The following is a 41,500-nucleotide window of genomic DNA, read 5'->3' on the forward strand; positions in this document are numbered from 1 at the left end:
GGTGGCGGAGGTGCTTCCGGGACCTCGACCGTGGGCAGCGGCGGCGGTAACGGTGTTCTGAAGCCTTCATTTCTTGGTGTCTGGACGGGCCGGAATTCCTCACGGGGTGTCGTGTCAATCGGTGGCTCTTCTTCCCCGCCCACCAGAAGGAAATAGAGGACCACACCAAGGCCGGCAATACCGGCAACGACGGCAAACGGGCGCATGAGGCCTATGCCACCGCGCCTCACCTGTCCGCCAATGGACGTGTCGGTGTCGATGGATTGGTAATTGGGATCCGACATGGTGCCCCTCCTATCTTGATTGCGATTGCTGGCTGAATGTTCCGCTGCCAATTCGCTTCGGCGATACCGCGCCCTCGATCGGCGCAGGAATATCGGAAGGGGCAGTCCGGAGATTGAAGAGGCAGGTCTCGGCCTCAGTACCAAAGCGCAGTGTCCACTGCCGCGAGACCTTGTCGATGACGATGTAGTCGGCCTCGCGGCGGTAGTTCACGAGGCTTTCGCGCCGCTTGCCGTCAACGATGAAGATCGCCGGAACGTCGCCGGTGAATTTCATGAAGGTCTTCAATCCATCGTCAAAGACCCAGAGCGGCTTGGCTCCGTCGCTTCCCTTGAAGCCGTAGTCGTAATTGACCTTGTCGCGACGAATGTTCTTGATGTTGGGATTGCGCTGGGCTTCCTGTGCCTGCTTCCAGAGCTCCGCCGTTCCTTTCAGTCCGGCATCCTCAGGATAGGTGAACCGCAGTTTGAAGGTCTGGTTCTGCATCGCCTTGGTATCGTTGACACGCAGGTCGAAGGAATAGGTCCGCTTCGTCGTGACCACCGAAAGATTGGTGGCCGCATCCTTCTCCATCGGTTTCAGGGTCAGAGAACGCCGATCTGCGGAGGTCAAAATCTGCCAGGAGACGGTATCGCCGGCAACGACCTGTGTTATATCCTCGTCCGGACCGAAGAGGATCGTCGTCACCAGACCGTAGGTGCCCGTCACGAGGAAGACCTGCTCGGCCGAATAGGGAAGCGACCGGATTCTCGGATCAAGGCGACCCGGTCTGGCAACGAGCTCGGCATGCGCAACCAGCGGGCCCAGCAGCATGAACAGGGACATTGCAACGGTCCGCCTCATCATGGCGTGATCCCTGACGGCATGGTCTCGGGAACCCTTGCATATTCGGTCACGACAAAGCCGAGAGGATTGTAGAGACGGACCCGGTTGCTGGCGGGCAGGTTGATCTGCCGGTAGCGTATGGTCGCCGACCAGCGGGTGACGACATCGCCACCACGGCGACGTTCTCTTGTCTCGAAGCGAACAGCCATGGTCGAGGAATTGAGGGGATTGACCGAGAGGATTTCCGGGCGGATTTCGCCGGTTGCACCGAGCATCTTGACCGGCCCTTGCGGATTGGAGGGGTTCATCCAGGCCTCGTAGTCCTTGAAGGCTTGCGAGCCGGGTTCCGACCACAGCGCAATCATGTCGAAATTGTCGGACAGATAGCGGGGATCGTAAGTCTCGCGGCGGATCACATAGTTGCCCGCAAAGGCGGCTCGGACAGCCTGGTTTTCCGATACGCTCGAGCGATCCTTTTCGAGCGTGGTAACCGTCTCCATGTAGCCGGTGTTCTTGTCCACGATCAGCGGGACAACCTCGGTACGTACCAAGGGAAAGAGTTGAGCAACTGAAAATGAGAGTACAGCCGCGACGGCCCAGCCGGCTACCGCGAACACGAGCAGGATCAGACCGATCAGGGTGCGAAGGGAGCGATTCTTCTCACCCCAGGAAAGGTGTTGGTCGTAAATGTCCTGCGGACCGGCAACCTGGTCGGCCGGCGCGGATTGCAATTGCCTTCTGAACAATGCCAAGTTCTATTCCCAAAACATAATCGTCGTTAATCTCTTTAAGCCGCGTCATCGGCAGAAGCGGCTTGCGCATGGAAATTCTGAATTCGACCAGCGCATGTTTCGCCTCACTCGCCGCTGCGCCGACGCATGGTCAGCATCCGGCCGAGCGCGCCAGCGCCTGCAATCCCGCCGCGGCCGGCGAGCGCAGCCGCGGTGACCGCGCCTTTTGGCCCGGCAAGCATGCCAAGAGCCATCGCTGCCGCCTGTCCGCTTCTTGAACCGCTCGCGGAGAGGCCAGCGCGAGCCGCTCCATACGTCGTGTTGACACCACCGCCGTCCGGTACTGAAGGCGCGATGCCGTAGGCGAACGTCCTTGCAAAATCAGGAACCTGGAAAATGAAATAGGAGATCAGCGCCAGATAGAGCACCATGGCCAGCACGATCGCCAGCGCATTTTCCCTGGTCGCCATGTCGCCGTTGATCGTGTCCATCATCCCGATCAGAAACCCGAAAGACAGCCCGGCCATGACATAGGTGAAAAGCAGCATGAACATGCCATAGGCGATGCCCCTCACCCACGCATCGAAGACGAAACGCGTGATGCCGAAGAAATAGGAGAGAATGGCGATCGGACCGATCGCAAGCATGACGGCGGTGATCATTTTCGCGAACAGCGTCACTCCAGTCAGGATCAGCAGCATCGGCAGCAGGCCGAAGACCAGTACGATGAAGACCACCACCGCACCGGTGACGTTTGGCAGCCATCCGGATTCGTAGGAATTGAAGAGCTGCATGGCGAAGTCGTAGACTTTGCGCGACATGCTGGCGACTTGGTTGGCAAGATCGGAGCCAGCGGATTGCCCGCCCATGGCGGACGAAATGGCAGCACCCAGATCCTGAGGTGACGTCAAAATGAATTGACCGATGTTGTCGTAGAAGGTGGCCCAGGACATTACCAGCGCATAGGCAAGCGCGAGTTTCGAGGCCGTGATCGCCATGTCCTGCAAGGAGACGCTCGACAGACCGAGCGCACCCCAGAGGAAATAGAGGATAAGAAACAGCGCAAGGATGGATGACACCAGATCGCCATTCTCGGCGAACAGTCCCCATGCTTTCTCGAGGGACGCTTCGTTGATCCTGTCAAAGTATCCGAGTGCGTCGCCATAGAAATTAACTGCGTAGCTGACCGGATCCATTACTCCCCCTGGAAGAAATTGACGGGTCGCATCGGACCGCAATCGCTCCTGACGATATCCGCAAGGGCCTGTTGCGACGGCGCCGGTTGTTGCCCCGCCTCGTAGCCGAGCGCCGGGACGGGGTTCTCGTCAGCTGAGCATTTGGCCAACTGTTCGAACTTGCCCCCGCATCCGGACAAGGTGGCGACGGCCAGGATCAGCAACGGGTCCAACCTCAAGGGTTCTGCTCCTCGAATGCCTGCAGCTGATCGCGAACCGAAGCCCCGTCTGCGCCACCGCCGCCCGAGCGCATCACGCTGTCGGGAAGTGTTGCGAAGGTCTTGAGGTTCTGGGATGAGGTGGCGAGGGCCGCCTTATACTGCTGGTTCAGCAACATAACCTGATTGTTGAGTGAGCCGACGGCCTCATTGGCAGTCTGGTTGCCCTGGAGCACCATCTGCGTGTTCTGTTCGAGTGCGCCCTTCAGGTCCTGCGCCGTGCCGATCTGCTCTGTCGCCTGCATGAAGGCATTCTGCCGATCCTTGGTGGCCCTGTTCATTGCATCGGTGAGTGCCGTCAATGTCGTCAGCGCATTGATGCCCTGCGAATAGGCCTGGTTGGCGCCTGACAGCTCGCCTCCCTTGACGGTATCAACGACCATCTTCACCAGATTGAGTCCATTGATCAGCTTGGCGGCGGAGTTCTGGAATTCACCGCTGATACCGCCGAACAACGCTTCGTTTCCGGACAGGATGCTGTTGAAATCCGGCGCCTGGCCCATGCTGAAACCATTGCCGGTCGCAAGCTTGGCAAACTGGCTGGCGTCCTGCGACCGGTCGCCAGTAATCGCCTGAAGCGTCTTTATCGTGTTGTCCTTGACGATGGACGTGTCGCCCTGGATCTGCTTCGAAAGCTTTTCAATCTCCTCGCTTATCGCGATATTTTCCTTGTCCTTGACCGGCACCTGCGCAAAGGCGTGCGACACTGTGGTGATGCCGAGCGCCGCGGCCATAACGAATTTTCTCATCTGCCGGTCCTCTCTCTTCCTGTTCAGTTTGCGGTCGGTCTGGCGTCGACGACCGTCACCAGTCCGAGCGCCGGATCCTCCAGCACCGAGAAGGTCGCGACATCGCCACTGGCGCGTGCCTGCTCCTGTAGGTCCTCGAGCCAACGCTGAATCTGATCTGTGGTGGCGGTCGAGGGCACGGCAAAGCATCGAGTGCCGCCAGTGTCGATGATTGTCGAGGGGCACTGGACTTCAGCCATCGCGAGGGAACCGTCATGGTCCCTGGCGTTGCCGCCTCCTGAGCCGCGCAAGGCTGCCGAAGAAGACTGCAGCCCGGCTTGCAGACGCTGGAGATACTGCTGGTTTGCCGCCAGCGATTTTCCGAGCAGCCCGTTCCAGACTGAACCGCGTTCAACCTGCGCCTCGGTGTTACGGTCCACCGCCTTTTTCAGCTGCTCGCCGCATCCACTGATGTCACTGACGGTTTCCGTTTCGATGCCGTCGCCCGACGGGGTCCGGTCGCCGTTCTCGGCCTTGTTCCGGCTGTAATAGGCCGAGACCTTTTTGACGTAATCCTGGGTCTCGGGAATGTTGGGTATCCGACCGTTCTGCAACGATTGGCGATAAGGCCCGGCATTGTATCCTGCTGCGACCAGGTCATAGCGATTGCCGAACATTCCCTGCAGTTGCTTGATGTATTTGACACCGCCGCGGATGTTGTCGCGCAGGTCGTAAGGATTGACGCCAAGTCCCGCCGCGGTCCCCGGCATCAGTTGCATGACGCCGGTCGCGCCAACGGGCGAGCGCGCCGATTGGCGGAAGCGTGACTCCTGCTCGGCGATCGCCAGCGCAAAATTGGGATCGACTCCCTGGCGGATTGCTTCGTCCGCCACCATACGAGCGACTTCCTGCTGGCTATGCGTACGCTTCGACGGGCCGGCCGGCAAAGTGTCACCGGCCATGCCCTCGGCCGAGCAATCGGCCGGCGCGCCAGAGCCTTGTCCGGGCGCAACGCTGTCCGTCGTTCCGCCCGACGCACCTTTCAACGCCCGCGTATCCGCCTGATAGGTCTTGTACCAGTTCTCCGTCGCCTGCTGGATGTTGCGGCGGGCGTTGTCGATCACCGGCACCTGCGCAAAGCCTGGCGCCGGCGTGAACAGGGTGGACATGACGATGGCGCTGATGGTTGTCAGTTCAGGAAGTCTTGCGTTGGTCATCGGACGCATCCCCCTCCCAGTCGCAGAATTTCGACAGCCAGTTCTTTGGATCGTCGCCATATTCGTCGAGCAGCATCTCAACCTCTCGGACTGTCTCCTCACGACCCGACAGGACCTTGATGAACTCCGGCATGTGAGCCATGTCGACACGCGCGATCACACTGCTCTTCGCGCGCTTGATCAGCATGAAGCGCGAGGCCGGATCACCGTTTTTGACCCAGTCGAACTCGGCCCTGGAGAGACCGAAATGGGCCATGTAGGAATTCTCGTCAGCCTTCGGATTGGCGAAAAAGATGTTGGTCGACGTCTGCTCGATGATCGTCCGGCTGACACTGGATTGCACCACGTCGTCGGCTGACTGGGTTCCGAAGATGACGAGACCATTTCGCTTTCTGATGGTCTTGAAATAGTCCTTCATGGTGCGCTTGAACTCGTCGTCATCAAGCAGCTTCCAGGCTTCATCCATTAAATTGATAATCGGCGCCTTGCCGTCGTAAACCTCGTCCAGCCGGTGGAACATGTAGAGGAGTGCTGCTGTGCGCACGGGCGGATCGTCGAGGATCGACGTCATGTCGAACCCGATCATTGGCCGCGAGATGTCGAGATTGTCGTCGGCATTATCGAAGAGCCAGGCATAGGGTCCGTGATCAACCCACTTGTCGAGCCGTGCAATCAGGCTTCCCTCGGTCCGCTCGCTTCCGGCGAGCAGGGCGCGAAGTGACGACAGCCGGCGATAGGATCGGTCCTTCGTCTTGAGGACCGACTTGATCGCGGTGCGAATGATAGTCTCTTCCTGCGGCGCCAGGCTTTCGCCTTCCTTCGACGGCCTCAGCATGAAGCTTAAGAGCCGATAGAGGAAAACACGGTTCTCTTCGGTGTCGTCGAGGAGCAGGGGGTTCCAACCGGATGGCTCACCGGGTTCGAGCGTCATGTAGTTTCCGCCCGCCGCGCGAACCATGATGTCAAGACCGCGATCCTTGTCGAAGACGATGGTCTTCAGACGCGGACTGACGCGGTAAGCCTGCAGGATCAGGAATGCCATGATGACGGTTTTGCCGGAGCCGGTCGGTCCGAACACCGTCGTGTGCCCGACATCGCCCTGGTGGAAATTGAAGAAGAATGGCGTTCCCGACGTCGTCTCGAAAATGGTGATCGCCGGTCCCCAATGATTGCCGTCCGGCTTGCCATAGGGATAGGCGTGGAAGCTGCTCAGGCCCGCACAATTGAGAGTGGAGATCACGGCCCGACGGGCGATATAGGCCTGATTTCCAGGAAGCTGCGCCCAATAGGCCGGCTCCGCGTTCAGATCCTCGCGGACATAGGAAGCACCGAGCGCTCCAAGCTCGTTGCCGATCAGGGCAACCGCATCGTCCAGTTGGGCCGCCGTTTTTGCCACCGGCATGACGGTGAGATGATGCTCGGCGAAGGCAACGCGTTTCCTCGCCAGTTCATCACGCGCAATATCAAGACTGGCCTGAACGCTGGAACCGCCCTCGTCGGCCTTCGACAGTTGCCGGTCGAGCCGCTCGATGCGGCTTCTCGCGGCCATGTCGTCAATGAAGGACATGGACTGGGTGAGCACCATCTCAAAGGGGAGCTTGAGAATGTAGTCGAGCATGCCGGCGCCCGTCTCGGGCGGATATTCCTTCAAAGACACCATTGCGGCGTAGCGGTCATCGCCCTGCGTATCGCCCTGAAGATGGATCGTCCGGTTGCCGATTGATGTGCGACGTGCCGGCAGCATCGCATCGATTGGAAGGTTGCAGAGCCGGATTGGCCGGACACGACCGCCATTCAACAGCGTATAGAAGAATTCGCATTGTTCCGAGAACCAGGATCCCGCGGTACGCCCATCGACCTCCATGCTTTCGGAGAAGTCACGAAAGATTGCTTTGCCGTTGCCAAGGTCAACCTGGACACGCTGCACGTCACGCAGGACTTTGGGGCCGTAGGCGGCGAGCGACTTTTCAAGCGCTTTGGTCGCCTCGACCAGTTTGTCACGCATTGAGCGAAACTGTTCCTTGCGCACCACATCACCGCCGATGCCTATGAGACGGGAAAGCGCGGAGCCTTGTTTGAACAGCGGGCGCACGACGAGCGAGATGTAGGTGTCGTTGACGAACATCTCGTTCATTGAGATGCTTGCCTGATAGACATCATCCAGACGCCGGATGAAGGGGTCGGTGAAGGTTGCTGGCAAGGACGGCGCCACCTTTCGCCTGACAACATGGGTGTAGAGCGCAAAATTGCCGATCGAGGAAATGGCGCGAAAAGCCGAGCTGCGCTGCCGCTGCAGCATGTTGATCGTTTCGATGTCGGCCGTTTCGAACGAGAAGCCTGTGAGGCGCAGGGTCGATACCAGGCAATCGTTCTTCAGCCTGATGATCCCGTTTTCGATCGGAACATAGAATGGAACATGGGTCGAGATATTGCGATCGGCAAAGATCTCCCAACCCTTCGACAAGCTTCCCTTCAGCGATCTTGCCATCGTGCTCATCGGTCAAGCTCCGTAGGTCCGGATGCCCCCGCCCAGTCTGCGGCCGAGGGGATTGACGCCGCACATGCTGAGGCGGCCGAGGATGTCGAAGAACCAGAGGTCGAGTTTGACCGTCAGCACATAAAGAATGCCGTGCAGGACCACGAACGACACGGGGAACCACAGGATGGAGCCGAGCACCATGAACACCATGAGCGAGACGAAGCACTCCGCCAGGAAGTAGGTGTAAGGGATCCCCATCACCGTCGGCGGCCGCGTGAGCGCAAGGATGACGGGATAGGATTCGATATGGTCGTCCCCGCCTGAAGTCTTGTTGGCAGAGTTCGTCATGATCAAGATCCGGCGCCAGCTAGGAAGTCTACAAGCTCAGCGGCAGCAAACATGCCGGCGAGGCTCCCACCGACCCGCAGAAGCGCGCCCCAGGACCAGAAGCCGAAGGCCGCAGCGAGGAACATGCCAATGAAGGCAATCGCTCCAACCGAGCGACCAAAGGGGCCGGTAAAGAACTGTACCAGCCTGTCGGCAGCATTCTCCAGGGCATCTAGGCTTTGAGCGGCAGCTGGCTCGTATTGACTGACGAACAGCACCGAGGTGGCAAGTAACACCATCGCCGCATGGCCGGCCCACTTGCGCTTGACCAGGGAACGGCAGCTCACGCTGCCAACGAGAATTGCCATGACAATCATGTTCATTGAAGTACCTCATCCTTGACGATTTTGACCGGACCGCCGAGTTGCGCCGCGTCCAGCGGTTGTGGGAGGCGACTGTCCGACGCGAGCGGGCTTGCAGCTGAGAAGACAAGCATCGGGGACCTTGCCCGGTCGGTCGGGCCTGAGCGGCGGTGCTGATTGGATTGAAAGCCAGATGCTGGACCAGGCATCGGGGGCTGGGAGCTTGCCGGCTTGCCGGTGTAGTAGCCGACGACACGCGTCACATAGTCCGCGGTTTCGCGGATCAGTGGCAGGGATTGATGGGCATCGACGCGTGGTTCTCCGGCATTGTATGCGGAGGCGATCAGCACCGGGTTCCTGTACTTGTCGATGAGCAGACGCAGGAAACGCGTGCCCGCGCGAATATTCTGTTCGGGATCAGTAAGGTCGTTGGCGCCGAAAGCATCGCCGATCTTTGGCATCACCTGCATCAGGCCGACGGCACCAGCCGAACTAACGAGGCCAGGATTGAAACGCGCGTTTTCCGCGCGCATGATCGAAAGCACCCAATTTGGATCGACCTCTTCCTCAGCGGCGATTTCTACTGCAAGGGCTGCGTAGTCCTCAGGCACGCCGGAAAGCAGGTCGGGACGGGCTTGCGTCGCTGTCCGATCGGCAGGGGTGCCGGGTCCGAAGGCTGGATCCACAGTGCCCGCGTCAGACGAGAAGACACTGATGGGCGAGAACACGGCGCGGTCGCGCCGTGTTCTCATGTTGCCGGCCGCTTCTCCCGGAAGCTCTGGGTCACGGTCATCCGATTCGAACGCTGCTTCTGCGACGAAAGACAGATTTACGGGGACCGCGTTGGTATTGGCCTGTCCCCAAAACCGCTCATTGAAACTGGTGAGATCGATGCTTGGCGGTGGCTGTTGGTCGGCGTCCACGGCGGGTGTTGGCAGCGCGCTGAGATCACTTGAGGTTTTCCCCGCGAAACGGAAGGACCACTCGGTAGGTTCATGGTTCTCGCCGATCTCAAGAGGGGCGCTCTCGGCGGACGTTGCCGCAAAACATGTCGCCAGGAACACAGACGTCAGCGCAGGCCAGACGGCCCTTCGTAACACTCCGGGTCGCGGTCTGTTCACAGAAGAAAGCGGGCCGTCATCCATTCTGAATCAGTCCATAACTTGTACTTCAATACAAGTTATGGACTGCAATCCGCGTCAGAAATCAACCAAAAAATATAACTTGAGTACAAGTTTTATCCAAAAGGCCGATATCGCCCTTAAAATTATTTAACGAAATCAATCCAGTAGCCGCGACCACCGATCCGGTTTCCATTGATACTCGATCTGGTCTCGATCGCCCAGGATACGTGCCAAACGAACGGCGGTTCCCCCTTTTACCAGGACCGAACCGGCATCGGCGCCTGACTGCCCATGATAGATTCGGCATGTGAAATTTGGCAGTTCCCGCTGGATCCTGGAAACCGGCCAGCAAGAGGAAACCTGATAACGAGCGCCATCGACAGCCCTACCCAAATCGCGCGAAATCTGCTGTACCGGGCCGAGCCTATGCCGTCCGAACTCAGTTCCATAGTCGAGCTGGCACTCGACAATATTGGCTGGATAGTGTTTGCAGGCGGAAAGACCGAGATAGGCAAATGGTGCTGGCGGCAACGGACTGGACGACTGGGCGTGCTGCCCGCATCCGGCCAACGGAATTGTCAAGGCTAACTGCCAAAACAACGCTTTAATGATTCGCACGATTTACCTCCTAGATTTGCTGCTGATATCCGGCATGTTCGAGGGCTTCGAGAAAGAGGTCGCGGGCGATCCCGCAATAGGGCGACGACAGCCGCGCCAGATGCAGTTGGGTCAGGACCAGCCCGAGCGTTCCAATGGTCGTGGTTACCTCTTTGAGGTCATCATTAAGACCATCGCGACACATCTCGCGTCCATCATGGCTTTTGACGACGATCGCATAGTCGTTGCGCGCGATGCTATGCCACAATTCGACGGTACCGGTTTTGCCGTCATGGGTTTCTGTGTCGCAGATGAGCATCATCGCGTAGTCTGGAAGAGGAAGGTCGCATTCCTCGATCGAGGTTCCGCCATTAAACTCCGTGAGCGCCACCGCAGACGAGAACAGCAGCAATCGTTCGTTCACCAGCAGCCGCCGTTGTCCGAGGCGCACAAAGCCGTTCATGACGTCCGAACGAATAACTTTTGGCGCGAGACATTCCTCGCAGTGCTCGCAGACCTGCACCAACCGATCGTTCCTGAAGGAGAACGTGTTGTGGAAACGACCGAGGAGGAAGCGTTCGATATTTTCGGTGCGGCCGCCAAGCGACTCGACGAATGCGAACGCACCAAACCGCGTCCAGGCTTGATTGACATCACTCTCTGCCGATAACCCTGCGATACTCACCAGGCTGGATGGGCCGGCCACGATGCCTGCGGTCCGCGTCTCCGCACCGCAGTGCGGGCAATCAATGCTGACCGGCACCCGGTACCATTCCTTCGTCAGTAGAGATCGGTGGCTTGTCAGTGGGATACCCGCCTTGCTATTTTGTTGGAAGGACTCGCAGAGATCAGCGCAGAACCGACTCCCGGCGCCTCGCAACAAGGCAGAAATGTCATCGGCGACGCATAGAGTTCTGCGATAAAACTTGTACTTCAATACAATTTTGTAGCAGTCATGGGCGAAGCGCTCAAGATGGGGAAGTCGGGTTTGGTGCTAGCACCGGTTTGAAGCAATTTGCGTCACTACGTCCTGGAAGTGCCGCCGCATGTCGAATACGGGCTGACAGAGATCAGCCCCGGAGCTTTGCGCGGCGCTTAGGGATTTAGCTTCTGTGTCCACGACAATCCGGACACCGTCAGAGCGTGCCGTCGCGCTTACGACCGGGCGGAGTTATAAATCCTAGTGACCGAAATTGGCTGAGAAGCCCAGGTGTCTCTCTGGGATAGCAATGCTGGGCTAAGCCCACTTTGAATATCGTCAATCATTGGCCTGAAAGGCCGACCTGACGTCGCAAGCCGCATCTTGTGATGCTGGCGCCGTCTACTATTCCGACGGGGATGTAAAGGGTTGTTGTATCGAAACGACAGTTCACGCATGCACCGATTTGCCAATTGGCGCATCAGCCGATTTACACACGACAGAACAACCAGTTGGCGAAGGCACCTATTCAGCTAATCGGTGGCGCACTTTTTCACCGCGTTTCTTCTTTGCAGATCGACCGATTCACCCGTTGGCATAAGCACCGATTTACTCGTTCACCTATTCGTGCAGACGCGGATTTGCCTGTTTACGCAACCACTACTTCCCCGATTCACCTATTCGTCCAAGCGGTGTGCCGCCATTTCGCCGATGGGCGTCTTCGCTGGTCCGCTGATGCACCTATGGCCCGGACCCCCATTCGCCCACAAGCCGATTTCCCTGCTTGCCGATTCGAGGTTTCACCGAGTCACCGATTGACGGATTAACCGCTTCACCCAAAAACCTGGTCGTTCATTCACTGAGTAGCGCAATCGCCCGAACTGCGGCATAGAACCAGCCGGACACAAGCTCTGCTGGACCATCAAAACAGGCCCAATCGCCTTCCGTCTTCGGTCGCACACTGATCGTTTGCAGCCGTCATTCGTGTCCAGCTTGCCAGAAAAAATCGCAGATCATGGAACCGCTCGGTCGCCTTGGTGACGATCGCCCCTCGGGCGAAACGGCTATTGGTATACCAATAGCCTATCCTGCCATCTCTCACCACCATGTGCGACCCACGTGCCCGACCCGCCAATGCTGTTGCGAGTCGTCAGACGATGCCACAGCGATCACAGGTGTATGTACGCCTGTGATCCGCGGAGGAGGAATAGCGCGTGGGTCGCACATGGTGGTGAGAGATGCTGAAGCGAGCCGCCGTCGCGAGCAGTCGGGATGCCCGTGACCGCAGGGAGCGGACATCGATGACATGCGAACGACAGGGCGGTGAGCACAAGCAGGAGCGGATGATCGGCTGGAGCGGATGCCCGAAGCATGAGGGCGCAGCGCAGGACGATCATCCGCTCCGTATTGTTTGGGGAAGTCGCGGCAGCGTCCGTCTACCGGCCCGAGAGGCCGGGCGGGGCTTGCCCCGCACCACAGGGAGAGGGGTGCTTGAGGGGAGAGGCGGCAAGTCTCTCCCCTCAAGACCGCAGGCAGGCTCGATGCCGGCAAGCGGTCCGGACCATGCGGAAAAGACGAGAGGCGAGCAACGCCTCTCGTCTGAAATTCAGTCAGGCACCCAGTTCTCGGATCACGGCTGCGACAGGCCAGTCGCCGAAATGGGTCCGGCACTGGGCAACGAGAATGTCGACGGCCGTCTCATTGGCCTCAATGGCTCGGATCGCCTCATCCATGTCGTCGTAAGCGCCGAGATTTTCGACCGGCTCATAGGCCCCGCAGTCTTCGTCCCAGTTGCCGGCGATGTACTGCGGGGCGTTTTTGACACGGACCAGTGCTCGTTCTGCTTCGTGAATGAGACGGAACCCCTCGGTCCGCTGCCGCCAGTATTCCGGGCTTGCGTCGTCGATGTATTTAATCTTGCGCTGTGTCATAAGAAGTCTCCTTTCGTTTTCTGACGGAAGGAGGCCGCACGATAGCCGCGAGGGGTCAGGGATCGCGGCACGCGACCGCCAGGGGCGGCGAGCGGGGGAACCGTGCAGTCCTTGACGCCGGAGTGGCGGGTGCAAAATGGGAGGTCAGAGAGAGAAGATAGCCCGCGGCCACGATCAGGGGCCGTCCGTTTTCCGGCGACCAGCCGGCCCTTTCCTGTCCACCACCGCCGTGATTCCTGGGAACCGAGATCGGGCGGCATGGCGAGCTTTCATGAAAAAAGGGCTCCCGCCCGGTGAGAGCGGAAGCCCCTTGATGCGAGGTCAATAGCCCAAACTAGTGATGATCTCGTCAAGCTCCTCATCGAGGGTCAAGTCGAAATCGCAGTCGTCACCATAGTCGGGAAGATCACCCTCTTCGTGACCGCATTCGGTGCATCTGATCGTATGATACTGGTTTATCGAACCGGCTTCGCAGGCCTCCCAGTAGCGTTCGAATGCTTCACCACCGCATTCGGGGCATGCGACAATTTCGAGAGCGTCATCAAGGTCGAAACCACCCGGCTCCACGCAGCCGCCGTAAACTCTTGTCATGATCGTATCCTTTCGTGTCTATGACGAAAGAGAGCCACGGAGCGCCGCCGAGCGGGTCAAGGATCGCGGAACGCGACCGCCAGCGGCGGCGAGCGGGGGTGCCGATTTTGCCGGCGGGCGCGTCAGCGGCCGACGACAAAATTGGGGGAACCGCGATGTCCTTGAGGCGGGAGAAGGGGATCGTAGAATGGGGCGTCATAGAGATAGAGAGAACCACGCCCGCGACAGCGGGCGTGACCATTTCCGGCGGCCAGCTGGTCGTGCACCACCTCCGCGCCGCAACGGTCGCGATATCGCGCCGGCGGTGCAACACCGCGAGAGGATCGTCACGCGACAGCGCGGAGACCGCTTGCGGGCTCCGGGAGCGCTCCGGGGCGCGAGTAGAGCCGTCCGGCAAGGCCGGCTCGCCCGATCATCGCTTCGCGGATTGCCAACACATCACGCAAATGAATCGGTCGGGCAAGACCGATTCAAATCTCTCGTTGGACCTGCGCTCCGTGATCGACGATCCTCTCGGCATGATCACGCAGCCCTATCAGCTTTATATCGAACGCACGGACGCCTCGATGAACATGGCCCGTTACTATGCCATGGATATTTCGGAGACCTTGTTTGGAGAAACCCGGCTGACCCGCCGCTGGGGACGCATCGGTGCGCACGGCCAGTCGAAGGCGCATATCTTCCTGCGTGAAGAGGACGCCGTGCAGCTGTTTCTCGATCTCGTCCGCCAGAAGCGGACACGCGGCTACCGCCCGGCTGCGCGGCAGGCGGAACGAGACCCGCTCGCGCGGACCTCGACTGGCGTCTTATCGGCCCGAGCCCCAATCGGTCTCGAAGGCGATCTCGATCTCGACGAAAAACGGGATCTTGATCGAGAGCTTGAGGCCGAGCTTACCCTTGCGGAAGAGGTGGCCGGCGACTTTGCCGAGCGCGCGGAGCCGTCGCCCAGTGGATGTGAGGTATTGGGAGAGTTGGCGCATGATGTTTACTCCTTTCGATAGCGTGTCATTGCGGGGATAGGCCGCGGCCCGGAAAGGGGTGCTGCACCCGAAAGGGCGGTAGCGAATGCAATGGACCTGCCGGCGGCGGCAGGTTGTGGTACGACGACCGGGCTGCAACATCCCCGATGCCGATGACAGGGGATCGAAAGGAAGGACGCGGCAGCCTCCCGGATCTTTCCGGACGAGAGCAGGCTGCGACGTTCGATGTGCTCGCAGCCGAAGCGAAGCTTCGGGCCTTGGCCGCCGGTCGATCCGGCGGGCTGGGCCAGGAACAGCGGCAAAAGCCTCCGTCAGAACGGAGGCTCCGAGGAATGGCTGCCGTCCTGTTCGGCAAGCGCGGCGGCCAGTTCGGCCTGAGCGAGTTCGAGCTCGGCCTGGATCCGGCGGCGCTCGCTGTGGTCGACTGCGTTGGCAAGCTCCAAGCGCAGTTCGGCAACCTGGATTTCAAGGGCATAGGTCATCGTCGTCTCCTTGACGTTTGTGAAAGACGAGGACCAGCGGCGTGAGGAGATGGCGGGGTCAAGGATCGCGCAGCGACCGGCGGAGCCGGCGTATGGGGGAGCCGATTTTCTGACCCGACCCGGCGGGACGGGGCTGAAAATTGGGGGAACCATGCGTCCTTGAGGCCGTCATTTCCGAACGGCACAATGGGACGATCTGAGCAGACCCTTCACCTCTCCGTATAGCACCGGCAAGATGCAGGCGGGTTCGATGCCCGCTTGCATCTTCATCGTATTGGAGAGACCGGACGTGTTCGCCGGCATTGTGCCACCGGGCATGGCGGAATCGTGCGTTAGATGTCAGAAGCCCCGGGAGACCGCATATTTCCTGTGGTTTTTGCGTCTTTTCGGGCGGATGCGGAGATATCGCCCCTATCGTCGCCACATCTTCAACTTCATACCGGATGGTGTGAAACACGAGGAGCCGTTATATTATGACCACGACCATTGAAATTGCGGACAAGATCGCATCCGAACAGAACCTGAGCAAAACGCAGGCCAAGGCGATTGTGGAGAGCGTCTTCCGGCAGATCACCCAGGCGGCGCTGACCGGCGCAGAGACGTCCATTCCGAGCTTTGGCAAATTCAAGCTCAAGGAAACCCCGGAGCGCGAAGGCCGCAACCCGGCGACCGGCGCGACGATCAAGATCGCGGCTGCGAAGAAGCTGAGGTTTACGCCAGGCAAGGCCGTGAAGGACGCACTCAACGCCTGAGCTGTCCTTATGACAAAGGCAAAGCCGGATCCGTGCGCACTGCCCGGGGCCGGGTTTGTTGTTTTTGGGTGAACGGCCCCGCCCTGCGGCGGGGCCATTCGGGGGATCCGGTCATGCGGCCTCGCGGTTCGGGCGGGACCAGACGAGGACGTAGTCGCCTTCCTTTTCGGCCGGCCACAGAGCGGCGTTGATCGGGGCGTTGAAACTCGGATCGTCGAGCTTGAGGGAGATGTAGGGCTCGCCGTTGGCCGAGACCGAGTTCCAGCCAGCTCCCACTTCGGCAGCGCCGGAGGTGACGCGGAAGTCCGGGGCGTCGCGGGACACGCGCTCGATGGGATTGAGGCGTGCCTTCATTGCGACCGTAAGAGTGCGAACGTTGCCGACGATGGAGTTGCCGTTGGTGGAGAATTCGCCGATGACTGCCATGACTTGGTTCCTTTCGTGTGATCGGGCTGCGCCCATCGCTGCCTCGATGGCGGTGTAAGGACCGGGAGCGATCGGCACCGCACCCCTTCAGGGGCCGGAACGCAGTGGAGGGCGGCCGGACCGGGCTATTTTGCTTCGCGATGCAAAGCCCGGCCTGCCGGGCGGCGGAAAATAGTCAGGGCCGGCCGTTGCGGTCAGCCGGTCGAGCCGCAGGCGTCTTACGGTCACACCAGTCCCATCGAGGTCTGCGTGGGTGCAGCGGTGTCCAGGGCGGAGGAACCTGGCAGGGCGCTGGATCTTGGCGGTCCCCGCTTCGAACAGACGCTTTCGTTGGCACGGACTTTCGGGATCGGCCGCATGCTGGCGCTTCCGTCTGGTGACGCTTTTTACGGGGACGTCGGATTTCCCGCCTCCTCTCGCTCTGGCGTTTGACGCGACTGGACCGACGTCACCGACACACTGTCCGCTCTCCCCATTCGTGTCCCGTGCCAGCGCCTGCGCCGGATTTCTGCTGGCAGCAGCTCGCCAAAGGGGGACAAACTGCCTTGTCCGTTTCACCTCTGGTCAGAACACGGGGGTGTAATGTCCGGCGGCAGGATAGCCGACTTCCGCCACGGAACGGGACACGTCCGACCGCTCGCACCGGGCTCCTGTCAGACGCGCGATCCGATAGGGGTGCCCGGCATAGACGGCAACGGCTTTCCAGTAGACCGCCATTGGCGCCTTGTTCTGTCGCCAACTTCGTTTGGCCGCGCTCACGCGCAGCCCGCCTCCCCCTTCTGGCCGACAAGCCAGCAGCGCAGGTCGCGCCGCATGAAGCCGATGGATTCACTGATCTCCGTGATCCGAGCATCGCCGTCGACATAGCCCCTTTGCGAAACAGATCGACAAAGTGCCGCATGACGTCGAGATAGAGCTGCCCTTCGACGAGCGCGACATAGCAGAAAGCCGAATTTTCGAGGTTCGGTGAGCGATGCGATGTGCAGTCCGGGATGTTCGCCGAAGGGCATGACGCGGGCATGAGAGGTCGGTCGCGGCCAGCGTGTTCCGAGATCGCCGCGCTGCATTGCGGTTGCCACTGCTGCCGTCATACGGCATCTTACCGCTCGATCGTCATGTCTGCGGCCTGGAAACCGAGATGGGCGGAGAGAAAGGCAACATGCGCCTTCTCCCTTTGAGGATCGACTGCACGGAGGCTCCGCCATAGCGGGCCATCGTAACGCTGGGCATGTATGTCAGGCCCCAGCGTTTCGTGACCGAGCAGCCGAGGATCAGCAACCGGGAGGGAGAATTCGCGTCCACTAGGCTGCCTCCCTGTGTTCAGCTGCCACCGGCTGCAAGCTGTGCAGATAATTGACAGCACGCTGCGCATGCGCAGCTGCCTGGAAGATCGCCCGCTTGTCGTTGGCGAGTAGACCTAACCAGGATGCAAGGTAGCTTGCATGATCAGGACGTGGCTCAAGTTCGGGTACGATCCCGAGGTCGGCGCACAAGAAGCAACTGCCGAGCTCGGCGATGAGCTCCTCGCGCGCACGTTCCGTTTTGTCCTTGGCATATCGGCTGAGGTCGCGTCCGACACGGGCCGGATGCGCCGTCCAATGGCAGCTCTCGTGACTGAGGGTTCCGACGTATGCCGCAGGATCCCTGAAGCTCTCGAACGGCGGCATCTGGATGATATCGCTGCCCGGAGAATAGAAGGCCTGATTACCGCCATGCCGGATGACCGCGCCGGTGTTGCGGAAGAACGCGTCGGCATGGTCCATGCGTTCGATCGGGCTCAGGACCGGTTCGGGTGCGCCATGATAGTGGTCAGGCAGGCCGTCGATTTGCGCCACGTTGAACACCGTGTACGATTTCAGAAACGGAATATCGCGCTCCACCTCGCCGCCATTGCCATCGGATTCCGATTTGGTGAAGCGGCTTGCATAGATGACCGTCGTTCCGGTCTCGCCCTTGCGAACAGCGCCGCTCAATTGCAAGGCCTGCTTGAACGTCATCCATGTCGGCGAGGCATAACCTCGTGCCATGCTCTCGGACCACAAAAGCAGCACGTTGAGGCCACTATAGGGTTCGCCATTATGGCGCAGCGGCCGGCTGATCCGTCCCGCCGTGTTTGCGGCCGACCACGGCTTCATCCATGGACGCACGCCTTCTTCCAGTTCAGCGACAATTTTCTCCGTGATCCGCGCATAGAGATCGGCGCGCTCGCCCTGCTCTTTTCGTTTCATATCCTTCAACCTCCGTTTTCGGAGGTCGCGACCATCGCGACCCCGTCACGGCGGTCCAAAAGCCGGGGAGATCAGGGATGAGCGCACGCGGAACGCGCCGCAACGGCGTGAAGGAGGGCGCAAGCCCTTGCGCGAAACCCTCACCCCGGCAGGACCGGGGGCGGGACGGGTCGCGAAGAGATCGATTACTGCGCCTCTTCCTCAGCGCGGGCGACGGACTTCACCAGCAAGACAACTTTCTGCCGCACGGCAGCCGAAGGGATCTGCATGAAGGCACGGTTGAGATTGAAACCTTCCGTCGAAGACAGGAACAGCGCGACCTCAGCGGTCTCGCGTGTGATATGGGGATTATCGTCGTCTTGCCGCTCACCGTGGTTTCCGTCGAAGAAATAGGACATTGGAACATCCAGCGCTGTCGCGATCTGGCTGAGGCGGCTGGCGCCAACGCGATTGGGTACCCTTCTCGTATTTCTGGACCTGCTGGAACGTTACGGCAAGCTTGCCCGCCAATGACTGCTGGGACATGCCTATAAGCTTGCGCTTCAGCTTGATACGGGCACCGACTTCGACGTCGATCGCATTCGGGACTTTCTTCTCTTCAGTCAAATATTCCGCCTCCGTGCACCTGTGACGGTCGCAAAATGACGCCCCGGCTGCATCCGTTGCAAGTCCACATTCTCATATGCGCATGATCGAAGGGAATATTTCCCCGACTTAGAAACTACTTGTCCGGGCTTGGACCGGTTGCAATCTCTTCGGTCGGCGCAAGCTCTGCCGACGCCTGTCTCTCCCGGCGGATTTCCTCGACGCGCAACTGCGCCGACAGGCGATCTGCCTCCTCGATCGGAGCGACCGGTGTACCTGTTGCATCATGACGCATGGCGTCCGGCTGGGCGCTCGCGAGCAAATAGTTCTTCGAGCGCGCATAAGCGGCGATCGCCCGACGCAGGTGCACTGCCGGCACATCCGGTTGGAGGGAGGTGCGCAACGTTTCGAATATGCCGATCACGAACGGAAGGATGGGATCACCGTCTTTCACAGGAAGGACCGGCGCGGGCGCGGAAAGAAGTGCATTGATGGCGGCAGCCTTTCTCAGATCCGAGGCGTTGGCCGGCACGGGTCCCTGTGACTTCGACCAGGGTTTGGTTTTCGGGGCTGAGGTGTTCTCCATGGATGTCCTTTCGCAATCGATCGCCTGCATATAAGCATGCAGAGCCGACGAGAACAGGACACCCCGTCTACGTGAAGGTTTGGCGGGGCCGGAGCCCCGCCGTGATGGATGTTACTCGAAGGCCGACAACTGCGCTGCGGCCGCCTTGCGATCGAGCGTCTGGCCGGGATTCTCGACCGGCCGGTCGAAGGGCTTCCAGGTTTCGCCGACCACCTGCTCATAGGCTGCGACAGCGCCGACGGCCGCCATTCTGAGCGCATGTGCCTGGATACCCATGTCGGCTGCGAATTCGCGCTTGCGTTGGGCGGCGCTGTCGTAGCCGACCGGACCATCGAGATCCTCGTCGCGGGCATCCGCAGCGCTCTTGGCGGTGGCGTCACGCGCCTCGGTGACGGCTCGGCTGTAGAACTGGCCGGCGCCGTGCGCCGATCCGACATAGGCACCGACGATACGCTGCAGATGGATCTGCATTGCCCGCTCGCCAAGCCCCTCGGAAAGAGCGGTGGCGGTCTCGACGATCAGGCGCTCGTGCATGTCACGGATGCCGTCGCTGTCGAGAATGGCGGTCCCGAAGCTCTCGGCGATCCGGAGCGCCTGGGTTTCGTCGGGGCATGTGAGGTGGACCATTTCGAGGGTGGCGCCTTTGCGCAGGGGCACGACGCGGGCGGATGGGCGGGTTGATTGGCGGGACTGGGTTGCGGGCTTTGCCATGATTGGTTTCCTTTTTGCTTTGCCGAAGCGTCGGCCCCCTGGCCGTTCTGTCCTTCGGTGCGGTCGAAAGGAACCGGCGCAAACCGGGCGGTTCAGGGTCCGGGCAGGCCAGATCGAGCGAAGCAGGCATGCGGTCAAGCAGGGCTGCCCAAGCCCTTGCGAAGCCCGCGTGCCTGCTTTGTCGAGAGCGGCATGACCGGCCGCCCCGCGGCGCAACAGCGGCCTTGAACCGAACGGGCGCCGGTTCAGACCGCCACGAAACCGAAGGACGGAACGGCCAGGGGGGCAAACCACGGATGCCGAAGAGGAGAGGAAATCAGGCAATGCCTGCGCCAAGCCCAACCGACCCGCCCTCCCTTGCCGCGGCTTGCCCAGTCATCACAAGCGCCGGACATCACCGCTGGCTTGCCGCTCCGTCTGAGCAGAGGCGCCGTGCAGAGGTGCACGGGCACGCAATGATGCGATTGCTGCCTCCTGCCGCGCGAGCTTTCGCGAAAGCGCATCGATCTCCGGCTGGCACTCGGCAGCGATGGCGGCAAGACCGGTACGATAGCGATTGAGGAACGCGTGCCGCTCAGGCGGTCTGCCACGGCGATACCCGGGTCTGCGCGCCCCAAGCGACGGTATCAGCGCGGTCATCTTGCGGATGATCTGACGCTCGATCATATCGATCTGATGCCGCGTCTGCCGGCAGGCATCTTCCATGCGCCGCAGTTCCACATGATGGTCGATCGAGGAGATCATGCCACAGCCCTCCCGGTCCATGACGCGAAGCTCGATGGGCCTTCGTAAACCGCGTGCCGGGCCTCATCGATGACGAAGCCGAAGCAGTCCGCCTTATAGTCCGCCGACGGCACCAGAAAGCACCGCTCCTCGACGCCGTGATCGCGCCTGCCACCACGCGTGGCGATGACCTCCGTCATGCCGGGGTGATGGTCCGAGCGAAGCGCGGAGGTCACGATCCAGTCGTTGGCATGTTGCTCGAAGGCCCGGCGATCTTTTTCCTTGGATTCGCCGTGAACGAGAACCAAGCCGAAAATCGCCTCCCACGCGTCGGGCTCCCAATCCTTAAGCGTCCGTGCCGCGCAACGCCACTCAAACCCGGTGAACAGGTCCGGAAAGGCGACCGCGACCGCCGCCCAGGCGGAATCCTCCTCGTACCAACCGTCCTGCGACCGCAACATCGGATGGACTTGCGCATTTTGATTTCCGGAGAGCTTGAAGCCTCCATGTCCCGCCGTGGTGTGAGCAACCACACCTTCGGCATAGATGGTGGCGCGTTGCGAGGGACCCCAGGGAGTATTGCAGCGGATCCGCGCCGGTCTGCGTGCAAGGCGAGCCAGTTCGCGGCTATGCTCGACCTGTTCGAGCGTCCGTGCATGAAATGCCGACTCATTCTCGATCCTTCCGTGATGAGAATAGAAGTCCTCCCGTGTGAGATCGGCAAGTGGTCGCGTGACGCGCCAGGCGGAGGCCAGAAAATAATGACCGTCGCGCGCTGGCACCATGGCGAAGACAAGATCTCCGACGCGGGCAACCGGCATTCCGTCTGCACTTCTTCCAAATTCCACCCCTGAACTGTCAGGGATGGACGGATCGATCGCTTCAGGAGTGGGATCCTTCATGCTGCGGCCCTCCCTTCGACGACATCGGCGGCGATTTCGTCCGCTGTCACGTCCTCAAGAACAGCGGAGGGGTAACCGTGCCGCGACAGCCATTCCTCCGCGGCCTCGCGGTTCGCCGCCAGATGGACGAGTTCGGCATGATCGCCGGCTCGATCGAACACGCGGCAACTGCCTACGGCAGGACGTTCGACAAAGCTGAATGTCAGGCTGGTTTCCAGCGAGAAGGTTCGGTGGATGCGGATGGTGATGACACCGCCGCTGCCATAGTCGCCCTCATGCAACGTGAAGTTTGCCGGCAGGATTATGTTGTCGGCGGCGCGCTCGTCCTGTTTCCGGATCAGCCGGCCGAAGCTGTTGCTGGTCTTCCAGGCGGACAGCTTTTTGCGATGGCGTTCGGGTGGACGGGGCGCGCCGTCGGTCCATTTAAGGATGGAGCCGATCGGTGCCAGAAATGCGAGATGTGCAGTCATGCGAATTCTCCCTGAATGTTGAGGGGGTGTTGGAAACGAAACCGCCGCCGATGGTGACCATCGGCGGCGGGACTTCATTCGGAGAGAAAAAGGAAGCGGCTATTCCGCCGCGATCCCGTAGGCGTCGTGATCCTCGACCGGCTCGTCGGTCTCGGAACCATCCTCAAACGTACCGGGAAGATCGCCCTCACCCTCGGAGGGATCACCCTCTTCCTCGATGCGCTTTTCCTCGATATCCGCCGTCTCCGTTTCGGCCTCTTCCTCATCGTCCACAGCCTCGCCGTGTTTGATCAGATCGAGGACGTCCTGCCGGTCGGGAGCAAAGAGCGCGGAAGCGTGGATGAAGCGTTCCTGGCTGAAGTGATCGACCAGAGCCGCACGGGTCTCCCGAACTTTCTGGCGCGGAAGCACGTTCGCCTCCTTCGCAGCCGCCTCGAGCGCCTGCCGAGACAGGCACAACAGAAAATCTTCCGAGCCCATCTTTGGCAGGAAGCTGTCGGCTCCGATCGCGTCTCCGGCGATGCGCGACACCACACCACTGTTCGACATGCCGCGTCGGCATGACAGCACGTCGATCAGCATCGAGCGGGCCGCGACACGCACCGTCTCCATGTCAAAGGCGAGCTTGCCATCTTCGGAAAGCAGTTGGGCGGCATGACGCCGGAAGCGCTTCGGCCCGTACACGCTGTCGCTGGCGCCGGAATCGACGCAGACGTTCTGTCCTGCGAAGGCAAGGACGAGCAGCGCCATCAGCATGTCGTCCTCGATCGGCGCGCGGCCGAGCGCTTCGTGCAGGGCATCGGTGCGGAAGTCGCCGATCATGTCCTGGCCCTTCTGGGTGACGTCCGGGCGAGGCTTCGGTGCGTCGATGACCGGATCATCGACTGTTCCTGCCGCATCGTTACCGGCGGAAGCACCACCCTTTCCCTTCTTCTTGTCCTCGGGCATGCGGAAGGCAACCGATTGCACCTTACCGTCGCGGTCGAGATACATGGCGATATGGTCGGACTTCGACGGCTTGCCGTAAATGCGCTCGGCCTTTTTCGGGAGCTCGGGCTGACCCCAGTTGTTGACCTCGACGATGGCGCCCTTCTTCGGAAGGTTGTTCGTCATCCATTCCTGCTGGGCGCCGAGGAAGGCCTCGACATTGGTCGTGTAGCGGCTGTCCTGATCGGCCGGTGCGAACAGATCCTCGACCCATTCGATGCCGTAGGCCTGAGCCAGGTCATCGCCGAAGCTCGCATCCTTCGCGAACATCCGCGTCTTGGAAAGCGCGCGCGAGATGTTGTACCAGTCGGCGCGCTCAGCTTTTTTGGGCTTGTTGGCCTTCCAGACCTCCTTCTGTTCCTCGATCGATGCCGCGGCGATGGTGCGCAGCTGCTGCTCGTTCGGCATGTCACCGAGCGCCATGTGGTCGAGCATGGCCGGCAGAACGTTGGCCAAAAGCCTGAATTTGCGGATCTGGCGGACCGGCAGCGCGAGCGCCACGCCAATCGCTTCCTCGGTCCAGCCGAGGGCAACAAGCCGTTCTATGCCGCGCCACTGATCGATAGGATTGAGCGGTTCACGGGCGATGTTCTCGACCATGGAGCGCATGGCGCCGTTGTCGTTGGCCGCCTCTCGGACGATCACGTCAATTTCCTCAAGACCGGCGGCAATGGCTTGCGCGACACGCCGGTGACCCGCCTGAATGATATAGCCATTTCCGCCGTCGGTTTCAGGCGCGACGATCGGCGGCTGGATAATGCCAACGGCCTTGACCGTCGCTAGCAGCAGCGCATCGGCCTGCGGTGACGATTTCGAGCGGCGCGCGTCGTCGGGATTGTTCTTCAGCGCGCGTGGATCGAGTTTGAGGATCTGCATGGGATTTGCTCCTTCCGGGTTTCGGGGCAAGCGGATCGCCACCCCTTCCTGTCTTCAGTTCTTTCCGAAGACACTTCCCGGACCGCAGAGCGGACGGACCGGCGCAACTGCGCCCGAGCGGCCCTGCCCGTCAGGGCGAGCGGGGCGAAGCCTTGCGAGAACGACCGGCAGGGTTGAGGAGGGGGCGGTTGAGCGACAGCGGTGGCGGGACAGCCGGTCTGCGAGTAAGGTTTTCTATCCTTGCTTCTTCTTGTTCTTTCAGTTTGCTCCTGACGTTTGCGTTGAAACAGCCGCCATTGAATCATCAGGGGAATTTCGGCCCGCAGAACTCGGAGTTTCGCGACCGTATCCTGCAACAACCTACCGAAAGGGAGCGTATGCTCGAAATCCGCCCGGCAAAAACTATCGATCATGAGAGCATCGTCCAGCTCTGGCACCAGGGATGGCACGACGCACATGCCGACATCGTGCCTTCTGAGGTGTTGGCGTTTCGGACCAAAGACCATTTCAGTCTTTGGCTAAAGGAGGCTCAAGACGCGTTCTATGTCGCGACCGAAGACGATCGCGTGCTCGGGTTGTCGGTGAAGAGAGCTGAGGTCGTCAAGCTCTATGTCAGCACGCGCGCTCGCGGGACCGGTGTAGCCCATGCCTTGCTCTCACACGCGGAAAGACTTTTGCATGGCGCGGGGATAACGACGGCAGTGCTGTTCTGTACGGCGGGCGATGTCCGAGCTGAACGATTCTATCAACGGGAGGGACGGAGTCTCAAGCACTCTTTTGTAGATGTCCTTTGGACACCAAAAACCGTAGATATGAAGTTTATGGTGTCTACCCATCGCTATGAAAAGGACCTGGCACCAACCGCTTGAAGCACTTTCGTAAATGTCAGGATGTTCTCGCCGCTGTCGTTGTTCGCCGCTTGCTGAATACTGAAATGGCCAAACAAACACCGCCAAACTGCATAGACGCCCCGATTGCTTCGGCAGGGATTGGGAAACGGCCCTCAAACATGAAGCCGTAGGCGAGACCAAAGATCGTTTCAGCTACAATGAGCTGGGCCGCGAGCGCCAGCGGCAGACGACGGGAAGCGACCACCCAGCACCAGGTTGCAAACCATGAGCCAGCCAGCCCCATCACCAGCGCCCATACGATAAAGCGAGCGGTTTCCGAAGCGGATGCCGTGTCCGCGAGATCGAACGAAGCTTATGGTAACAGGAGTAGACTTCCGATCGCCGCACCGATTCCCTGTAACCCTGTCCATTGCAGTCCGTCCGGTGCGTCTGCCGATCGCATGACAGCCGCATTCGCCAGACCATAGGCGATCCAGATCGCCAACGCCGCCGAACTGGCGAGAACTCCGAGTAAGATCGATGACTTATCCCCAACGTCGGCCGTGCTGATCGTCGCAGCGTTCACAATCGCCACGCCGATTGCGATCAGTGCCAGGGGAAGCGCGAGCGCCTTCCATGGTGCGGACCGGTCTCGAGCATTGGCGATGACGGCCAGAAACACCGGCATGGTACCGATGATGACTGGCGGCACGGCTGCGCCGGCGAGTTGAACGGCAAAGGCCACACTGATGAAGTATCCGACATATCCAGCCCCACCGAGGAGCAAACCGATCAGGAGCCGTGAGCGAGCAATGCCGGCAGGGCGGAACCGTCGATCAGCCATCAGCAGCAGGCAGGCCAGGCCGAAGATGCCATAGCGGGCAATCGTCAAATCCCATGTCGTGAACGGAGCGACCGCGCGCGGCGCAACAAAGGTCAGCCCCCATAAGGCGCAAGTGGTGAGGCCGGCGATAATCCCAAGCAGCATGATTTTCTCCTGTTGAGTCATCATGCAATGCGGTCGGCCGGATTTATATGGAATGGCAAGGGGTATGCGGATAGATTGCCTATCATGTCGAAAGCAAAAGTGCCTCTCAACCTTCGAGGCGGAAAATCAACGCTGGATGCAACGGACGCAAAGATCCTGGTAGCGTTGGATTCGGATGCCCGTTTGTCGATGAGCGAACTTGCCCGCCTTGTCGGCATGTCCGCGCCGAGTGTATCGGAGCGGGTTCGCCGGCTGGAAGCAACAGGCGTCATCCGGGGCTTTACCGTAGATGTGGACACGCGCGCCATTGGTTATCAGATCAGGGCGATGGTGCGAATCCGGCCGCTGCCCGGCAAACTCCACCTCGTCGAACGGCTCATTCAAGAGCGCCCGGAATTTGTCGAATGCGACAAGATCACCGGAGACGATCCATTCCTTGCCCGCCTCGTGGTCCATACGATCGAGCAGATGGACGATGTTCTTGAAGCGCTCTCCGAGCACGCCGTCACCAGTACCGCCGTCATCAAGGGAACGTCTGTAAAACGACGTTTGCCGCCCCTGTAGCAAAAATCAGGTTCGCATATCCGCGGCGGCGAAACAACTCGGTCTTGGGCGCTCCACGGTTTATCGGGAAATGCGGCGTAGGGTATCAGGCGTCACCCGCTTAGTTGTCTGTCTTACTTGCGAAACGGCTGGTTCCGAGGCATTTCAGATATGCGACGAAGATTACCTAAAGACGCGGAAACTCTGCACACGACGACGCTATGAAAAACCTTGTTTAAAGCCACTCTAGCATTAAGCTACTGCTTCAGGGGCGCCGCTGACACACTGCTCCCACGACCACATCGGAAGGTGGCCTCGAACTAAAGTTGTAACTACTTTGAACTAACCGCGGCCTAGGTGAGCAAAATGTGAAAAAAAGGCAGATCCGAAGGCGGCAACAGCGAGAAACATACACAGGCTCGTTAAGGACGTGAATCCAGCCAAGCTCACTGCCGAATAGATGGTTCCAGCTGCTGCCAAGCCACCTATAAAATAAAGTAGAGATAAGGACTTAGCGGAATTTTCTCCACCGTGTCTTTCTAGGATTTTCGCGGTGAAAGGGGGTGAGTAAGCTCCTTTCGTAAGGCCGAGTAATGAGAAACCCAGTAAGACAATGCTGGTAGAGAGAGAGGTGCTAAGCCACAAGCCGAGTGAGACAAGAGCCATACCCGCCCCATTGATTAGGGTGAATATCTCGAAGGACCTGCTTAGCTCAAGTTTTCGCGTTGCCAATGACAGATAGTATCCCATCAGAGACGAGATCAATATCGCCGCAAACAATGCGCTAACGACACCGGGATTAACTCCCAAATGTATGAGAGTCATCTGAAATAATATTGGGAGAACGGCGTCAAAGGCATATACTAGGCAAAATCGTGACAATATGCTTCGGGGTACAAGTTGAAAATGTCTTAGGGAAATATTGTCAGATTTGACCTTCTTGTTTCGGCTCAGAGTGTCCCAGCCAAATCTCATTATTGCCAACGGCATCAGCGAGCCGAAAACCATGGCGCAAGCGCTCGCGATGAAAACTGCTCGAAAACCGAACACGGTCGAAATTGCTGCTCCTCCCAGTAAGCCCAGAAGCAGGCCCAGATGTCTGCCAGTCCAAGCCTTGGATTCGTATTCGCTGTACCGGCTTTCCATCCCCTCATGCTTCAGAACAGAGAAAATCATCGTTGAATCTGATCCGGCAATCACGCTTTGCCCCACTCCCTGCATTACGGCCGAAAGCATAAACCAAACGATATGCATGGAAGATGCCTCGATGAGGTAGGCTGTCGAAACAACCAATCCACCGGCAACCAACGATATTTTTGGACCGAAGTGATCCGCAAAACCGCCCGAAGGAAGCTGAAGAAGTGAAAAGGTCGTCCAGTATATCGAGCTCAGCAACGCGATTTCCTGCGGAGAGAAACCCAAGCTCTGATAATAGGCGACGGCGAGGGCTCCGTGAAACAGAGCGCTTCTCAGGCATTTATGGGCCGCGTAAAGGAGGGATGTCAATTTTTAAACGTCCCCACCACCTCAGCGTAGACGCCATTGGCGCCACCTGCGGCGTCTCTTATCAAAACTGTGATAAGATGCGAATGCTCACTTTGTTCTGGATATTTGATGTCTAGATCGACCTGCCAACGCTCGGCGACATCCGTTATTTGAATCGAACCTGAAAGATCGTAACTGTCGTTTCTGTTGCGTGATGTGGTGTGCCTAGGATCTATATAACTCCGGAAGTAGTTTTTATCGAAGTTTACCCATACATCCGGCTGAGCAATATGCTTCTTCTCGAAATGAAGAGTTATCTTCAAATTGTCAATATGGGCAAAACTAGACATCCGGACATGAAATTTTTTGCCTTTCCACCTTGTCTTAAATGATCGTTCGTTATCAGTGCCGAGCGCAAGGACTTGCGGAGTATTGAGGGAAATGGTGCGCAAACTGGAGCGATCTATGGCCTCTACCAACGAAAACGGCCTTGTTACTATATCGGCGGTCGCCACGGTAAGACGGCGCCTCAGACCCAGTGCAACGAAGAAATCTTCAGACCAGTCCCCGGCTTCCTCCAGAATGGGATCTTTTTCTGTTAGAAGTAAGGTATTGGTTCGGGCTGCGTCGGCAAACGTAGATCGGTGCAGGTTGATGATACGTGTATAGTAATCGAGGCAGTCGAATTGAACGAGCAGTTTTTGGAATTGCTGACGGTCAAAAGATGGGAGAGAAATCAGCCTTTCAAGCTCAATCAGCTCAAACGCTCTCACTCGGGGCCGGAACCGTAATATGGGCGGATAAAGCCGTATATAATCAATAAAGATGTGCTGGAGGGTGATGAAAGCGGCGTATGTGGCCGAAAGTTGCAGCGTAGACGTGGACGCGCTCGGTTTCCACGAAATAGTTTCCGCCGCAAGCAATTGGTATGGCAAAGCCTGCTCACCCACCTCGGACCAGACATCTTTTGTGCTACCACTGGACATATGGCGGGGACGTTCAGCACGGAAAATCGGGAAGTGTCGGTGGATGTCAATGTCTTGCCCGCGAAAGCGAATGTTTATCTCCTCGTGGGTGGCCGGAAGATAAGTCTCTTCGCTCCCGAACTTTATCAGTTCAGCCCCAGCGGTCGCCGGGACGTCTGCGATAAGATCAACGTCCCATGAAAAGCGTTCGAGATACTTGTCACCGCTGAGGCGCGAAACAGTGTTTCCTTTTAAAACGATAAAGCTTTGGCTGACCACATTCGACAACTCGGCCAGTAACTCGTTTCGGGAGCGGACCTGTACTTGGATCGCCCGGAACTCCTCACGCAATATGCTTTTCAAAAGCGAGGCATCGCGTCCGCTGGGGACCCGCTCGATTGCATGGAGCCCAAGCCCGGTGATACGATGTTGCCTGAGATATTCCGCAACAGCCGCAGGTGCGATCCCTGCAATAGCATCAAAAGTTAGGGTTCCACTCGCCCATCTGAGAATGTTGAGGAGCGGCTCAGACTCCAGATCTCCAAGGATGACATCTGTTTCCGACGTCCAATTTGTCACTGCTGGGCCTCCGATACACTGTCTGCGTCTCGCCCCTCATCAACTGGGAGAGGTTCCCCGTGTTTTTCGAAACCTTTGACGAAAGCGATCTCAACCAGACGAAGTGAGGCGGTTACTGACGGACGTCCCTGCCAGGGCAACGAAATGGCGAAAGCGGCTTCAAAATTTCGGGTAAGGTGACGACAGACGTTTGGCAACCGATCAAATAACATAGTCGGACCCATCTGTGATAGCGGAGATGGCGATACTTGGCTTTGACTTTCGACGCTGAGATATCCGCGCGGAGTAAAGATCTATCGTGGCAATTGGATCGAATTTACTCTTGAATTCGTCAAGAGACGGAAGTTCAGATCCTCCCATGTTCAGTGCTTCGATACCTTGCTCATGAAGCCTTTGGCATGTAGACACCAATTGGAAGTCGGACAGGCCCGTGATGGTCGTGTCGCAGAGGTTCACATACAGGTTTGCAACACCCGCCCCGATATTTTCCCATATTGTGAAGCCAACGGGTCGAGCACTTTTGAAGAAAACAAGCCCACCAACTTCTGGAATCGGGGTCGACAATATTCTAAACAGGTGCTCGTAGAATTGTGTCATCTCGGGCGTGTCCTTGCGATCAAGGATCATCGTGCCTTCCCAGAAGCGAAGCGTCGCTCGGAACGGTGCTAGATCGCTCATTTCATCGATGCTGGTCGCCTCGATATCCGTTCCAGCTCTACGGCATTTGTTTCTTATCTTGGCGAACTGCCGCCCGACCAACGCTGCGACTTTTTGGGTTCCGAGGACCCGAACAGGGTATTTCCAGTCGAGTTCTTCCTCGTTGATAATCGCAACGGATATATCACTTCCTGATGCGTCCAGTGTTTGTTCAAGCTTCTCCAAATCCGCCGCCGTATAGCGAGCAAGGCGAATCTCGTTCTGCTTCCCTACCAAATCGGGGAGAATACTTGCGGTAAGGGCATAGTCCGCATGCAGACCAATTTCCGGGAAAATCAGAATGCAGTCTTCGCTGTGGGGATGCTTGCTTTGCACGAAGCAACTTTTATCCGATGCATAAACAATGGCTCCTCTCCGTCCTGTAAGTTTATAATATAGCGGAGCAATTGAATATGAATCTTGATGGAAAGCGCCAATGCTGACGAAAAGTTTTCGTAAACTGGGATAGTCTAAAGGTCTACTAAGGCTGTCCATTCGCGTAATCCCATGAAATCTACAACGGTTTCCCGTACATTGTCAGCGGGAGGGCCCCGTCGTTGAATAGTTCGACGCAATGAAAGTGGTTGTCCTCATCGCGAAACATATGGAGCGATCCGACGCTACCAGAGAGCGTTGCATCTCCCTCACTGGCCAGTTGCACCAATCCGGTCAGGGGAAAATAGGGAGAGAGCTCTAGCGGGTTGGATTTCGAATGAGTGAACGCGTAGCGATTTCCATCCGGCAAATATACCAGCCACCATCGGTCGTTGGGCGGTGGGCTATTTGAGGTAAGCGTATAGCTCACCCACCTAAGCGAGTGTCCTAGAACGTTCTCTAGGCGATAACTATCTAGCCCCACGAAGACAGATCCTGGAGCAAACTCTGCTTCAAAGTGGTCTCCGACAAAATGCCGAGCGTTTGAAACATCCACCATTAAAATACGTCTCGGCTGAGAATCGCAAAGAGGGGTGTTGGAGACAGGGCTTTGCGACCATTTTTGGAGATCGTTTCAAAAAGGGTCGCGACTTCCACAACTGTCGCTCCTGCGTTTTTGAGAAGGCTCAGCGCACCCAGAGACGTACCGCCTGTTGCGACCGTGTCATCAATGAGAACAACCCTCGAGCCTCGCTCAACGACATCATTTGCCAATGTCAGCTTGCGCTCGGCGTAAACCATTCCGACGGAGGCCTCCGACGCATCGTAGACTGTGTCGCTGGCCTTGCGGATTGGATGAAACGGAACGTTCAATACGTAAGCAAGCGTTGCGCCAAGACCGAAACCACCGGCACCGATCCCTGCGACGGCATCGATCTTGCTTCCTTCATATCGTCCCTGAAGGCATTCGATCACCGCATTCCTTACGTTTGGATTTTTGTCAAAAGTACGATAAAAATCGAGGTATCTGATTCCTTTATGCGGGAAATCGTCGAATAGAATCTTGTGTTTATCGAGCAAAGCTGCGGCTATCTGCTTCTTTTCCTCAAGGCCCGCCTCAGTTTCTTCAGAAAAAATAGCTATTTTTTCAGGCATCTAAACCTCCTTTTCGATTAATATTTCGCGTTTGTATTGTGTTATCACAGCGTCGATCGCCGAGAATATTTGCGAATTTGCGGTGTCTTGCCCCAACGTCGAATCAATTGTTATGAAGTCGTTATCCACACTCGTTCTCGCAAACGATTGAATCGCGCGGCGATAGAAACGAGGATCAAGGATTTTTCCCTTGTCTTTTGGGCGAGCTCGTATCCTATCGAGAACGACATTCTCAGGCGCAGTGGTATGGAACCCGATAGCAGGTCTCGGTAAACGTGAGGCGACCTTGACCATTGTGGCCAAATCGTCAGCATTTGCGCCAAGTGCTGCGGCCTCGGCTATTGGCGTTATGGCGTAGCGGTCGCAGATCAACCAAACGCCGTCCCGAAGCAGTCGGAAGTAATGTGATCGGAATCTCTGTAGACGATCAGCAAGGCACACCAGTCCTAATGCAGGCTGATCGACGGTTCCATCAAAAGCGGCTGAGGTATCGTCCGCATATGACCTGAAATAAGGCAACTGCCGGCAAAATGGGGAAAGCAGGTCGAGCTTTTCGACCGCGATGCCACTGTTTTCGAGATAGTCGTGCGCAGACTGCAAGCTCGTCGACTTGCCACTACCATCAATCCCTTCAAAGACGATCAGCCGGCCGCGAAATTGCAATTCGCTGAATGGTATCTTGAGATTCCAGGCTGGCGCGTAGTCTTCTTCAAGGGTGCTGACAGAGAGTTGCCATGGATATCGCCGTTGTTGATCGTGCCGCTGCTTGAGAAGAAAACTATCGGAAGCCATGTGATCACCTATTGTCTATAAAAATAGTAGACTATCGCTATGCGTGAAAGTCAATGTGACAATTTTATGAAGCCAGCCGAAGATTATATTTTGTCAAAATCACATTCATATATCGAATTTTATTCTACAATTTTTATTTTCGTGATGTCCGAGCAGAAGGAGATATCTCGTATACTAACGAGACAATCTCGAAAAACTTTGCCTCTCGTTCACTACCTGAAGTAGCTACCCATATCTTGTGTCAAGATTTGATTTTTCTAAAACGATAAAAGGGCGGCCTGTGGTGGGCTTGATAGAGGGAAATCCAGCTCGTAGTGAAGGCAGATGGAATAGGAGACGATTTATATGACAGAAGTGCCTAAACCGATCGTATCCGTTATTATGGGCAGCCGCTCAGATTGGCCCACAATGAAACATGCTACGGACGTGCTTGACAGTTTCAGCATTCCCTATGAGACAAGAATTGTATCTGCCCATCGCACACCGCAGCGGCTGTTTTCATTTGCCGCTGATGCACAAGAACGAGGGATAAAAGTCATCATCGCGGGCACAGCCTATGCAGCGCATTTGCCCGGAATGACAGCTTCCCTAACCGATCTTCCTGTAATTGGGGTACCGATAGAATCCCGATCGCTGAAAGGGTTGGACTCATTGCTATCCATTGTTCAGATGCCCAAGGGAATACCGGTCGGGACTTGCGCTATTGGTGAAGCAGGAGCGACGAATGCCGGAATTTTCGCGGCCAAAATCTTGGCATTGGCGGATGTCGATCTGGCCCAGCGATTAAATTTGGCGCGTCTTGCTTTGGCAGAAGCTGTACCCGAGGCGGTCGAAGATGAGACAACCTAAAACATGCCAGATTGGAAGGCGTTGCTTATAGGGGAAAAGGCCGCCGAACCTTGATGCGCGCCCGCATTTACGTCTGATCGGCAAGAGGGTGGACGACGCGATGATGGAACATACCTCACCGGTCGAATGCAGAGCTAACCGTTGGTCAGCGGGAAATCAACGCGATGTCCTCTTTTATGCCAGTCACTCACGCATCGTTGCAAATCAGGACTTTTCTGAATAACCCGCGATTGGCTGGGTGCGTTCTGGACCCGTGTTATCGCCGCCGCAGGCCCCATTCCCGCTCAAACGCGTCGCTGAACTCCTCCTCGCCTTGAGGCGGTGTGACGGGTGCGTGATGCACCGCCTTTTCAACCGGCGCAGGGCGCACGTCTTTCGCCGTGACCTTGCCGCCCCTGTGCTCGACACCGTAGTGAAGCCGCAGACCGGGTTGAAGCGTGGGGCACGCCGGATCCACTATGTTACTCAGATGCAGGAAGACGTCCGGGCCTCCATCATCCGGCGCAATGAAGCCAAACCGTTTGGTGGCATTGAACCACTTGACCTTGCCTGTCGGCATACATTTCTCCGCTGCTAGTTGGGCTTTATCTGCGATTGTTTCGCGGCCCACATTTCATAATCGCGGAGCAGGTCTTCGGCGATCCACCATTGCGGATATTCACGCCGCAGGAATTCGTTCTGCCGCTCCACGTCCGGCGATTGTCGAATGGCGCTTTGCCGGAAACGGTCAAGCACACTGTGACGCATCAGGGCAAGGCACTCCGGCGAGGCCAGATCACGTGGCAGGTGTTCGAGCAGGCCGCTGACGATGGCCACCCAGTTGTTGACCACATAAGGCCGGTGAGCCTCTTCGACCTTGCCTGTCATGTCCTCCAGCATCGAGAGCAGCGCGACAAACCGGACGGGCCAGGTTTCCGGTAGAAATTCCTGCGCCATCATCTCGACCGTCTCACGAACATCTTGCGGAAGGGCATCGCAGAACACGTGTCTCGAATATTCGATCAACGATTACTCCTTGCCAAGCAGCTTTTCAGCCATATTCAGACGATCCCTGATCTCCTTGCCGGCACGAAAGAACGGCACCCATTTTTCCTCGACGAAAACCGCGTTGCCGTTGAGGGGATTGCGACCTGAGCGCGCCGGACGATGCCGCACGACAAAGGTGCCGAAACCCCGGATCTCAACGCGTTCTCCCCTTTCGAGAGCCCCGGTGATTTCATCGAGGACGGCGTCGACGGCATTCTCCGCATCGCGACGATGGAGGTATGGATTTCTCGCGGCAACAAAATCAACAAGCTCGGATTTAATCATGACACGCTTTTTAACGGAAACACGGCATTTGGGAAGCTTCGACAGCCGCCCCGACGACAAACCTTGTCGAAGTTCGGCTATGTCTCATTGCGGTTTGGCTCCCTGCGGCGGGCCTCCATTTTCTTCACGGAAGAAGGGCCGCTATGCGGCGAGTTCCTCCGCCTCAGTATCATCGCGGGCTGATTTTGCCAGTGCCTCCTCAACCTCTCGCAACGCCCGGCGCTTCTCCGCCAGCTCATCTGCGAATGCAAAGGAGCCGCCTTGCCGTGACTGGTAGGAGGCCAGCCTCCGGCGATACTCTTCCAGCCGCAGGCGGTAGCGCTCCCGCTCCTCTTCAAACCCGACCAGCGCGTGCTCGAGGCGGGATATTGCGCCAAGCGGCGTGACGGTGACCGGCAGTTCGATCTCGTAATCGGCACGGGTGCGCTGAAGCAGGGTCTGGTATCGGTAGTTGTCGCCGCGCCCGAACGACTCACCATCGTAGACGAGATCGAAGCCACCGATGGAAGCGATGTGAGCCTCCCCTTCGTGCCGGAACTGGACAAGGGCGAGGATTTCCTTCATCAGCGCCCTCCCCGCATCCTTGCGCTCCGCGAACGGCTTGCCTGCCACGGTGATGGTAAAGGCATCGCCTGAGGTCGGCACAAGCCGCTCGATATCCACCGCGATCTCGCCAAGGCGCCGTGTGACGGTTTCGATCTCGCGTTCGGCGTCGCGGATCTGCCGGCGCACAGCGAAGAGATCGTCGTCATGGGCGGCACGCAATCGTTCGAGCCGGGCGATGTCGGCCTCAAGCCCGGCTTTCTGCATCAGTCGCTGGTCACCCGAGGCGATTGCCTTTGCCATGGCGAACTGATTGGCCTGACCCTCGTTCAGGTCCTCCAGCCGACGGATCGACGTATCGCCGGAAAGTGCCGCGGCGATAAAGCGGGCCTTGCGTTCGTTCTGCTGCCACATGGTCGCGTCGAGCGACCCTTGCGTGGCATAGGCGTAGATCTCGACTTCTTCATGTTGATTGCCCTGACGGACGATCCGGCCCTCCCGCTGCTCGATCTGCGACGGCAACCACGGCACATCGAGATGATGAAGCGCTTTCAGGCGCGCTTGCGCATTGACGCCGGTGCCCATGGTCTCCGACGATCCGATCAGGAAGAGAACCTTTCCGGCGCGTACATCACCGAACAGCCGCTGCTTGGCCTCGGTTTTTTTGAAGTCCTGCATAAAGGCGATTTCCGAAGCCGGCACGCCCAAGCGGATCAGTTCGTCGCGGATCCATCTGTAGGCGGAGAACCCCCTGCTCTTCTCGACATTGATCGTACCCAGATCGGAGAAGATCATCTGTGCAGCGCCCGGCAGATCATAGGACTTGCCATCCGAACGAATATACTCGTTTTGCGACGTCTCTTGCCAGATCCGGTAGGCGTTGCGTACGAGGAGATTGAGCTTGTTGTCCGGCTCGTCGTCCATTGCCGGCATCACCAGCCGCAGGTCGATCGCTGCGTGACGACCGTCGGTGATGACCGACAGCAGAATATCGTCACCCGGTTCAGGTGGCCGGTCACGCTCCTCTATCGCCTTGATGCGGGTTTCGAGGATCCGCTGGTAGGTCCTGAACGCCGGCGTCGGCGCGGCGGTCACTATCTGCCGCTTGCCCGTGGCGATCTCTGGCACCCTAACGTATTGCCTCAAATCCTCCGGCATCACCACGTCGGCAAAGGCGCGGAACATGGCAATCAGTTCCGGCACGTTGACGAAGGACGAGAAGCGGCTGACCGGCTTGTATTTGCCCGACGGCTGAAGCTCGAGTTCCGTCTTCTCGTCACCGAAGTTCGAGGCCCAGGCATCGAACTCATGCAGCCCGCGCTCGCGCAGGGCCTCATGGCCGAGCAGCCGCTGGATCGAGAACATCTCGCCGAGCGTATTGGTGATCGGCGTGCCGGAGGCCAGAACCAGCGCGCGACCGGGATTCTTCGTCTCGATATAGCGGGACTTCACATAAAGGTCCCAGGCCTTCTGCGAACCGTTTGGATCGATGCCCTTCAAGGTGCTCATGTTGGTGGCGAAGGAGAGCTTGCGAAACTCCTGCGCCTCATCAACAACGATCTGGTCGATGCCGATTTCAGAGATGGTCAGAAGATCGTCCTTGCGCGTGGCAAGCGCCTCCAGCCGCTCCTGCAATCCCTCCTTCAGCCGCTCCAGCCGCTTGCGCGACACCCGGTCATCGCTTTCGATCTTGGTCAGCAGATCCTCATAGAGCTGCAACTCGTCATGGATCATCTGTTGTTCGAAGGCCGCGGGTACGCCGATGAACCTGAACGCCGCATGGGTGATGATGATCGCATCCCAGACCGCCGTCGCTGCTCGGCTGAGGAACCGGGCGCGCTTGTCCTTGGTAAAGTTGGTCTCGTCGGCAACGAGAATGTTGGCGGCAGGATAGAGGGCAAGAAATTCGCGTGCCGCCTGCGCCAGGCAATGGCCGGGAACGACAAGCATCGCCTTGGCGATCAGTCCAAGCCGCTTCTGCTCCATGATGGCCGCCGCCACGGTCATGGTCTTGCCGGCGCCGACCGCATGGGCAAGATAGGTCGAACCTGCCGAGATGATCCGCCAGATGCCGCGCTTCTGGTGGCCATACAAAGAAAAGGCGCCTGAGGCGCCGGGAAGCTGCAGATGGGAGCCGTCGAAGGCTCGTGGCGCGATGTTGTTGAAGCGATCGTTGTAATCACGCGCCAGCCGGTCGGCCCGGTCTGGGTCGGTCCAGACCCACTCCTGGAATGACCGCTTTATCTTCTGCAGTTTGTCGCGGGCAGCTTCGGTGTCAACGACATTCAGCACCCGGCGCTCGCCATCAGCATCCCTGATCGTGTCGAAAATCTGCGGCACGCGGCTGTTCAGGGCGTCGGAGAGCAGTTCGCCGGCATGACGGCGGCTGGTGCCCCATTCGGAAGTTCCCGCGCCGCTGTAGCGGAGTTGCCGTGCCTCGACCGTCCATGAGGCCAGTTCCGGCAGATGATGGATGCGGATCTCAGTTCCCATCATCTCGCGGACAAAGGCGACGACGTCAGAGGACGGGATCCATGGTGCACCAAGGCGTGCGGTGATATCCGAGGGGCGGAGATCGGCAGGCTGCACCTCCTGCAACGCGTGGACATTGCGCTGGAAGGCAGGGTCGAGTTCGGCCGCCGCTTCAGCCACAGCGAGCCTGGTGCGAACCGGGCCAGAGAGATAGGCATCCGATGTCTGCCAGGAGCCATCGGCCGGATCGCGAAAGATGGCATCGCCGAGCTCAGCAGTCACGGCCGCCGGGTCACGATGGAGAAGCTCGGCGATGTGATCGACATCGACGCGACCACGGTCGTTGAGCACGACCGCCAACGCATCCGGCGCACTGGTGATGACAGGTGCGGCTGGCGGCGAGATCACCCGCTCGGAAAAAATCGGACCGGGACGGGCCGTGTCGGTTTCGAGATCGTAGTCCTCGATCGAGGCGACCAGCCAGCAATCGGGGTCGTCCAGAAACGGTGCAAGGTTCGGGCGTCGATGCGTCTCCTTGACTTCACCGGTCTCGGTATCTTCCGAAATCGAAACCGTCGTGTGGTTGATCGGCCCGAAATCGCGCACGAAACTCGACCAGGCGATGCGCAAACGTACTTGGTTGTCGCGCCATGGCCGGTCCTGCTTCTGGGCCTTCAGCACCTCGCGCACCGCATCGCGGACCGGGATCAGTTTTTTGATGATCCGGACATGCTTTTCCGCCACGCCGTCGCCTGATCGCCCTTTTCGCTCGGTGACCGCGACAGGATTGCCGTCGATCATCTGCATCAGGCCGTGTCTGGTGTCGACAAAGAAGCTGCCCTCGCGGACCTTCGAACCTTTCGGGAGCAGATCGATGATCTCGCCGAGTTCGTCTTCCAGATCGATATCGATTGCCGTGGGCTCTCCGTCGTAAAGATCTTCCGGAAGAAGGGCGATGGCAGCGTTCAGCGCGGTTTCGAGATTGACGCCGGGATGCGCGCGGCAGGTATAGGTCTCGCCGAACGGGCCGGATGTAAGGGCATGGGTGCCGAGCACGAAGTCAGGGTGGTGGGCAAACCAGCGATTGACCCGGATCGCACCCTCTTCCTCGGTGGCCGGACGAACCTCATCGACATCGAGCCAGGTCTGGTCACCCTCCGGTTCACCTGCCTTGCGCTTGCGGAAGAACAGGAGATCGACCACGACGTCCGTGCCGGCGTCCCGGCGGAAGCTGCCTTCGGGAAGGCGGATGGCAGCAATGAGGTCGGCCGACTTTGCGATATGTTCGCGCGCCGACGTATCGGTCTTGTCCATCGTGCCGGAACTGGTGACGAAGGCGGCAAGGGCGCCGGGCTTCAGCAGATCGATCGAACGGGCGATAAAATAGTCGTGCAGGCGCAGCCCAAGCGAACGATAGTGCCGGTCCGAGCGCACGGTTCGGTCCGAGAAGGGCGGGTTACCGATGGCCAGATCGTAAATCGGCGGCAGGTCCGTGTGCGCAAAATCACCTGCGATGATCCGGGCCTTGGGCTGTAAGAGCTTGACGATGCGCGCGGTGACTGGATCGACTTCGATACCAGTCACGTATGAGATGTCTCGATACTGTTGCGGCATCAGCGCCGGAAACAGACCCGTACCGATCCCAGGTTCAAGCACACGTCCACCGCGCCAGCCCATGCGCTGCAAGCCCGACCAGATTGCCCGGATGATGAACTCGGGCGTGAAATGTGCATATTGGGTGCAACGCGCCAGCGAGGCATAATCGGCTTCGGATACAGCGCTTTCGAGCGACGAGCCGAGATCGTCCCAGCCCTCGCGATAATCCGCCTCGCCCGGGCGGCGGAACATGCCGTTGGCCAGCTCGGATGCCCCGAACCCGGTAAACCGGATCAGCCGTTGCTGGTGCTCGCGCGTGACGGAGACGTCGTTCCGCTCGATCTCGTTGGCGGTGAGGATGGCTGCGACATTCATCCGCGCGCGCTCTTTCCAGCTGGTGGCAAGGCCACGCTCTTCGCCATCGTCGAGATAGAAGTTCGTGCGGTCGCCCTGTTTGCGCGCAGCCGGCTTTCGGGAAACGGGGAGCGCCGGTGCTGGCGGGGTGGGATCGGGATCATCGTCGTTGGCAGGCTCCGGCGCGAAGCTGCCGAAGGTCGTAACACCGAGACCAAGTCCCGATGACAGCGCGCTGCTGCCGAACATGTCGAGGGTGAAGGGATCGTTGGACATGGATCGTTCTCCTGATAAGAAAGCGAGCGCCGTCGTCCCGCCGGAGAAATCGGCAAGCACGATGGTCGCAACATTGATGGACGTTTGGCCGTGGGGCCGGGGTCAGCGGCGGATCGGCGTGATGGACATGGACGTTTCGTCCATGGTGATCTGCAGATGGGTGCAGTCGGGACTTGCCGCGATGACCTTCACGAGCATGGCGCCCTCGAGAAACTCCACGCCGTCATCGCCCCCGAAATGCCGGCGCTTGTAGTTCCACCAGTCGGGGTTGGTCTTCGGATCGCACTCTTCGGCATAGACGACGCATGGACGCTGTCCCTCGGAAAGTTTTCCGTTGGAAACCAGGTAAACACCCTCGTCGCCAACCAGCCAGACACCCGGCTGTTCATCGTGGCCGGGATCAAGCCCATAGTGGGGATTACGAAAGCCGCCATTGCGGTAGGCGTCGATCCGTCCGCGCATCATGACGATGCGGACGTCCGGCACGGAAAAGGTGAACATCGCCCGCCTCCGTCACGCTGCGATCGTGTCGGGCAGATAGCGCAGATGCACAGGCAGTTTCGCGGAAATCTCGGCATCCGTGAGCTGATCGAGCCGCTTCAGGAACGTGCCTTCCTTGCCGCCATAGAGCAGCACCGTGCGCGTGCCGCGATCAGACAGCGGCCAACGTTCCCCGGCATAACCGCGATAGTCGTCCGCCGTACTGCTCCAGATGTGTTCAAGCCGCTCCTCGCGCGTCATCACTCGAACCGGTCGGGTTTCGCGATCGACGATGGCGTTGCGCATGCGCTCGGGTGATCCTTTGTCGGCCAGGTCGCAATAACCGTGGAAATGGCGGATGCGCCCGTTGATCGACAATGTGAAGAAGATGCTGGTAATCGATCCGGTCAGGAATTCGCGCATGGCGAACATGTCTCGGCGCATCCACAGCGGCGGCAGGATCTCGAACATGTAGTCGTGCTCGCGCTCGCCGAGCTCGAACCATTCGCCATTATAGAGTTTGCTGTCATCGCCCTGCCATCGGTTCGGGCGCTGCGCGTGGCGGTCGAACATACGGAACATCTGCCTGCGATCGGCGATCCCCTGATAAATTTTGCGGATGGGAGAGACGGTCATGATCGGGCTCCTTCAGCCTCGTCCAGGCCGGAGCGCGGCGGATCCTTATGGTCGCCATCTTCTCTTCAGCCCTTCCTGACCCCTCCCGTCAGGCCGCCTCTCCGTCCGGGCGGGTCAAGGGCCGGCACAGCCGGGCGAAGCTTCACCCTTGACGCAACCGGCGGGCATGCGGCAGGCTTCTTTCCCTTTCTTTTCTCTTTCCTTTCCCTGGATGAACCTTCAGGACCATCGTTCCAGTCATAGTTTTCTCCAATGAAAGAACTCAAAGGCAAAAACGCTTGTTCCGCGTGGCTTTTCCCTG

Annotated in this window: 41 protein-coding genes and 2 pseudogenes; 5 read left to right on the top strand and 38 right to left on the bottom strand. The window is 58.7% G+C overall.

From position 1 onward, the window contains the following. From RS75_RS21725 to RS75_RS21790, 15 genes and pseudogenes are all read right to left on the bottom strand, one after another. Nucleotides 1–284: pseudogene (locus RS75_RS21725) on the bottom strand (type IV secretion system protein VirB10); the annotation flags it as partial. Between the two features lie 10 nt (nt 285–294). Further along, nucleotides 295–1,128 (bottom strand): TrbG/VirB9 family P-type conjugative transfer protein, encoded by an 834-nt coding sequence (locus RS75_RS21730; protein WP_045024384.1) that lies wholly within the window; start codon nt 1,126–1,128, stop codon nt 295–297. Next, nucleotides 1,125–1,859: a virB8 family protein gene (locus RS75_RS21735; protein WP_045024391.1), complete on the bottom strand. Its 735-nt coding sequence runs from the start codon at nt 1,857–1,859 to the stop codon at nt 1,125–1,127. Before RS75_RS21735 ends, RS75_RS21730 begins: the two co-directional genes overlap by 4 nt. A 104-nt stretch (nt 1,860–1,963) precedes the next feature. Beyond that, nucleotides 1,964–3,034 (bottom strand): type IV secretion system protein, encoded by a 1,071-nt coding sequence (locus tag RS75_RS21740; RefSeq protein WP_045024393.1) that lies wholly within the window; start codon nt 3,032–3,034, stop codon nt 1,964–1,966. Continuing rightward, the gene (locus RS75_RS21745; protein ID WP_234704309.1) at nt 3,034–3,237 is read right to left on the bottom strand and encodes a hypothetical protein; all 204 of its coding nucleotides are present in this window, start codon (nt 3,235–3,237) and stop codon (nt 3,034–3,036) included. Before RS75_RS21745 ends, RS75_RS21740 begins: the two co-directional genes overlap by 1 nt. An 11-nt stretch (nt 3,238–3,248) precedes the next feature. After that, nucleotides 3,249–4,040 (bottom strand): hypothetical protein, encoded by a 792-nt coding sequence (locus RS75_RS21750; RefSeq protein ID WP_045024395.1) that lies wholly within the window; start codon nt 4,038–4,040, stop codon nt 3,249–3,251. Between the two features lie 23 nt (nt 4,041–4,063). Beyond that, a complete protein-coding gene (locus tag RS75_RS21755) occupies nt 4,064–5,236 on the bottom strand; it encodes a lytic transglycosylase domain-containing protein (protein ID WP_045024446.1) in 1,173 nt (390 codons plus the stop codon). After that, complete coding sequence (locus RS75_RS21760) at nt 5,214–7,733, bottom strand: VirB4 family type IV secretion/conjugal transfer ATPase (protein ID WP_045024396.1); 2,520 nt, start codon at nt 7,731–7,733, stop codon at nt 5,214–5,216. Before RS75_RS21760 ends, RS75_RS21755 begins: the two co-directional genes overlap by 23 nt. 3 nt (nt 7,734–7,736) lie before the next feature. Continuing rightward, nucleotides 7,737–8,063 carry a VirB3 family type IV secretion system protein gene (locus RS75_RS21765; RefSeq protein ID WP_045024398.1) on the bottom strand — a complete coding sequence of 109 codons (327 nt, stop codon included), beginning with the start codon at nt 8,061–8,063 and terminating at the stop codon, nt 7,737–7,739. Nucleotides 8,064–8,065: 2 nt separating this feature from the next. Continuing rightward, the gene (locus RS75_RS21770) at nt 8,066–8,425 is read right to left on the bottom strand and encodes a TrbC/VirB2 family protein (RefSeq protein ID WP_045024400.1); all 360 of its coding nucleotides are present in this window, start codon (nt 8,423–8,425) and stop codon (nt 8,066–8,068) included. Continuing rightward, on the bottom strand, nt 8,422–9,549 hold the full coding sequence (locus tag RS75_RS21775; RefSeq protein WP_045024402.1) for a lytic transglycosylase domain-containing protein: 1,128 nt from the start codon (nt 9,547–9,549) through the stop codon (nt 8,422–8,424). The genes RS75_RS21770 and RS75_RS21775 overlap by 4 nt, the downstream gene beginning before the upstream one ends. A gap of 135 nt (nt 9,550–9,684) precedes the next feature. Then, nucleotides 9,685–10,146: a hypothetical protein gene (locus tag RS75_RS26475; protein ID WP_152643176.1), complete on the bottom strand. Its 462-nt coding sequence runs from the start codon at nt 10,144–10,146 to the stop codon at nt 9,685–9,687. 10 nt (nt 10,147–10,156) lie between these two features. After that, nucleotides 10,157–10,888, bottom strand: coding sequence for a hypothetical protein (locus RS75_RS21780; protein WP_234704310.1), 732 nt, complete (start codon nt 10,886–10,888; stop codon nt 10,157–10,159). A 1,766-nt stretch (nt 10,889–12,654) separates the two neighbouring features. Then, nucleotides 12,655–12,975 (bottom strand): hypothetical protein, encoded by a 321-nt coding sequence (locus RS75_RS21785; protein ID WP_045024403.1) that lies wholly within the window; start codon nt 12,973–12,975, stop codon nt 12,655–12,657. 321 nt (nt 12,976–13,296) lie between these two features. Further along, nucleotides 13,297–13,566 (bottom strand): hypothetical protein, encoded by a 270-nt coding sequence (locus RS75_RS21790; RefSeq protein WP_045024405.1) that lies wholly within the window; start codon nt 13,564–13,566, stop codon nt 13,297–13,299. Nucleotides 13,567–13,721: 155 nt separating this feature from the next. Between RS75_RS21790 and RS75_RS27395 the strand changes: the two genes are divergently transcribed. Further along, nucleotides 13,722–14,567: a WGR domain-containing protein gene (locus RS75_RS27395; protein ID WP_324607190.1), complete on the top strand. Its 846-nt coding sequence runs from the start codon at nt 13,722–13,724 to the stop codon at nt 14,565–14,567. A 290-nt stretch (nt 14,568–14,857) separates the two neighbouring features. Here RS75_RS27395 and RS75_RS26920 read toward each other — a convergent pair whose 3' ends face one another. Then, a complete protein-coding gene (locus tag RS75_RS26920; RefSeq protein ID WP_167341586.1) occupies nt 14,858–15,028 on the bottom strand; it encodes a hypothetical protein in 171 nt (56 codons plus the stop codon). A gap of 473 nt (nt 15,029–15,501) precedes the next feature. Between RS75_RS26920 and RS75_RS21805 the strand changes: the two genes are divergently transcribed. Further along, nucleotides 15,502–15,780 carry an HU family DNA-binding protein gene (locus RS75_RS21805; RefSeq protein WP_045024411.1) on the top strand — a complete coding sequence of 93 codons (279 nt, stop codon included), beginning with the start codon at nt 15,502–15,504 and terminating at the stop codon, nt 15,778–15,780. 111 nt (nt 15,781–15,891) lie between these two features. Here the strand turns inward: RS75_RS21805 and RS75_RS21810 are convergent, their stop codons facing one another. From RS75_RS21810 to RS75_RS21850, 10 genes and pseudogenes are all read right to left on the bottom strand, one after another. Further along, a complete protein-coding gene (locus tag RS75_RS21810) occupies nt 15,892–16,206 on the bottom strand; it encodes a DUF736 domain-containing protein (RefSeq protein WP_045024413.1) in 315 nt (104 codons plus the stop codon). 755 nt (nt 16,207–16,961) lie between these two features. Continuing rightward, nucleotides 16,962–17,297, bottom strand: coding sequence for a hypothetical protein (locus RS75_RS27155; RefSeq protein WP_234704311.1), 336 nt, complete (start codon nt 17,295–17,297; stop codon nt 16,962–16,964). 210 nt (nt 17,298–17,507) lie between these two features. Then, nucleotides 17,508–18,434 (bottom strand): ArdC family protein, encoded by a 927-nt coding sequence (locus RS75_RS21815; protein ID WP_045024450.1) that lies wholly within the window; start codon nt 18,432–18,434, stop codon nt 17,508–17,510. A gap of 185 nt (nt 18,435–18,619) precedes the next feature. After that, nucleotides 18,620–19,040, bottom strand: a pseudogene (locus RS75_RS21820) (helix-turn-helix domain-containing protein). Nucleotides 19,041–19,155: 115 nt separating this feature from the next. Further along, nucleotides 19,156–19,635, bottom strand: a complete 480-nt coding sequence (locus RS75_RS21825) for a ProQ/FINO family protein (RefSeq protein ID WP_234704312.1) — start codon at nt 19,633–19,635, stop codon at nt 19,156–19,158. Nucleotides 19,636–19,716: 81 nt separating this feature from the next. Then, complete coding sequence (locus RS75_RS21830) at nt 19,717–20,316, bottom strand: hypothetical protein (protein WP_045024416.1); 600 nt, start codon at nt 20,314–20,316, stop codon at nt 19,717–19,719. 378 nt (nt 20,317–20,694) lie between these two features. Beyond that, nucleotides 20,695–21,060 (bottom strand): hypothetical protein, encoded by a 366-nt coding sequence (locus RS75_RS21835; RefSeq protein WP_045024418.1) that lies wholly within the window; start codon nt 21,058–21,060, stop codon nt 20,695–20,697. Then, nucleotides 21,057–21,941 carry a DUF7007 domain-containing protein gene (locus RS75_RS21840; protein ID WP_045024420.1) on the bottom strand — a complete coding sequence of 295 codons (885 nt, stop codon included), beginning with the start codon at nt 21,939–21,941 and terminating at the stop codon, nt 21,057–21,059. The genes RS75_RS21835 and RS75_RS21840 overlap by 4 nt, the downstream gene beginning before the upstream one ends. Continuing rightward, nucleotides 21,938–22,411: a hypothetical protein gene (locus RS75_RS21845; protein ID WP_045024422.1), complete on the bottom strand. Its 474-nt coding sequence runs from the start codon at nt 22,409–22,411 to the stop codon at nt 21,938–21,940. The genes RS75_RS21840 and RS75_RS21845 overlap by 4 nt, the downstream gene beginning before the upstream one ends. 99 nt (nt 22,412–22,510) lie before the next feature. Then, nucleotides 22,511–24,274: a ParB/RepB/Spo0J family partition protein gene (locus tag RS75_RS21850; RefSeq protein WP_045024424.1), complete on the bottom strand. Its 1,764-nt coding sequence runs from the start codon at nt 24,272–24,274 to the stop codon at nt 22,511–22,513. Nucleotides 24,275–24,462: 188 nt separating this feature from the next. On the opposite strand from RS75_RS21850, the gene RS75_RS21855 reads away from it, so the two are divergent. Further along, the gene (locus RS75_RS21855; protein WP_234704313.1) at nt 24,463–25,143 is read left to right on the top strand and encodes a GNAT family N-acetyltransferase; all 681 of its coding nucleotides are present in this window, start codon (nt 24,463–24,465) and stop codon (nt 25,141–25,143) included. A gap of 334 nt (nt 25,144–25,477) precedes the next feature. Here the strand turns inward: RS75_RS21855 and RS75_RS21860 are convergent, their stop codons facing one another. Then, on the bottom strand, nt 25,478–26,116 hold the full coding sequence (locus RS75_RS21860) for an EamA family transporter (protein WP_234704314.1): 639 nt from the start codon (nt 26,114–26,116) through the stop codon (nt 25,478–25,480). A 60-nt stretch (nt 26,117–26,176) separates the two neighbouring features. Between RS75_RS21860 and RS75_RS21865 the strand changes: the two genes are divergently transcribed. Further along, nucleotides 26,177–26,656 carry an Lrp/AsnC family transcriptional regulator gene (locus RS75_RS21865; protein ID WP_045024426.1) on the top strand — a complete coding sequence of 160 codons (480 nt, stop codon included), beginning with the start codon at nt 26,177–26,179 and terminating at the stop codon, nt 26,654–26,656. 321 nt (nt 26,657–26,977) lie between these two features. Here RS75_RS21865 and RS75_RS21870 read toward each other — a convergent pair whose 3' ends face one another. The 5 genes from RS75_RS21870 to RS75_RS21890 all read right to left on the bottom strand — a co-directional run bounded on the left by RS75_RS21870 (nt 26,978) and on the right by RS75_RS21890 (nt 32,682). Beyond that, complete coding sequence (locus tag RS75_RS21870) at nt 26,978–28,141, bottom strand: MFS transporter (protein WP_045024428.1); 1,164 nt, start codon at nt 28,139–28,141, stop codon at nt 26,978–26,980. After that, the gene (locus RS75_RS21875) at nt 28,138–29,664 is read right to left on the bottom strand and encodes a nucleotidyltransferase family protein (RefSeq protein ID WP_045024430.1); all 1,527 of its coding nucleotides are present in this window, start codon (nt 29,662–29,664) and stop codon (nt 28,138–28,140) included. Before RS75_RS21875 ends, RS75_RS21870 begins: the two co-directional genes overlap by 4 nt. A gap of 201 nt (nt 29,665–29,865) precedes the next feature. Further along, nucleotides 29,866–30,855, bottom strand: coding sequence for a DUF2156 domain-containing protein (locus RS75_RS21880; RefSeq protein WP_152643177.1), 990 nt, complete (start codon nt 30,853–30,855; stop codon nt 29,866–29,868). 438 nt (nt 30,856–31,293) lie between these two features. Next, nucleotides 31,294–31,890, bottom strand: a complete 597-nt coding sequence (locus RS75_RS21885) for a phosphoribosyltransferase family protein (protein WP_052679726.1) — start codon at nt 31,888–31,890, stop codon at nt 31,294–31,296. Continuing rightward, nucleotides 31,891–32,682 (bottom strand): nucleoside/nucleotide kinase family protein, encoded by a 792-nt coding sequence (locus tag RS75_RS21890; RefSeq protein ID WP_045024432.1) that lies wholly within the window; start codon nt 32,680–32,682, stop codon nt 31,891–31,893. It lies immediately after the preceding gene. Between the two features lie 345 nt (nt 32,683–33,027). Between RS75_RS21890 and purE the strand changes: the two genes are divergently transcribed. Continuing rightward, the gene (gene purE / locus RS75_RS21895; protein WP_084687153.1) at nt 33,028–33,531 is read left to right on the top strand and encodes a 5-(carboxyamino)imidazole ribonucleotide mutase; all 504 of its coding nucleotides are present in this window, start codon (nt 33,028–33,030) and stop codon (nt 33,529–33,531) included. Between the two features lie 256 nt (nt 33,532–33,787). On the opposite strand, the gene RS75_RS21900 is transcribed toward purE, so the two are convergent. The 6 genes from RS75_RS21900 to RS75_RS21925 form a co-directional block, all read right to left on the bottom strand. Beyond that, nucleotides 33,788–34,090, bottom strand: coding sequence for a cold-shock protein (locus tag RS75_RS21900; RefSeq protein WP_045024434.1), 303 nt, complete (start codon nt 34,088–34,090; stop codon nt 33,788–33,790). A 14-nt stretch (nt 34,091–34,104) separates the two neighbouring features. Further along, nucleotides 34,105–34,536 carry a hypothetical protein gene (locus tag RS75_RS21905; protein ID WP_045024436.1) on the bottom strand — a complete coding sequence of 144 codons (432 nt, stop codon included), beginning with the start codon at nt 34,534–34,536 and terminating at the stop codon, nt 34,105–34,107. A gap of 3 nt (nt 34,537–34,539) precedes the next feature. Then, complete coding sequence (locus tag RS75_RS21910; RefSeq protein WP_045024438.1) at nt 34,540–34,842, bottom strand: integration host factor subunit beta; 303 nt, start codon at nt 34,840–34,842, stop codon at nt 34,540–34,542. Nucleotides 34,843–34,983: 141 nt separating this feature from the next. Beyond that, the gene (locus tag RS75_RS21915; protein ID WP_045024440.1) at nt 34,984–40,083 is read right to left on the bottom strand and encodes a lactate dehydrogenase; all 5,100 of its coding nucleotides are present in this window, start codon (nt 40,081–40,083) and stop codon (nt 34,984–34,986) included. Between the two features lie 102 nt (nt 40,084–40,185). Further along, nucleotides 40,186–40,584 (bottom strand): DUF3085 domain-containing protein, encoded by a 399-nt coding sequence (locus RS75_RS21920; protein WP_045024442.1) that lies wholly within the window; start codon nt 40,582–40,584, stop codon nt 40,186–40,188. Nucleotides 40,585–40,596: 12 nt separating this feature from the next. Continuing rightward, a complete protein-coding gene (locus RS75_RS21925; RefSeq protein WP_045024444.1) occupies nt 40,597–41,199 on the bottom strand; it encodes a DUF1419 domain-containing protein in 603 nt (200 codons plus the stop codon). Between the last annotated feature and the right edge of the window lie 301 nt (nt 41,200–41,500).

The sequence above is a fragment of the Rhizobium nepotum 39/7 genome (assembly GCF_000949865.1).
Lineage (GTDB): Bacteria > Pseudomonadota > Alphaproteobacteria > Rhizobiales > Rhizobiaceae > Agrobacterium > Agrobacterium nepotum.

Coding starts and splice junctions, on each gene's coding strand:
- RS75_RS21865 (WP_045024426.1), top strand. CDS start 26,177: ATGTCGAAAGCAAAAGTGCCTCTCAACCTTCGAGGCGGAAAATCAACG.
- RS75_RS21790 (WP_045024405.1), bottom strand. CDS start 13,566: ATGACAAGAGTTTACGGCGGCTGCGTGGAGCCGGGTGGTTTCGACCTT.
- RS75_RS21885 (WP_052679726.1), bottom strand. CDS start 31,890: ATGCCTGAAAAAATAGCTATTTTTTCTGAAGAAACTGAGGCGGGCCTT.
- RS75_RS27395 (WP_324607190.1), top strand. CDS start 13,722: ATGTCCTTGAGGCGGGAGAAGGGGATCGTAGAATGGGGCGTCATAGAG.
- RS75_RS21825 (WP_234704312.1), bottom strand. CDS start 19,635: ATGCAGGCGATCGATTGCGAAAGGACATCCATGGAGAACACCTCAGCC.
- RS75_RS21775 (WP_045024402.1), bottom strand. CDS start 9,549: ATGGATGACGGCCCGCTTTCTTCTGTGAACAGACCGCGACCCGGAGTG.
- RS75_RS21850 (WP_045024424.1), bottom strand. CDS start 24,274: ATGCAGATCCTCAAACTCGATCCACGCGCGCTGAAGAACAATCCCGAC.
- RS75_RS21840 (WP_045024420.1), bottom strand. CDS start 21,941: ATGAAGGATCCCACTCCTGAAGCGATCGATCCGTCCATCCCTGACAGT.
- RS75_RS21770 (WP_045024400.1), bottom strand. CDS start 8,425: ATGAACATGATTGTCATGGCAATTCTCGTTGGCAGCGTGAGCTGCCGT.
- purE (WP_084687153.1), top strand. CDS start 33,028: ATGACAGAAGTGCCTAAACCGATCGTATCCGTTATTATGGGCAGCCGC.
- RS75_RS21900 (WP_045024434.1), bottom strand. CDS start 34,090: ATGCCGACAGGCAAGGTCAAGTGGTTCAATGCCACCAAACGGTTTGGC.
- RS75_RS21890 (WP_045024432.1), bottom strand. CDS start 32,682: ATGGCTTCCGATAGTTTTCTTCTCAAGCAGCGGCACGATCAACAACGG.
- RS75_RS21860 (WP_234704314.1), bottom strand. CDS start 26,116: ATGATGACTCAACAGGAGAAAATCATGCTGCTTGGGATTATCGCCGGC.
- RS75_RS21880 (WP_152643177.1), bottom strand. CDS start 30,855: ATGGACAGCCTTAGTAGACCTTTAGACTATCCCAGTTTACGAAAACTT.
- RS75_RS21915 (WP_045024440.1), bottom strand. CDS start 40,083: ATGTCCAACGATCCCTTCACCCTCGACATGTTCGGCAGCAGCGCGCTG.
- RS75_RS21845 (WP_045024422.1), bottom strand. CDS start 22,411: ATGACTGCACATCTCGCATTTCTGGCACCGATCGGCTCCATCCTTAAA.
- RS75_RS21750 (WP_045024395.1), bottom strand. CDS start 4,040: ATGAGAAAATTCGTTATGGCCGCGGCGCTCGGCATCACCACAGTGTCG.
- RS75_RS21765 (WP_045024398.1), bottom strand. CDS start 8,063: ATGACGAACTCTGCCAACAAGACTTCAGGCGGGGACGACCATATCGAA.
- RS75_RS21785 (WP_045024403.1), bottom strand. CDS start 12,975: ATGACACAGCGCAAGATTAAATACATCGACGACGCAAGCCCGGAATAC.
- RS75_RS21835 (WP_045024418.1), bottom strand. CDS start 21,060: ATGATCTCCTCGATCGACCATCATGTGGAACTGCGGCGCATGGAAGAT.
- RS75_RS21760 (WP_045024396.1), bottom strand. CDS start 7,733: ATGAGCACGATGGCAAGATCGCTGAAGGGAAGCTTGTCGAAGGGTTGG.
- RS75_RS21730 (WP_045024384.1), bottom strand. CDS start 1,128: ATGATGAGGCGGACCGTTGCAATGTCCCTGTTCATGCTGCTGGGCCCG.
- RS75_RS21805 (WP_045024411.1), top strand. CDS start 15,502: ATGACCACGACCATTGAAATTGCGGACAAGATCGCATCCGAACAGAAC.
- RS75_RS21755 (WP_045024446.1), bottom strand. CDS start 5,236: ATGACCAACGCAAGACTTCCTGAACTGACAACCATCAGCGCCATCGTC.
- RS75_RS21740 (WP_045024393.1), bottom strand. CDS start 3,034: ATGGATCCGGTCAGCTACGCAGTTAATTTCTATGGCGACGCACTCGGA.
- RS75_RS21910 (WP_045024438.1), bottom strand. CDS start 34,842: ATGATTAAATCCGAGCTTGTTGATTTTGTTGCCGCGAGAAATCCATAC.
- RS75_RS27155 (WP_234704311.1), bottom strand. CDS start 17,297: ATGACGGCAGCAGTGGCAACCGCAATGCAGCGCGGCGATCTCGGAACA.
- RS75_RS21815 (WP_045024450.1), bottom strand. CDS start 18,434: ATGAAACGAAAAGAGCAGGGCGAGCGCGCCGATCTCTATGCGCGGATC.
- RS75_RS21810 (WP_045024413.1), bottom strand. CDS start 16,206: ATGGCAGTCATCGGCGAATTCTCCACCAACGGCAACTCCATCGTCGGC.
- RS75_RS26920 (WP_167341586.1), bottom strand. CDS start 15,028: ATGACCTATGCCCTTGAAATCCAGGTTGCCGAACTGCGCTTGGAGCTT.
- RS75_RS21830 (WP_045024416.1), bottom strand. CDS start 20,316: ATGGCAAAGCCCGCAACCCAGTCCCGCCAATCAACCCGCCCATCCGCC.
- RS75_RS21920 (WP_045024442.1), bottom strand. CDS start 40,584: ATGTTCACCTTTTCCGTGCCGGACGTCCGCATCGTCATGATGCGCGGA.
- RS75_RS21925 (WP_045024444.1), bottom strand. CDS start 41,199: ATGACCGTCTCTCCCATCCGCAAAATTTATCAGGGGATCGCCGATCGC.